The sequence below is a fragment of the Propioniciclava soli genome (assembly GCF_014858005.1).
Classification (GTDB): Bacteria; Actinomycetota; Actinomycetes; order Propionibacteriales; family Propionibacteriaceae; genus Propioniciclava; species Propioniciclava soli.
Genome location: NZ_JACYOT010000006.1, coordinates 343,097 through 400,247, shown reverse-complemented (window position 1 = coordinate 400,247; position 57,151 = coordinate 343,097). Strand labels below are relative to the sequence as shown.

Genomic DNA, 57,151 nt, shown 5'->3' with positions numbered 1-57,151 from the left:
GTCTCGTGGGCGGGCACCACGTTGAGGGTCAGGATGCGTCGCGCCTGGGTGCCGACAAGGGCTTCTGCCAACTCCGGCACCAGCAGGTGCGGGATCACGGAGGTGTACCACGAGCCCGGGCCGACCACGACGACGTCGGCCGCACGCACGGCCTCGAGCGTCTCCCGGCAGGCCGGCGGCGCCTCGGGCACCAGTCGCACTTCGCGAATCGTCCCGCGGGTCACCGCGACGGTGGCCTGGCCGCGCACGAGGGTCGTCTCGTCGGGGCGGGTGGGGTCGACGCCGAACACGTCGGCCTCAATGGCCAGCGGCACGGCAGCCATCGGCAGGACGCGTCCCTGCACCTCGAGCAGCCGCCCCACCATGTCGAGCCCCGCCACCGGATCCCCCAGGCTCTGCCAGACGCCGGCGATGAGCAGATTGCCGATCGCATGGCCACCCAGCGGCCCGTCACCCTGGAACCGCGACTGCAGCACGTCGGCCCAGGCCTGGCCGTCGGAGTGGTCGCCGCACAGGGCCGCCAACGCCATGCGCAGGTCCCCCGGCGGGAGGATGTCGAATTCGGCACGCAGGCGTCCGGACGATCCGCCGTCGTCCGCGACCGTCACCACCGCCGTCAGCCGGGGCGTGACCCGGCGCAGCGCCTGCAGGGACGCCGCCAACCCGTGGCCGCCCCCCAGGGCGACCACCGACGGCGCCTCCCGGCCCCTCGGCCCGGGCGTCACTCGAGCCCCAGGTCGCGGTGCACGACGAGGACGACGACGCCGTCGGACCGCAGCCGGCGGGCCAGCTCCTCGGCCATGGAGGTGGAACGGTGCTTGCCACCCGTGCAGCCGACGGCGAGGGTCGCCAGGCGCTTGCCCTCGGTCAGGTACCCCGGGATCACCGACGACACCAGCCCCCGCACCGACGCCAGCCACGTCTGCGCGGCGTCGTGGCCGAGGACGTACCCCGACACCGCCTGGGACAGACCCGTCTGCGGACGCAGCTCCGGCACCCAGTGCGGGTTGGGCAGGAACCGGACGTCGAGCACCATGTCGGCGTCCACGGGCAGGCCGTTCTTGAAGCCGAACGACATGAGCGTGAGACGGAACTCACGGTCGTCGGCGCTGTTGAACGCGAACGCCACGCGGCTCGTGAGCTGGTGCACGTTCAGGTCGGAGGTGTCGAGCACCATGTCGGCTGCGGCGCGCAGCATGGCCAGCATCGCGCGCTCGCGGCGGACGCCGTCGAGCAACGGCCCGGCGCCCTGGAGGGGGTGCGGGCGGCGCACCGACTCCTGCCGGCGCACGATGACCTCGTCAGCGGCCTCGACGTACACGATCTGGGGCCAGACGCCCTGGGCGTTCAGGGCGTCGAACGCGGCAGGGATCTCGTCGAACTGGGCGCGGGTGCGGACGTCGAGCACCACCGCGACCCGGGGGAACCCACCGGCGGCTGCGGCGTCCACCAACCCGGGCAGCATGCTCGGCGGCAGGTTGTCGACGACGTACCAGCCGAGATCCTCCAGCGCGTGGGCGGCCGTGCGGCGTCCGGCGCCGGACATGCCCGTGATGACGACGAACCGCAACCTGGAGCCGCTCATGGCTTCATTATGGCGTCGCTCACGAGGAGATCTCACCCGTGGCGGTGTTGACGGCCTCACCGGGCTCGCTCGCGGCGAGGGCGTCCTTGACCGCCTGGGCGGTCCGCGGGCCGATGCCGGGCACCAGGGCGATGTCCTCGACGGACGCCGCGCGCAGCTTCTTGAGCGACCCGAAGTGTTTGAGCAGCGCCTTGCGGCGGAGCTCGCCCAGGCCGGGCACGCCGTCGAGCAGCGACTCGACCATGGACGCGCTGCGCCGCCCGCGGTGGTGGGTGATGGCGAAGCGGTGCGCCTCGTCGCGGGCCCGCTGCAGGAGGAACAGCCCCTCGCTGGCGCGCGGCAGGATCAGGGGGAACTCCTCCCCCGGCAGCCACACCTCCTCCAGGCGCTTGGCCAGCCCGACGAGCGGGACGTCGGTGATGCCCAGCTCGGCCAGAGCCGCCTGCGCGGCGGCGACCTGGGGGGCGCCGCCGTCCACCACGACCAGGGACGGCTTGTAGGCGAACTTGCGGGCGGCGCCGGTGGTGGCGTCCACGAGCATGGCCGTCTCGCCGCTGAGGGATGCCTGGTCGTCGAGATAGCGGCGGAAACGCCGGCTGATCACCTCGTGGATGGCACCCACATCATTGGAGCCCTCGACCGTGCGGATCACGAAGCGGCGGTACTCCGAGCGGCGTGAGAGGCCGTCCTCGAACACGACCATCGACCCGACCACCTCGGTGCCCTGCAGGTGGCTGATGTCGTAGCACTCGATGCGCAACGGGGGCGCCTCCAGGCCCAACGCCTCCTGCAACTCCTCGAGCGCCTGGTTGCGCGTCGAGAGGTCGGCGGCGCGCTTCGTCTTGTGCAGGACGAGCGCCTCCTTGGCGTTGCGGGCCACGGTTTCGAGCAGGGCCAACTTGGCGCCCCGCTGCGGCACGTGGACGCGGACGCGGCCGCCGCGGACGTCGGTGAGCAGCTCCTCCAGGGCACTCCCGGACGCCGGCTCGACCGGCAGCAGGACCTCCTTGGGCACCCCACCCGACAGCTCGATCTCCGGGTTGGAGTAGAGCTGTAGGCAGAAGGACTCGACGAGCTCGTCCAGGGAGGAGTCGTCGGAGCGGTCGGCCACCCAGCCGCGCTCGCCGCGGACGCGTCCGGCGCGGACGTGGAAGATCTGGATCGCGACCTCCAGCTCGTCGGACGCGAGGGCGATCACGTCGGCGTCCGTGCCGTCGCCGAGCACGATCGCGTTGCGCTCGGTGGCGGACTCGAGCGCGCCGAGCTGGTCGCGCAGCACCGCGGCCCGCTCGAACTCGAGGTTATCCGAGGCCGCCAGCATGTCGGTACGCAACCGGCGGATGAGCTGGGTGGTGTTGCCGGCGAGGAAGTCGCAGACGTCGTCGGCGATGGCCCGGTGGTCCTCGGCGTCGATCCGCCCCACGCATGGTGCGGAACACTTGCCGATGTAGCCGAGCAGGCAGGGGCGTCCGGACGCCTTGGCCGCACGGAAGACGCCGTTCGTGCACGAGCGCATGGGGAAGACGCGGAGCAGGGAGTCGATGGTGTCGCGGATCGCCCAGGCCTGCGCGTAGGGCCCGTAGTAGCGGTTGCCCTTGCGCTTGGCACCGCGGCCGACGAAGACGCGCGGGAACTCCTCGGCCCACGTGACCGCCACCCAGGGGTAGCTCTTGTCGTCGCGGTACTTGACGTTGAAGCGGGGGTCGAACTGCTTGATCCACGTGTACTCGAGCTGCAGCGACTCGAGCTCGTTGCGGACGACCGTCCACTCGACCTTGGCCGCCGTGCGGACCATCGTCTGGGTGCGGAAGTGCAGGCCGGCCGGGTCGGCGAAGTAGGAGTTGAGGCGCTGCCGGAGGTTCTTCGCCTTGCCGACGTAGATGACCGTGCCGGCGGGGTCGCTGAACCGGTAGACGCCGGGATCGGTGGGGATCGTTCCGGGCGCCGGACGATACGACGCGGGGTTCGGCATGCCGGCCAGCTTAGGTGAGCCGGCCGACAGTTCCCGGCGTGGCCGGGTGGGGCGGCTGGCTTCGCTGGCCGCCGATGACGACTCCTCGTTCCACGTGCCCCCCAGGGGCCACCGTGCCATCACGCGCAAGCGATGGAGGCGATTGCGCGTTCCGACAGGCCGACGCCTCCGGGACGTGAGCGGGCTGGCTAGGGTGACAGCATGACTCCCGACCGTCGCTCCTTCCTGACCAACGCCGGCCTCGCGGCCCTGGCCGTGGGCACCGGCACCCTGACCGGTTGCGGCGGCCGTACGTCGCCCGGATCTCCGCCGGCGGTGGGCGCGGCGCTGTCGATCCCGGTCGACTCGATCCCGGTCGGGGGCGGCCGCATCCTCGACAACGCCAACTACGTGATCACGCAGCCGACCGAGGGCGAGTTCCGGGCGTTCAACAAGATGTGCACCCACCAAGGCTGCCCCGTGTCATCGGTTGAGGACGGCGAGATCCACTGTCGGTGCCACGGCGCGCGGTTCTCCATCGAGGACGGCGCGGTCACCAACCCGCCGGCCACCGAGCCGCTGCGCGCGGCGTCCGCGACGCTCAACGGCGACCACGTGGACATCGCCGACTGAGTCAGCACCCGGTTGGCGTGCGCCGACACGCTGGCTTGGGTCTCAAACTCCGGTTTGAACAGCGGTGTTTGAGACCGAAGTGAGCGTGTCGGCACCAGCTGCCCGTCAGAACCGGAACGGAATGGGGATCGGGCCGCAGCAGCAAACCCCCTGGACGCCGGCGTTCTGGGCCAGCGCAGCGGCCTGGTAGCAGGCCAGGAATTGGAGCACCGTGGGGCGCAGGGCCCGCAGCACCCCGAGGCGGGCGACGTGCCCCCGGATGGCGGCCGAGCAGGTCGCGCCGCCGTGCACCGCGCCGTGCGCGCACCGCCACCCCTTCCGCGGCGAGAGCACGCGCTGGTAATAGGCGATGGCCCGGTCGGCGGCGACGCGCGGCGCGTGGGTCCGGGTTCGGAGCTGCATGGTGGCCTTTCGTCAGGATGGCCCCACCACTGTGGCAATCCAGCACCCATTCCGCCACGCCCATCGGGGTGGTCGAGCCGGCCATGAGACCGACCTGAACCGCGCCGACACGCACGCTTCGGGCTCAAACTCCGCCGCCGAAGGCGGAGTTTGAGCCCAAAGCGAGCGTGTCGCGGCCAGCTCGGTCAAGCGAGCAGCGGCTTGAGGTACTCGCCGGTGAAGCTGTCGGGGTGGGCCGCGATGTCCTCCGGCGTGCCCTGGGCGACCACCATGCCGCCGCCCGAGCCGCCCTCGGGGCCCATGTCGATCACCCAGTCGGAGCACTTGATCACGTCGAGGTTGTGCTCGATGACGATCACGGTGTTGCCCTGGTCGGCCAGGCGGCTCAGGACGCCCAGCAGCTTGCTGATGTCCTCGAAGTGCAGGCCCGTCGTGGGCTCGTCGAGCACGTACACCGTCTTGCCGGTCGAGCGCCGCTGCAACTCGGTGGCGAGCTTCACGCGCTGCGCCTCGCCGCCCGACAGAGTCGTCGCCGGCTGCCCCAGGCGCACATAGCCCAGCCCGACGTCGACCAGCGTGTCCATGTACCGCTTGATCGCCGAGATCGGCGCGAAGAACTCCGCCGCCTCCTCGATCGGCATGTCCAACACCTCGGCGATGTTCTTGCCCTTGTAGTGCACCTCGAGGGTCTCCCGGTTGTAGCGCGCCCCGTGGCACACCTCGCAGGGCACGTACACGTCCGGCAGGAAGTTCATCTCGATCTTGATCGTGCCGTCGCCCGAGCAGTTCTCGCAGCGTCCGCCCTTGACATTGAAGCTGAACCGGCCCTGCTGGTAGCCCCGAACCTTCGCCTCCGGCGTCTCGGCGAACAGCTTCCGGATCCGGTCGAACACGCCCGTGTAGGTCGCCGGGTTCGACCGAGGCGTCCGGCCGATCGGCGACTGATCCACGTGGATGGCCTTGTCGACCTGGTCGAGCCCCTCGATGCGCCGGTGGTGACCGGGGACGTCCTTCGCCGAGTATAGGTGGCGCGCCAGCGCCCGGTAGAGGATCTGGTTCACCAGCGAGCTCTTGCCCGAGCCCGACACCCCGGTCACCGACGTCATCACCCCGAGCGGGAAGCTGACCGACACGTCCCGCAGGTTGTTCTCGGTGGCCCCGACGACCGTCACCTTCTTGCCGTTGCCCGTACGCCGCACGGCCGGCACGTCGATGGCGCGGCGCCCGGCGAGGTACGCGCCGGTCAACGACTCCTTGCTCGCCAGCAGCTGCTTCACCGTGCCGGAGACGACCACGTGGCCGCCGTGCTCGCCGGCCCCCGGGCCGATGTCGACACACCAGTCGGCGGTGCGGATCGTGTCCTCGTCGTGCTCCACCACGATCAGGGTGTTGCCCAGGTCCCGCAGCCGCACGAGGGTGTCGATGAGGCGCCGATTGTCCCGCTGGTGCAGGCCGATCGACGGCTCGTCCAGCACGTACAGGACGCCGACCAGACCCGACCCGATCTGCGTCGCCAACCGGATGCGCTGCGCCTCGCCACCGGACAGGCTGCCGGCCGAGCGCGACAGCGTCAGGTAGTCCAGCCCCACGTCGAGCAGGAAGCGCAGGCGCTCGTTGATCTCCTTCACCACGCGCTCGGCGATCGCTGCCTCGCGCGGCGTCAGGCTCAGCCCCGCCATGAAGGCGTGCGCGTCGGCGATGGAGAGCCCGGCCACCTCCGCGATGTTGCGGCCGGCGACCGTCACGGCCAGCGACGTGGGCTTGAGCCGCGCTCCCCGGCACACATCACACGGCGTCTCGCGCATGTAACCCTGGAATCGGTCACGGCTGTTGTCGCTCTCCGCCTCGGCGAAGCGACGGCGCACGTAGGGCAGCGCACCTTCGAACGTCGCGTTGTAGCTCGTCTCCCGCCCGTGCCGGTTCGTGGTGTGGACGCGCATGGGGCCCTTCACGCCGTGCAGCACGAGGCCCTTCACCTTCTCCGGCAGGTCCTCCCACGGCGTGTTGACGGAGAATCCGTGTTCGCGGGCCAGCGTCTTGAAGATCGTCTGGAAATAGCCCGACACGTAGATCGTCGACCACGGGGAGATGGCGTTCTCGGCGAGGCTCTTCGACCGGTCGGGGATGACGAGGTCGACGTCCACCTCCATCTTCGTGCCGAGGCCCGAACACGTCGGGCACGCGCCCCAGGGGGCGTTGAAGGAGAACTGCCGCGGCTCCAGTTCCTCGATGCTGATGTCGTGCTCGTTGGGGCAGGCGAGCTTCTCGGAGTAGCGGCGCCGGCGTCCGGGATCATTCTCGGGCAGGTCGACGAAGTCGATCTCGATGACGCCGTCGGCCAGGTTGAGGGCGGTCTCGACCGAATCCGTGAGCCGCTGCTTGATGGACTGCTTCAGCGCCAGGCGGTCGACCACCACCTCGATGTTGTGCTTCTTCTGCTTGTCCAGGGTGGGCGGGCTCGCGAGCTGGTGCACCTCGCCGTCCACCCGCACGCGCGTGAAGCCTTGGGTGGTGAGCTGGCGGAACAGGTCGACGTACTCGCCCTTGCGGCCGCGGATCACCGGCGCGAGCACCATGAAGCGCGTCCCCTCCTCGAGCCCGAGGAGGCGGTCCACGATCTGCTGGGGGGACTGCTTGGCGATGGGCTCACCGCAGACCGGGCAGTGGGGGTGACCGATACGGGCGAACAGCAGGCGCAGGTAGTCGTAGACCTCGGTGATCGTGCCGACCGTCGACCGCGGGTTGCGGCTGGTCGACTTCTGGTCGATGGCGACCGCCGGGCTCAGCCCCTCGATGAAGTCGACGTCCGGCTTGTCCATCTGCCCGAGGAACTGGCGGGCATAGGCCGACAGCGACTCCACATAGCGGCGCTGCCCCTCGGCGAAGATCGTGTCGAAGGCCAGTGAGGACTTCCCCGAGCCCGACAGGCCGGTGAACACGATGAGGGCGTCGCGCGGCAGCTCAAGGCTCACGTTCTTGAGGTTGTGCTCGCGCGCACCCGCCACGATCAGTTGTTCGGTCACCCGAGCAATCGTAGGTGCCGGCTCCGACAGTGTGCGCGCGGGGGGTCTGGTGCGGGATTCACCGGCCGTACCATCGCCCTCCGCCCCAGCCGTTAGGGTGGATGCATGTTGGCGATCCTGAACCAGGGCCAGGTCGAACCGGCCCTCAAACGGATTGCGGAGGCCACCCAGGCGTTGCTCCGCGACACGATCGCCATCGACGACGACGCCTGGCACGCGCCCTCCCTCCTCCCCGGCTGGACGCGCGCCCACGTCGCCACCCACATCGCCCGCAACGCGGACGCCCTCCGCGTCGTCATCTCCGCAACCATGGCCGGCGACCCGACCCCGCTCTACCCCTCGGAGAACGCGAAGTTCAGCGAGATCGAGCGCGGTGCCGAGCGCGACGGGCTCGAGCTGCACGTCGACCTCGACACCTCCGCCGGCGAACTCGCCCGGCTCTGCGACCGCGTCCCCGACTGGCGCCTGCCCGTGCACCTGCCCGGTGGCGAGTTTCCCCTGTCCGTCGCCACGCTGATCCGACTCCAGGAGATCACCCTCCACCACCTCGACCTCGACTGCGGTTACCGCTGGGAGGACATCGAGGCCGTCCCCGCCCACTGGTTGCTGCAGTGGATCGCGCTCCTCATGCGCGACGACCCCACCCTGCCGGCCGTCGACGTCACCTCCGACGCCGGTGAGACCTTCGGCATCGGTGCCGGCGAACCGCGCGTCACGGTGTCCGGCCCGGACGCCGCGCTCTGGGCCTGGCTCGCGGGGCGGACGTCCGGCGAGGGCGTCACGGGCGCCGAGGGCTTGGTGTTCCCACTGGCGGGCTGATCAGAGCGGGCGCCGAGCCCTGCTTTCCTGCCGTTGCGGACGCCTCCCAGCCGTTGCCACCGCCCCCCTGCCGTTGCGGGTGCCCCCCTGCTCGGAACCCACCCCCCTGATGGTGCAACAGCAGGGTCGTGGGTCGCGGACAGGGCGGCGACAACGTCGCCAGGGAGGCAGCTGCAGCGTTAGGGAGGCGTTCGCAGCGGCAGGGAGGCCGGACCACTGCGGCACCCGCAGCCCGGACGCCCACGGCCAGAACACACGCGGGCCACCTGAGCCGCTGGCAGGATGGGTCCATGGAGATCCAGTCGCTGTCCGTCGGGTCGCTGGACAACAACGCCTACCTGCTCACCGATTCCGGCGAGGGCCTGCTGATCGACGCCGCCGCCGACATCCTCGCGCTGCTGTCGCTCATCGGCGACACCCCGATCAACACGATCGTCACCACCCACCGCCACCACGACCACATCGGTGCCCTGGCCGACCTGGCGCAGCACACCGGTGCCGTCTTGGTGGCGGGCGAGCCGGACGCCGACGCGATCGAGTCGGCGACGGGCGTCCGCATCGACCGCCGCGTCTGGGATGGTGACACCGTTCAGGTGGGGAATTCCGAACTGGAGGTCATCGGGCTGGTCGGGCACACCCCGGGATCGATCGCCCTGGCTCACGCACCCGCCGGCGAGGCCACCCAGCTGTTCACCGGCGACAGCCTGTTCCCCGGCGGCGTGGGCAAGACCAAGTCGGACGCCGACTTCGCGTCCCTGCTCGGCGACGTGACCGCCAAGGTCTTCGACCACTTCGCCGACAACACCGTGGTGCACCCCGGCCACGGCGACCCGACGACGCTGGGTGAGGAGCGGGACCAACTTCCCGCGTGGCGCGCCCGCGGCTGGTAGACCGTCCTCCGTACCGTGACCGGCTGTCGGCACCAACCCTCCGAGGGGGTGGGACCTAGCGGTTCCGAGAGCTGAGCACGCAGAACTCGTTGCCCTCCGGATCGGCCAGGACGGTCCAGGTCACGTCGGCCTCGTCCTGCCCCACGTTGACGCGCGTCGCGCCGAGGGACTCCAGGCGCGCGATCTCGGCGTCCCGATCCTGGGAGGTGTGCGGCGCCAGGTCGATGTGCAGCCGGTTCTTCACCGTCTTGCCCTCCGGCACCGGCACGAACAAGAGCCCCTGCCCGCGGGCGAACCAGGCCTCCAGCTCCGCCACGGGCTCCGCACCCATACCCTTCGGAATCGCCACGGCCTCCTCCGGGGTGTCGTGGACGATCTGCCAGTCCAGCGCTTCGGCCCACCAGCGGGCCTGCGCCTGCGGATCGTGACAGTCAACGACGACGGTGTACCACTTCAGAGCCATGGCACCACCCTGTCCCAGCGGCTCTCATCCCACAAGGGGGCGGACGCCAGCACGAACCTCAGCGCAAGCATCAGCAGGACCTCTCGGCACAAGCGTCAGCGCAAGCATCAGCAGGACCCCTCAGCACAAGCGTCAGCGCGAACGTCAGCGCGCACCCAGCGCCGACACCGCCGGTTTGATCGCCAGGGCCACCACCGCGGCCCCCACCAGCCGCTCGTCGAGCTGCCGCACGCCGCTGAAGCGCTGCGCGAGCAGGACGCCGAACGCGATGCAGCTCCACTTGACCAGCGCCAGATCCGTCGGCGACAACCGCCCGGTCGCCGCCGTCATCCACGTCGGATAACCCATCTCCGCCTCCTTGCCGATCACCCCAGCCTACGCCGCTACTTCGTGGCCGCCACGATCTGCCGGATCGTCTTCTTCAGCTCGGCGATCTCGTCGCGCAGGCGGGCGGCGGTCTCGAACTGCAGGTCCTTCGCCGCGGCGTGCATCTGGTCGCTCAGCTCGTGCACCAGCGTCGCCAGCTCCGATGTCGGCAGCGAGCCCAGGTCGCGGTCGGGGCGTCCGGGCACGGGCGAACTCTTCTTCGGCTCGCCGAACTGCCCGACGACGTCGCGGGTGTCGGCGTCCTCGCGGGCGAGCATGTCGGTGATGTCGGCGATCTTCTTCCGCAGCGGCTGTGGATCGATGCCGTGCTCGGTGTTGTAGGCCACCTGCTTCTCCCGGCGCCGGTTCGTCTCGTCGATCGCCGCCTCCATGGACGGCGTCATCGTGTCGGCGTACATGTGCACCTGGCCGGCCACGTTGCGGGCGGCGCGGCCGATGGTCTGGATCAGCGAGCGCTCCGAGCGCAGGAAGCCCTCCTTGTCGGCGTCCAGGATCGCGACGAGCGACACCTCGGGCAGGTCGAGGCCCTCCCGCAGCAGGTTGATGCCGACCAGCACGTCGTACTGCCCCAACCGCAGCTCGCGCAGCAGCTCGATGCGCCGCAGGGTGTCCACCTCGGAGTGGAGGTAGCGCGTCCGGACGCCGTTCTCCATGAGGTAGTCCGTGAGGTCCTCGGCCATCTTCTTCGTCAGCGTGGTCACCAGGATGCGCTCGTTGCGGTCCGTCCGGGCCCGGATCTCACCCATGAGGTCGTCGATCTGCCCCTTGGTCGGCTTCACGATCACCTCGGGATCGACCAACCCGGTCGGCCGGATCACCTGCTCGACGAACCCGTCGGACCGTGCCATCTCGTAGTTGCCCGGCGTGGCCGAGAGGTACACCGTCTGCCCGATGCGCTCGGTGAACTCCTCGAACCGCAGGGGGCGGTTGTCCATCGCGCTCGGCAGCCGGAACCCGAAGTCGACCAACGTCCGCTTGCGCGACATGTCGCCCTCGTACATGCCGCCGATCTGCGGCACCGTGACGTGCGACTCGTCGATGACGAGCACGAAGTCCTCCGGGAAGTAGTCGAGCAGGCAGTTCGGCGGCGTCCCGGGGCCGCGGCCGTCGATGTGGCGGGAGTAGTTCTCGATGCCCGAGCACGTGCCGATCTGGCGCATCATCTCGATGTCGTACCCCGTGCGCATCCGCAACCGCTGGGCCTCCAGCAGCTTGTTCTGCCCCTCCAGCTCGGTCAGCCGGCCCTCCAGCTCGGCCTCGATGCCCCCGATGGCGCGCTCCATGCGCTGGGGCCCGGCCACATAGTGCGACGCCGGGAAGACATACACCTCGGAATCCTCGCTCAGCACCTCACCCGTCAGCGGGTGCAGCGTCGACAGCCCCTCGATCTCGTCGCCGAAGAACTCCACGCGCACCGCGTTCTCCTCATACATCGGGAAGATCTCCAGCGTGTCCCCCCGCACCCGGAAGGTGCCCCGCGTGGCGGCGAGATCGTTGCGCGCGTACTGGATGCCGACCAGCTGCCGCAACAGACTGTCCCGGTCGTGCTCCTCCCCCACCCGCAACCGCACCATCCGGTCCACGTACTCCTGCGGCGTCCCCAGGCCGTAGATGGCCGAGACGGTCGCCACCACGATCACGTCACGGCGGGTCAACAACGAGTTGGTCGCCGAGTGCCGCAGGCGTTCGACCTCCTCGTTGAGCGAGGAGTCCTTCTCGATGTAGGTGTCCGTCTGCGGGACGTACGCCTCCGGCTGGTAGTAGTCGTAGTAGCTGACGAAGTACTCCACCGCGTTGTCGGGGAAGAACTGCCGCAGCTCGTTCGCGAACTGCGCCGCGAGGGTCTTGTTGGGCTGCATCACCAGCATCGGACGCTGCAGCCGCTCGGCCAGCCACGCCACGGTGGCCGTCTTGCCCGTACCCGTCGCACCGAGCAGCACGACGTCGTCCTCCCCCGCCCGGACGCGCCGCTCGAGCGCGTCGATCGCGGCCGGCTGGTCACCGGCGGGAGAGAAGTCCGCGTGCACCTCGAACGGTGCGACGCGACGCTTGAGGTCCGTGGTGGGGCGCATGGGAGCAAGCGTAGGCGACCCCACCGACACTTCGCCCGGAGACGGCGGCCGGGCGCGATCGCGCCCGGACCAACCCGTACCCTCGCCGCCGAGCGGCTAGGACACGCGCACCGGGAACTGGTGCGGCGTGTCCTCGCTCGAGGTGCCGACGTACACCGTGTAGGCGCCGGGGCGTACCTGGAAGGAGTGCGCCGCGGTGTCCCACACCCCGAACGGGTGGTGCGTGGCGGCCGGGTCCACCACCACCTCGACCTGCTCGGACGCCCCCGGCGCGAGGGACACCTTCGCGAACCCCACCAGGCGTTTGGGCGGCTGACCCTCCACCGGAATGCCCAAGTACACCTGCACCACCTCCGCACCCTCCCGATCACCGGTGTTCGTCACCGTCGCCGTGACGGTCAGCGCCTCGCCGTCGGCGACCGAGCCCGACACCGCCACGTCGGACAGCTCGAAGGTCGTGTACGACAGCCCGAATCCGAACGGGAACAGCGGCACGATGTCGTTCGCCTGGAACCACCGGTAGCCCACCTGGAGACGCTCGGTGTAGCGCATCGTGGGCCACCCCTCCCCCTCGTCGGTGCCCGGGTAGCGCACCGGGTCGTCGTGGTGGAGCAGGTCCTCGACGCGCCGCGCATAGGTGGTGGGCACCTTGCCCGACGGGTTGGCGACGCCCCACAGCAACTCGGCGACGACATGGCCGTCCTCCGCCCCCTGGTTCCACACCTCGAGGACGGTGTCGGCGTCGTCGATCCACGGCAGCATCACCGGCGTCGAGTCCTTGAGCACGACCACGGTCCGCTCGTTGCACCCCAGCAGCTCGGCGACCATGCGCGCCTGGTCGTGGGGCATCTCCGGAGCGGGCATGTCGGCACCCTCGGTGGCGATGACACCCGCCATGACGAGCACCACGTCGGCGTCCGCGGCCTCGGCCTTGGCCTGCGCCAGGTTGGACAGGTCGCGCTTCACCTCGAACAACGCCACCGTGGCGTCCGAGCCGAGCTCGCGCAGGACGTCCTGCGTGCCGGGCAGCGGGTCGACGGTGTACAGGGGGTCCACCTTGGAGGAGCCGCCCCCACCCTGGCAGGCCTTCGTGGCGAAGCTGTCCATGCCGACGATGAGTACGCGTCCGGCGTCCACGCCCAGCGGCAACAGCCCGGCGTCGTTCTTGAGCAGGACCGCCATGGCGTGCCCCATCTCCCGCGCGATGCGGCCGTGCTCGGCCGCCGGGATCTCGGTGGGCGCGTACGGCGTCGTGAAGTGTCCGAACCGGAACATCTGGGTGAAGCGACGCACCAGGGCGCGGTCGACGGTCTGGATCTCGAGCGAGGTGTCGTTGAGCGCATTGGTCACGTTGGTCTCGTTGAGCCACTTCGCGTCCGGCATCTCCAGGTCCATGCCCGCGTTGAGCGAGCCCGCCGCCGACCGGCACGACCAGAAGTCGGACTGGACGTAGCCGTCCCAGCCCCACTCCTGCCGCAGGATCGTGTCGAGGGTGTAGCGGTTCTCCGTGGCGTAGACGCCCCGCACGCGGTTGTAGGCGCTCATGACGGAGGCGATGTCCGCGTCCTTGCAGGCCATCTCGAACGGCAACAGGTACAACTCGCGCAGGACGTCCTCGTCGACCTCGACGCTGTTGCGGAAGCGCTCGTGTTCCTGGTCGTTCACGACGTAGTGCTTGGCCATCGCGATGATGTCATGGCTCTGGATCGCCCGCGCGACCTCCACCCCCATCACCCCGGTGAGGTAGGGATCCTCGGAGAAGTACTCGAAGTTGCGGCCCCCGAGGGGCGTGCGGTGCAGACACAGGCCCGGCCCCTCGAGGACGTGCTGCCCCAGGTGGACGCACTCGGCGCCGATGAGGTCGCCGTACCGGTGGGCGAGCTCGGGGTCGAAGGAGGCCGCGACGCCGATCGTCATGGGTAGCGCCGTCGCGGGCGGCGACGGCGTACCGTCGCCCATGCCGACGCCCACGGGCCCGTTCGTGATGCGCATGCGGGGGATGCCCAGCCGGTCGTTCGCCTTCACGTGGCGCTCCACCCGGATCTGCGACGCCAGTTGCTCCATCTCATCGGCGTCCTGGGCCTGGTTCGCCAGGCCGTAGATGTCGATCGTGTCCATGTTGCCGTGGAGTTGCTCGATCTTCTCCGGCAACGTCATCGCGGCCACGAGGCGCGTCGCGCGCTCCCGCGGGCTGAGTCCCTCGTCCAACCACGGTCGGTCGGTCACGTCGGTCATGGGTCCTCCTGAGTGCGGTGTTCCGTGCTCCGCGTTCCGTCCAGCTTGGCCGACGCAGCGGGCCCGCGGGCCCGTTCCGCGGATCTCGGGCCGTTGTTCGGGCGACCGTGCCTCAGGCGTTCCGGAGCTGCTCCCAGAGTTCCCCCACCCGGACGGGCAGGTCCTCCTTGCGCCCCGAGGTGTCGATCACGAGGTCCGCCACCGCCAACCGTTCTGCTCGTGACGCCTGGGCGACGAGCCGGGCGCGCGCGTCCGCGTCCGACAACCCGTCCCGGTGGCGCAGGCGGGCGATCTGCGCCTCCTCGCCGGCGTCGGTGACGACGACGACGTCGAACATCTCGGCCTGCCCGGTCTCCACCAGCAGGGGGATCACGTCGACGACCACCGCGCCGGGGTTCGACGCCAGGGCGGCGGCCCGGCGCTCGCGCGCGAGGGCCCTCACCCGGGGGTGGACGATCGCGTTCAGGTCGGCGCGCGCCGCGGCATCGGCGAAGATGATCCTGGCCAGCGCGGCCCGGTCCAGGCCGCCGTTGGCGAGCAGGATCCCCTCCCCGAACCGGGCGACCACCTCGGCCAACCCGGCCGTGCCCGGCTCGACCACCTCCCGGGCCAGCACGTCCGCGTCGACGACCACCGCCCCGTGCCCGGCCAACAGGTCGGCCACGGTCGACTTGCCCGACGCGATGCCGCCGGTCAGCACGATGCGCTTCATCCGGCCATCCTCGCACGGTGGTGGCCGCACCGTGTTCCCCCGGTAGGGTCGGGCGCAGCCGAGCCCAGGAGTCAGCCCGTGGATCTGTCCCGCACCCTTGAGACCCTGCGCGCGGCGCGACGCCAGCCGTCGCTGTCGGCAGCGCTCAGCAGCGATGGTGACGTGACCTGGGCCGACGCCGTCGGCGACGCCGATCCGCTCGGTGTGCCGCGGCGTCCCGACGCCCACACGCAGTACCGCATCGCCTCGATCACCAAGCCGCAGGTCGCCGTCGCCCTGTGCGTCCTCGCCGACGCCGGTGCGGTCGACCTGCACCGCCCCCTGGCCACCTGGGTGCCGGACGCCCCCGGCGGGGATGCGACGGTCGCCCAGTTCCTCGCCCACACCAGCGGGCTGCCCGCCGAGCCGCCCGGCCCGTGGTGGGAGCGGGCGGGCGGCACGTCCTGGGACGCCCTCGCCGCGGCCGACCTCCAGCCCCTGTTCCCGGCCGGCACCCGGTTCCACTACTCCAACCTGGGCTACGGCGTCCTGGGCCGGCTCCTCGAGACCCTCACGGGCCAGGCGTGGGACGCCGCCCTGGCCGACCTCGTCTGGCGGCCCCTCGGCATGACCCACACCGCCCGGACGCCAGCCCCCGGCCACGCGGTGGGCGTCGGCGTCCACCCGCGCGAGGATCTCGTCCACCCCGAACCCGTGCCCGACTACCTGGCCCTCGGCGCCGCCGGCGAGCTCTGGTCGACGCCCACCGATCTGGTGCGCCTCGGCGCGTTCCTCGCCGGCGCGATCCCCGGCGTCCTGCGACCCGCCACCCGCGCCACGATGCTCACGCCGATCGCTTGGCCCGACGTGGCCGGCGAACCCTTCACGACGGCCCACGGCCTCGGCGTCATGGTGGTCAACGACGCCGGACGACGCACGTACGGCCACGCCGGCTCGGTTCCCGGCTTCACCGCCGACCTGCGCATCGACGCCGAGCGGCGCCTCGCCGTCGCCGTGTGCGGGAACGCCACCACCCCGTTCGGCGGGGCGTTCGGCCTACTGGCGGAGGCCTGCGCCGCCGCCGTGAACATGGACGGGCCGGTGGGCCCGGGGGACGCCACCGCGGCCGATCTCTGCGGCGTCTGGTACTGGGGCACGCGCGAGCACGTCCTGGCCGCGCCCGCACCCGGCCGGCTGCTCCTCGTGGGCGCCGACGGGAAGGGGGCCAGCCACTTCGCCGGCAGCGGCGACCGCTGGACCGGCGACGGCGGGGACTACTTTCACGGCGAGCCGCTGGTCGTCCATCGTGACGCCCATGGCCGGCCGCGGACGCTGGAGGTGGCCACCTTCTGCTTCACCCGGACGCCCTACGACCCCGAGGTGGACCTGCCGGGCGGGCCGGATCCGGACGGGTGGCGTCCGCTCACCCTCTAGAGTATCTTGATGTCGAGATACTTGGGAGGTGGGGCATGTATCGGCTGATCTTCTGGCCCGTGCTGGCCCCGTCGTTCCTGCTCGGCGTGGCGATGGGCGCGATGATGCCGGTGCTCGTGCTCGCGGCGCTGGAGCTCGGGGCGTCCGCGCCGCTGGCCAGCGCCATCGTCGCGCTGATGGGCGCCACCGCGCTGGTGATGACCGTGCCGGTCGGGATGTTCATCGACACGGTGGGCGACCGCTTCGCCATGGCGCTGGCCACCGGGGCCGCGGTGGTCACCATCTCGCTCGCCGTGGTCGCGCTCGCGTGGCCGACCCCCTGGTCGCTGGGCCTGTTCATCGCGTCGGCGATCCTGCGTGCCCCCGTCATGACCGCCTGGAACCTGGCCCGGCAGGCCGTGGTCGCCGAGACGGTGCCCACCCCGCAGCGCGGCCAGGCCATGACCGCACTCGGCGGGACCATGCGCGCCGGCAGCCTGGTCGGCCCGCTGTGCGGCGCGGCGCTGCTGGTGTTCTGGCCCCTGTGGTCGGTGTTCGTCTTCGCCGCCGCGTGTGCGCTCGCGGGCACGCTGCTGCTGTTCGTCCGCAAGCTGACGAGCGGTTTCGACGCCCAGACCATGCGCAACAAGGCCGCCCGCACGGCGGACGAGCTCGCCCAGGGGGTGCGGTGGCGGGCCGTCGGGTTCGCCGGGGTCTCCGTCCTCACCCTCGCCGTCGCCCGCGTCGCCCAGCCGATCCTGGTGGCGCTGTGGGGCGTCCACCTGGGGTGGACGGCTGCGCAGGTCTCGCTGATCGTCGCCGTCGGCGCCGCGATCGAGCTGGTGTTCATGGTGCCGGGCGGCGTGCTCAAGGACCGGGTCGGCCGCACGCTCACCCTGGTGCTGTGCCTGGGGGTCTACGGGGCCGGCTTTCTCGTCGCGCCGCTGTGGCCGGCATCGCCCGGGCTCATCGCCGCCGTCGTGGTGATGAGCGTCGGCAACGGCCTGGGGGCCGGCATCAACATGACCATCGGCGCCGATCTCTCCCCCGCCCGCGGCCGCGCCCGCTTCCTGTCGATCTGGGCCATGTTCAGCCAGGCCGGCCAGCTGGGCGGCCCCCTGGCCGTCTCGGGCCTGCTGCTCGCCGCGTCGCTGCCCGTCGCCATCACCGTCGTCGGGGGCGTCGCGCTCGTGGGGGCGCTCTGGGCCACCCTCACGGCGCCCATCACCCAACTGCCCGGCCGGCAGCGGTCGTGAGGTAGCCACCCCACCGCTCCACCCCACACCACCCCACACCACCCCACCCCACCCCACCCCATCCCATCCCGGCAACGCAGAACCGCCCCCGCTCCGTGAGGGAGCGGGGGCGGTTCGGGCTCGAACCGGACCGAGAGGTCCGGGCGGGGTCAGCGACCGCCGGTGAGCTTGTCGCGCAGGGCCTGCAGGGCCTCGTCGGACGCCAGCGAGCCCTCGGGGGCGCTGCTGCTGGAGGACGACGTCGACGCCGACGGGCGACCGCCCGAGGAGTAGGACGACTGCGCGGTGGCCTCGACGGCCGCCTGGTTCTCGGCGGCCTCGGCCTCCTCGACCTGCTTCTTGTGCGCCAGCCACCGGGTCTGCGCCTCGGCGTACTGCTGCTCCCAGGCGCGCTGCTGCTCCTCGTACCCGGGCTTCCACTCCTGGGTCTCCGGATCGAAGCCCTCGGGGTAGATGTAGTTGCCCTGGTCGTCGTAGCTGGCGGTCATGCCGTACAGCGACGGGTCGAAGTCGTCCGCAGCCACGTCGACACCCTCGTTGGCCTGCTTGAGGCTGAGGCTGATGCGGCGACGCTCGAGGTCGATGTCGATGATCTTGACCATGACGTCGTCGTTGACCGCGACGACCTGCTCGGGGATCTCGACGTGACGCTCGGCCAGCTCGGAGACGTGCACCAGGCCCTCGATGCCCTCCTCGACACGCACGAACGCGCCGAACGGAACGAGCTTGGTGACCTTGCCGGGCACGATGTGGCCGATCTGGTGGGTCCGGGCGAAGGTCTGCCACGGATCCTCCTGCGTCGCCTTCAGCGACAGGGAGACGCGCTCGCGGTCCATGTCGACATCGAGCACCTCCACGGTGACCTCATTGCCGACCTCGACGACCTCGCTCGGGTGGTCGATGTGCTTCCAGCTCAGCTCGGAGACGTGCACCAGGCCGTCGACACCGCCGAGATCCACGAACGCACCGAAGTTGACGATGCTGGACACGACGCCGCGGCGGATCTGGCCCTTGGCGAGCTGGTTGAGGAAGGACGTGCGCACCTCGGACTGGGTCTGCTCCAGCCACGCGCGGCGGCTGAGCACGACGTTGTTGCGGTTCTTGTCCAGCTCGATGATCTTGGCCTCGAGCTCCTGGCCCACGTAGGGCTGCAGGTCGCGGACGCGGCGCATCTCGACCAGGGAGGCCGGGAGGAAGCCGCGGAGACCGATGTCGACGATCAGACCACCCTTGACGACCTCGATGACGCGGCCGGTGACCACGCCGTCGGACTCCTTGACCTGCTCGATCTGGCCCCAGGCGCGCTCGTACTGGGCGCGCTTCTTGGACAGGATCAGCCGCCCCTCCTTGTCCTCCTTCTGCTGGACGAGGGCTTCGATCTCGTCGCCGACGGCAACGACCTCGAAGGGGTCGACGTCGTGCTTGATGGAGAGTTCCTTGGAGGGGATGACGCCCTCGGTCTTGTAGCCGATGTCGAGGAGAACCTCGTCCCGGTCGACCTTGACGACGGTACCGGTGACGATGTCACCGTCATTGAAGTACTTGATTGTGGCGTCGACGGCGGCAGCGAACTCTTCGCTGCTCATGAAGTCGTCGACCGCGACCTGAGCGGCCTCAGGAGTGGAGGTCATGTAGTAGGGCTCCGATAACTGAACGTGGTGAGTGTGGTGGCGGCATGGCCCGCGTACGCCTGCCCCGCTACGTCCGAGGGCAAGCAGACCACACCGACCAACCAGCTTACCGACCGCCCGTTCACTTGGTCAAAGGGGCCCAGCCCGTCAACGGGACGCCTCGGACGCCGCCCCGGCAGCCCGTCGGTGGACTAGCGTGGTGACCGACCGTCCCGATCGCACCCGAAGGAGCCACCCGATGAGCGGCACCGCAGAAGTCCACCCGAACGCCACCCTCACCCCGAGCAAGCTCGAACTGCTCGCCGGGTGGCTGCCCAAGCAGCTGTGGTTCGCCGGCGACGCGTCCGATGTGGAGCGCATCGGTTTCTTCCGGTTCGTCGATCCCGACGGCGAGGTGGGCATCGACTGCATGGTCATCACCTCCGCCGGCTTCACGTATCACGTTCCCGTCACGTGGCGTTCCGAACCCCTCGACGAGGGCCTGCTCATCGGCACGCTCGAGCACAGCGTGCTCGGTACGCGCTACTGCTATGACGCGCCGACCGACCCGGTGTACGTCGCCGAGCTCGTCCGCATCATCCGCGAGGGCGACGCGGCGGCCGACATCGCCGACGCCGACAGCGGGGCCGCGATCCCGAGCCCCATCGAGGTCGAGGGGTCCGGCGTCGTCGCGGGGGTGGACGCGATCGGTCAGGTCCGGCTCGTGCGCATCCTCGACGAGGAGCCCACCACCACCGGTGCGCGCGGCCTGCTGCTCGCCCACTGGTCACGCGACGGCGCCGACCGGGAGGACGTCCTCGCCGTCCTGCGCTGAGCCCCGGCTCGCCGAGCTCTCCGACGGGGGCGGCAGGGCGCGCAGCCGCCAGCACGTCCAGGCAAAGAAGGCCAGCGCAGCCGACCACACGAACGCCAGCCCGAGGGACGCCTCCACGCCCATCCCCCGTTGATACTCGTGCCAGGTGCCGTACAGCGCCCACAAGGGCGTTCCCACCCACACGGCAGCGCGCAGGGCGCGGCCGGGGCGCGCCAGGCCGAGGAACGCCAGCGGGAAGATGAGGTACCACTCCCGCCAGACGCCGAACCCCAGCACCCACGCGAGGGACGCGAGCCCGAGGAACCGCAGCGGTTCGCTGCGCGCGTACCGGACGAACAGCCACGCGATGGCGCCGACGGCGACATACTGCCCCCAGGACGTCACCCCATCGACGTCGGCACCGGTGAGCAGCCCGACAAGGTAGGCAGGCGTCGGCGTCTGGGCGGCGTTCGCCGGGTTTCCCGAGGCGCCGATCCAGCCCCAGCCCAGGCCGGTGGCCGCGCTGATCGCAGCGAACGTACCCAACGCGGACGCCCCCACCCCGGCCGACGCGGCCAGGAGCCGCACCCAGGTTCGCGACGCGACGGGTAGCGCCAGCGCCGCGACCGCGGGCACCGCCAGCAGCGCCGGTTGCTTGACCGACGCCGCCAGCCCCACCAGCACACCGCCCACCAACACACCGCCCACCAGGACGCCCCTCATGACGGTGCCGGCCGGTACCGGACGGCCGGGCGTCGGCCCGCGGAAGCGGGCGGCACGCTCCGCGACGGCCAGAGCGACCGCGAGGAGACCGGCCATGAGCAGGTCGACGTGCTCGCCGGCCACGCCGTGCACCAGCGTCACGGGGTTCAGCAACGCCAACCACGTGGCGAACGCCGGATCGACGCCCACGGCGCCGGCCAGCCGCGGCACGGCCCACAGCAGGCCCACCACCCCGGCCACCGCCAGCAGCCGCAACGCCACGACCGACCAGTACCAGTGCGCCCCGGTCGCTCCGACGACCCAGCCGAACAGCTGCAGCGCGCCCGGCGGGTAGACCGACGTCGTGCCGCGCCAGGCGCGTCCGTAGGGGAAGGGGCTGCCGGTCGTCCCCAGCCCGGTCGTGTACGGGTTCTCGCCGCCGGCCACCATCCACCCCAGGTCGGCGTAGGAACCCGCGTCCGTGCTCAGCACCGGGGGCAGGAGCAGGAGGGGCAGGACCCACACAGCGGCGAGGACCGCTGCCCGACGAACCGCGTCGACCGAATCGGCCTCCCCAGCGGCCGGCGTCGGCGTCGGGGGCCGCGCAAGCAGCCAGGCCGTCGAGAGCAGCGCGATGCCCAGGGCGACGACCAGCGGGTAGGGCCAGGTGACCGTGGCGGTGACCGCCGAGGCCCACGCCTGCCCCTCCACCTGGCTCCAGCTCGCGCGGCGGAACTCCCCCGCAGCGATCAGCAGGGAGCCGAGCAGCCCCAGCCAGAGGGCGGGCAGGCGCAGGAGTGTTCTCACGGCAGCCAGCGTGGCCGGCCCCGGTGTGGGCCCGCTGTGGCCCGGGTGTGGACTCCCCGTGCGCCCGTGCGCCCGTCCGCCGGCTCAGTGCGCGGCGTCGTGCCAGGAGCGGCCCACGCCGACGGACACGTCCAGGGGCACGGTGAGATCCATGGCGGCGCCCATCGTGGCGCGCACGAGCGCTTCCAGCGTCTCGCGCTCACCGGGCGCCACCTCGAACACGAGCTCGTCGTGCACCTGGAGCAGCATCCGCGACGCCAGCCCCTCGCGGGCGAGCGCCGCCTCCACGTCGAGCATCGCGACCTTGATGATGTCGGCGGCACTGCCCTGGATGGGCGCGTTGAGGGCCATCCGCTCGGCCATCTCGCGGCGCTGCCGGTTCGAGCTCGTGAGGTCGGGCAGGTAGCGGCGGCGTCCGAGCAACGTCTCGGTGTAGCCCGTGCGGCGGGCGACGTCGACCACCTCGGTCAGGTAGTCGCGCACGTGGCCGAACGTCTCGAAGTACTCATCCATCAGGCCCTTGGCCTCGGCCGTCGTGATCCGCAGCTGCCCCGACAACCCGAAGGCGCTCAGGCCGTAGGCGAGCCCGTAGTTCATCGCCTTGATCTTGGCGCGCATCTCACCCGTCACCGCGTCCGGCTCCACCGCGAAGACCCGCGACGCGGTCACCGTGTGGAAGTCGCGGCCCGAGCCGAAGGCGTCGATGAGGGCCGCGTCGGCACTCACGTGCGCCATGATGCGCATCTCGATCTGGCTGTAGTCGGCGCTCATCAGCGACTCATGCCCCTGCCCCACCACGAACGCCTCGCGGATCCGTCGGCCGGCCTCGGTGCGGATCGGGATGTTCTGCAGGTTCGGGTCGGTCGAGCTCAGCCGCCCCGTGGCCGCCACCGTCTGGCTGTAGGTGGTGTGGATGCGGCCGTCGTCGGCGATCGACTTCTGCAGCCCCTCCACCGTCTGCCGCAGCCGGATCTGGTCGCGGTGCCGCAGCAGGTGTGCCAGGAACGGGTGTTCGGTCTTCACGAACAACTGCTCGAGGGCGTCGGCGTCCGTGGTGTAGCCGGTGCGCGTGCGACGCGTCTTGGGCATGCCCAGCTCGTCGAAGAGCACGGCCTGCAGCTGCTTGGGCGAGCCCAGGTTCACCGGCTTGCCCAGGACGCCGAACGCGTCGGACTCCGCGTCCCGCACACCGGAGTCGAAGTCCGACCACAGCGCATCGAGCGCGTCGGCGTCCACCGCGATGCCGGTGCGTTCCATCACCGCCAGCGTCCGCTGCAGGGGCAGCTCGACCTCGGCCAGCAGCGACCGTCCACCCGCGGCGTCCAGCTCCTCGCCCAGCACACCCGCGAGCTCGGCCACCGCCCGGGCCCGCACCATGGCGTCGGTGCCCTCGTCGGGGTTCTCGAACTCCAGCGCCAGCTGCTCGGTGGGGTCGGCTGCGCCGCCCTCCACGGCCAACTCACGCTTGAGGTGGCGCACCGTCAGATCCGCCAAGTCGTAGGTGCGCTGGTCAGGCCGCAACAGGTACGCCGCGATCTGGGTGTCGGACGCCAGCCCCGCCAGATCCCAGCCGCGCGCCCAGAGCGCCTCCAGCGGCCCCTTCGCGTCGTGCAGCGCCTTGGGCCGCTCCGGGTCCGCGAGCCACCCCGCCAGGGCCGCGTCGTCCTCGGGCGTCAGGGTCTCGGTGCGCACCCACGCCGCGGCCCCGTCGAGCGAGGCCAGCGCGAGGCCCGTCAGGTCCCCCGAGCCGGCCCGCCAGAACCCCTCGGCCTGGACGCCGACCAGCTCGGTCGCGTGCTCGCCCAACCAGTCGGCCAACGCGCCGGGCGCGAGCACCTCGCCGGCCACGTCGAAACCGCTTTCCGGCTCCGCCTCCCGCTGGGGCAGCGTCTCCAGCAGCCGGTCCCGCAGCACCCGGAACTCGAGCGCATCGAACAGCTCGTGAACGGCCTCCCGGTTCCAGTCCTGCCGCTCCAGCTCCCCCAGGCCGACCGGCAACGCCAGGTCGCGCACCAACGCGTTCAGCTGCCGGTTGCGGCGCACGCCCTCGAGGTTGTCGCGCAGCCCGTCCCCCGCCTTGCCCCGGATGGCGTCGGCGTGGCCCAGCAGGTTGTCCAGCCCGTCGTACTCGCGCAGCCACTTCGCCGCCGTCTTCGGGCCGACGCCCGGGATGCCGGGCAGGTTGTCGGAGGTCTCCCCCACCAACGCCGCCAGCTCGGGGTAGCGGGCCGGCGTCACGAGGTACTTCTCCTCGACCGCCTCCGGCGTCATGCGCGCCAGGTCCGAGACCCCCTTGCGCGGGTAGAGCACCGTGGTCGCGGCGTCCACCAGCTGCAACGCGTCGCGGTCGCCGGTGCAGATCAGCGTCTCCCACCCGGCCTGCTGGGCCTGCAGGCTCAGGGTGCCGATGATGTCGTCGGCCTCGTAGCCGTCCACCTCGACGTGCACGATCCGCAGCGCGTCCAACACCTCCTTCACCAGCGCCACCTGACCCTTGAAGGGCTCCGGGGACGCCGAACGGTTCGCCTTGTACTCGGCGTAGGCCTCGCTCCGGAACGTCTGGCGCGACACGTCGAAGGCCACGGCGAGGTGGCTGGGCTGCTCGTCGCGGAGCACGTTGATGAGCATCGAGGTGAACCCGAACACCGCGTTGGTGTGTTGGCCGGTCTTCGTGGCGAAGTTTTCGAACGGCAGCGCGAAGAACGCCCGGTAGGCCACCGAGTGGCCATCGATCAGCAGCAGCTTCGGCCGGTCGGACGCCGGGGGCGCAGGGGTACTGGAGGTCACGCAGGCAGCCTAGCGGGCGCCACCGACAGCGCTCTCGGGCACCGCGACCAGCCTCGTCTCGCGTCCGAACGAGCGAGGGGGCGCCGCGTCAGAACGGGAAGGGCCCCGCCCCGCCAGATCGGCGGAACGGGGCCCTTCGCGGGCAGGACGCGACCGGTCAGACCTGGTCGCGCTTCTCTTGCGCCTCAGCCTTGGTCTCGTCGACGGCGCCCTGGGCGTCGGACTTGACCGCGTCCGCGGAGGACTGGGCCTGGGCCTGCACGTCGTCGCGAGCCGCCTCGGCGTCCGCCTTGACCTGCTCGCCGGCGTCCTGCGCGACGAACTTGACGCTGTCCGCAGCCTCCTGGGCCATCGGCTGCAGGTGGTCGCGCGCCTCGTTCGCCATCTGCTTGGCCTGGTCGACGACCGGCTCGGCCGCGTCCTTGACCTGCAGCGCGGCGTCCTTCTCGATGCGGGAGGCGGGGATGAGGCCGCCGATGAGTGCACCGAGACCGAACGCGATCAGGCCCGCGGCGAGCGGGTTGCCCTGGGTGCGCTGCTTCAGCTGACGCGGGGCGTCCTGCACGGCGTCGACCGCCTGGTCACGGGCGTCCGCGAGCTGGTGGCCCACGCCACCGGCCGCGCCCTCGTCCCACGGATCGTTCGGGTCGCCGAACACGCGGGTCTTGAGGTCGTTCGCCTTGTCCTTGACCCGGTCGACCTGCTCACGGGCCAGGTTGGTCGGCTTGGCGGAATCGCCCAGCGCATTGACGTTGTCGCTCAGCTGGGCGCGGGTGCGCTCGATCTCGCGACGGATCTCCTCGGGTGACTGGCTCATCGGTTCTTCTCCTCGTTGCCTGCGGCGGCGTTCGGAATCTTCTGCAGCGTTTCGGTGGTCTTGGGCAGACCCTTGATCTTGTTGAGCTCAGCGCGGCCCATGGCGGCGAGGATGCCGGCGCACACGAGCCAGATGACCATGACGATCACGCCGCTCCACCCGAGCGCCGGCTCGGCCACCGAGCCGATCGCGATCGCGATGCCCCACCAGAGGGCGAGGGTCAGCGCGATGAGCGCGAGCAGCGCCGCCACGCCGGCGCCGGCGAGCATGCCGACGCCCTTGCCCGCTCGGGAGGCGGACTGCGTGACCTCGGCCTTGGCGAGCTCCACCTCCTGGCGGATCAGGGTTGAGGCGTTGCCCAACACGTCGGACGCGATCTCACCCAGGGAGCGGTCCTCGGCGCGGAAGCGGGCATAGCTCGCGTCGGCCTCGGCGTCCGCCGGATCCTGGGCCTGGTGCGCACCGGACGCCCCGGCGTACGCCGACGCGTCGCGCCGGTCGTCGCCGAGCAGCCGGCCGTCGGGACCCCGGAGGGTCGGGTCGTAGGGATCCGACGTCATCGGCCCTCGCCCCACTCGGCGTTGCGGCGGGCGGTGGTGTCGAGGTCGCCCTCCAGCTCGACACGCCGGGTCTCGGAGGCGAAGTCCTCCTCGTACTCGGCGGCGCGCCCCTGCTGGTACTCCAGGCCGGGAGCCTCACGGTAGCCACCGACGGTGCCGGCGTAGTAACCGGTCTCGATGCCGCGGGTCTGGACGCCACGGGTCTGGACGCCACGGGTCTGGACGCCGCTGGTCACCTGACGGCGACCCTCCTCGTCGGCCTTCGCGCCCTGGAGACCGCGGAACAGGCGGGCGGCCACGAGGCCGGCGCCGGCGGAGATCGCCAGGAACGTCCACGGGTTGCGGGACGCGTACCGGCGGGCGGAGGCGAGCACGTCGTCGGGGCTGTTCTGCTCGAGCCAGTCGGCGGCCTGATGGCCGTACTGCTCGGCGCGGTTCACCAGGTCGACCATCGGGCCCGACTCATCGGTGCCCCGGCCCATCGACTGGAGTTCGTCGCTCAGCGAGCGCACGAAGGCGGCGACCTGACCCTGCGCCGAACCGGCCTGCGTGCGCAGCTCGGACACGCCCTCGTCGAGCAGACGCCGGCTCTGCAGCTTGGCCTCGTCGATCACGTTCGCGGCCTGCTCCTTCGCGGAGTCCACCACGTCGGAGCCGGCGGCCACGACCGTGTCGCGCACGGCGCCGGCCTCGGCCTTGGCGTTGTCGGCGACGTCCTTGGCGCGATCCTGCGTGTGGCCGGCCAGATCCTTGGCCTCCTGCTTCGCGTGCTCCGCGCGGCCGCCGGTGCTGGGTTCATCGACGGTGCGGAAGGTCGTGTCCTCCACGATGAGTCCGGGGGCCGGGGTGCCCAGCGGCTCCGCCATGCCCGGGTCGTCGACGGGATCATTGATGAACTCGGGCGTCTGCTCGACCCGGCCCTGGTCGGTGGGGTCGTCCGGATACGCCATGGTTTCCTCCTGCTTCGTTGACGGCGCGGACGCGCGTGCGCGCAGTCCGCTCCCTGTCAGGCTAGGCAAGCGGGAACACCGCCAAACCACCCCAAAGGGTGCTGGTTGTCGTCAACATTCACCAGTGACCGGCCCCGTGGCCACCTCAGGCAGCTTCCCCCCACCGGAGCGGGCAAGATGGGGGTCGTGGATGTCAGCGACGAGGTCAGGCGCGCGATCGAACGGGCCCACGGGCTGGACGCGCGCATGGGGCTGGAGCTCCTCGAGGTCACGGCCGAGCGGGCCGTGGGACGCGTCCCGGTGGCCGGCAACACCCAGCCCTTCGGGTTGTGGCACGGCGGGGCGTCCTGCGTCCTTGCGGAATCGCTGGCGTCCCTCGCAGCGGTCGCAGCCGCAGGCCCTGGCGGGGCGGCCTTCGGGGTGGACCTGAATGCCACCCATCACGCCCCCGCCCGCTCGGGTTGGGTGACGGGCGTGGCAACCGCCCTGCGCATCGGTGGCACCCTCGGCACCTGGGAGGTCGTGATCACCGGTGACGACGGCACCCGGCTCTGCACCGCCCGGGTCACCTGCGCGCTGCGCCGCGCCCGGGCGGCGTCCGGCACGGCGGAGGGTCCCTGAGGGCCGCCACATCTGGCCGTGCCGGCGGTGCCGCCACGACGACTCAGTCGTCGGCGGCGCGCGACTTCTTCGCGGCCGGCTTGCCGCCGGACTTGCGGTGGTCGATGACGCCCTCGGCGACCTCACGCATGGGCTTGCGCAGGTCCATGGCGGTCTTCTGGATCCAGCGGAAGGCCTCCGCCTCGCTCAACCCCAGCCCCTCCTGCAGGATGCCCTTGGCCTGGTCGACCGCCTTGCGCGTCGCCAGCCGCTCCTCCAGGTCGGCGACCTCGTCGTCCAACGACCGGATCTCCGCGAACCGCGCCATGGCGAGCTCGATGGCCGGCACGACGTCGGAGGCGTCGAACGGCTTCACGACGTAGGCCATGGCACCCGCGTCCCGGGCCCGGTCGATGAGCTCGCGCTGGCTGAACGCGGTGAGCATGACCACGGGGGCGATCCGGTCCTCCGCGATCTGCGTCGCCGCGGTGATGCCGTCCATCTTCGGCATCTTCACGTCCATGACCACCAGGTCCGGCTCCAGCTCGCGGGCCAGCTTCAGGGCCTCTTCCCCGTCCCCTGCCTCGGCCACGACCTCGTAGCCCTCGGCCGTGAGCAGTTCGACGAGGTCGAGGCGGATGAGGGCCTCGTCCTCGGCCACGAGCACGCGCGGCAGTTGGGGGGGTGTCGAGTTCTCACTCACCGTCTGTCTCTCCTAGTTCCATGAGGCGGGGCAACGGGTGCCCGACCTCAGCGTACGTGTCGACCGAAGTGGGGGTGTTGCCCCAGATGTGGCAGGATGGGTCGGGCACCTGCCGGGGTGGCGGAATGGTATACGCGGACGGCTCAAACCCGTCTGGGCGCAAGCCTGTAGGGGTTCGAGTCCCCTTCCCGGTACCAGCGGCTCACGGAATCTCCGCGACCCGCAACGAGTTGGTCTTGCCGGCCGTGTGCTTGGGGTTGCCCGCCACGATGACGACCTTGTCCCCCGAACTGACCATGTCCTGGCCCACCAGCGCGTTGACCACCGCGTCCACCATGGCGTCCACCGTGAAGAACTCGGGCGTGGTGAAGGACTTGATGCCCCACGCCAGCGTCATGCGCTGCGCCACCTCCACGTAGGGGCTGAACGCGCACACCTGGATCGGCGAGCGCAGCCGGGTCAACCGCATCGCGGTGTCGCCCGTCTTCGTGAACGCGACCAGGTACCTCGCACCGACGCGCTCGGCCACCTCGAGCGCGGCCTTGGCGATGACACCACTGGTGGTGTGCGGGCTCCAGTCGATGGCTGCGATGCGGTCCAGGCCCATCGACTCCGTCTTGCGGACGATGCGGGCCATGGTGTCCACCGCCTCGATCGGCCAGGCGCCCATCGCCGTCTCGCCGGAGAGCATGACCGCGTCGGCTCCGTCCAGGATCGCGTTCGCGACGTCGGACGCCTCGGCGCGGGTCGGGCGCGGCGCGCTGATCATGGACTCGAGCATCTGCGTCGCCACGATCACCGGCTTCGCCGCCTTGCGCGCGGCGTGGATGATCCGCTTCTGCGCGCCGGGCACGTCCTCGAGCGGAAGCTCCACGCCCAGGTCGCCGCGGGCCACCATGATGGCGTCGAAGGCGACGACGATGTCCTCGATCGCCGCCATCGCCTGCGGCTTCTCGATCTTCGCGATGACCGGCACGCGCGTCCCGAACTCGTCCATGATCGCGTGGACATCCTCGATGTCCTTCGCAGACCGCACGAACGACAGCGCGACCATGTCGACGCCGTGCTCCATGGCCCAGCGGAGGTCGTCGGCGTCCTTCTCGCTCAAGGCCGGCACCGACACCGCGACGCCGGGAAGGTTGATGCCCTTGTTGTTGCTGACCTGACCGCCGACGACGACCTCGGTCACCACGTCGGTGTCGGTCACTTCCAGCGCCCGCAGCTCGATGGCGCCGTCGTTGATCAGGATCTGGTCGCCCGGACGCACGTCGGCGGTCAGGGTCTTCAGCGTGGTGCTGGCGCGCTCCGCGTCACCCGGCACGTCGTCGATCGTGATCGTGAACCGGTCGCCGACCGAGATCGTCTCGCTGCCGTTGGTGAACCGACCGAGCCGGATCTTCGGGCCCTGCAGGTCGGCGAACACGCCGATGGGGCGGCCCGCCTGCTCGGCCGCCTGCCGGACGGCGTTCAGCCGACGCTGGTGGTCGTCGTGGTCGCCATGGCTCATGTTGAGACGCGCCACGTTCATGCCCGCGTCCACAAGCTCCTCGACACGATCGAGCGTGTCGGTCGAGGGGCCGAGGGTGCACACGATCTTGGCGCGTCGGTTGGGAAGTCCGTCGTTCTTCAGCTTGGCCACGCCTGCAGGCTAGCGCACCGACGTTGTCATTCCGTTACCTCGTTGACCCGTTGCACGCGGAAAGCGGAGTCCCGTTGCACCCGGTCACCCGTAGGGGTGGGCATACCTCTCAGGACGCCTCGGCGACGTGGGCGAGGGCGTCCGCCAGGTCGGCCGGATACGGGGAGGTGAACGTGACCCACTCACCCGACCCGGGGTGCACGAACGACAGCTCCACGGCGTGGAGCCACTGCCGCTCCAGGCCCAGCCGCGCCGCCAACACCGGATCCCCGCCATAGAGCGGATCGCCGACGCAGGGGTGCCTGAGCGCGGCCATGTGGACGCGGATTTGGTGCGTCCGCCCGGTCTCGAGGTGCACCTCGAGCAACGTGGCGGAGCGGAAGGCCTCCAGGGTGTCGTAGTGCGTCACGCTGTGCCGCCCACCCTCGATGACGGCCATCTTCCAGTCGTGGCCCGGGTGGCGGGCGATGGGCGCATCGATCGTGCCGGTGAACGGGTCGGGGTGGCCCTGCACCAGCGTGTGGTAGACCTTCTCGACCTCCCGGTCACGGAACGCGCGCTTCAACGCCGTGTACGCCGGCTCACTCTTGGCCACCACCATGAGGCCGGACGTCCCCACGTCCAGCCGCTGCACGATGCCCTGGCGCTCGGGCGCACCCGAGGTCGAGATGCGAAACCCGGCACCGGCGAGGTGGGAGACCACGTCCGGCCCGTCCCAGCCCAGCGAGGGGTGGGCGGCGACGCCGGCCGGCTTGTCCACCACCACGAGGTCGGCGTCGTCGTGCACGATGCGGACGCCGGCGACCTCGCGGGGCACGACGACGGCCTCGCGCGGTGCGGGGATCTCGAGCTCCAGTCGATCCCCCGCCGCAACCCGGGCCGACTTGCCCACGGCCTCACCGTTCAGCCGCACCAGGCCGTCGGCGATGAGCTCGGCCAGCCGACTGCGGCTCACCCCCGTCATGCGCGCGGCGGCGGCGTCCACACGCTCCCCGGCCAGGCCGTCGGGCACCAGGTGGACGCTCACGGCGCCTTCTCGGCCGAGGCGTCCGTCGTCGTGTCAGGTTCCGTCGCGGTCGACGCACCACCCATGTCGACACCGGTCACCACGGCCAGCCACCCGATCGTCACGGCGGCGAAGGTGATGCCCATGTCGGCCACGTTGAAGATCGCGAAGTGCGGCAACTGCAGGAAGTCGACCACGTGGCCGTGCGCGAACCTCGGCGGGCGCACCAGCCGGTCGGTCAGGTTGCCGAGGATCCCCGCCAACAGCAGACCGAACGCGGCGGCCCAGCCGCGGTGCCGCGTCCGAGGCACCAACCACGCCAGCACGAAGACGAGCGCGGCAGCGGAGATGGCGGTGAGGACGACCGTGAAGTCCTCCCCCAGGCTGAACGCCGCACCCGGGTTGAAGATGAGCTGCAGCCGCAGCAGCCCGCCCAACAGGACGGGTGGGTCGCTCGGGTCGAGGTACGTGATCGCGAGGTGCTTGGTGAGCTGGTCGATGCCGTAGCCGACGAGGCCGATCGTCAGCACGATCGCCCAGACCGCCCGGCGCCCGACGGTTCCCCCACGGGGGCGGGATGCGCTCAGCGCCGTTCCTCCCGCTGCTTGCAGCTCACGCACATCGTGGCGCGGGGGAAGGCCATCAGCCGATCCTTGCCGATCGGGTTGCCGCACGACTCGCAGACGCCGTAGTGACCGGTGTCGAACAGGCGCAGGGCCGTTTGGGCCTGCTCCAGCAGGTCGCGCGCGTTCTGCGCCAGGGACATCTCCTGGTCGCGCTCGAAATTCGAGGAGCCCACGTCGGCGGGATCCCGCCCGGCCCCTTCGGTTCCCTCGTCGAAGAGCCGCTCGAGCCCGCGCGCGCTCTGCGCGAGCGCTCGCTCCATCCGCTGGACGTCGAACTCGAGATCCTCGCGCACCTCCGCGAGCTCCTCCTCGGTCCAGGGCTCCTCGCCCTCTGCCACGGGCACGACGGGCCCCTGCCCCCCGGCAGTCTTGGCCATGGGTCACCTCCACCTTTCACGTGGGCTGCGGCCGAACAGTACCACTGGTCGGCGCGCGCGGCAGCCTGCCCTTCCTCCGGGGAGATGCTGGGCGCTGCGACGACCGCGCCACAGCACGGCGAACAAGGACGATGCCCCGGGGGGCCGGGTTCACTCCCCCTTGGCGAGGAGGGCGTCCAACCGGGGCGTGGCGGAGTGGCCGCGAACGTCCTCGGCCAGCAGCGAGGGCTCGTCGTCCGGCCGGATGCGGCCTCCGACGACGGCCTCGATCTGCCGCTGGAGCGACTCCACGAAGGACGCCCGGTAGCGCGCCTCGTGGTCACGGAGGTGGTCCACCGCCCCGGCCAGGGCGTCGCGCTCGGATTCGAGCGTCGCGAACAGCTCCTCCCGGCGGGCGGCCACGTCGGCGTCCAGCCGCGCCGCGCGGGCCTCGGCCTCACCGGCCACGGCGTCCGCGGTCGACCGGGCCTCGGACTCGATGCGCTCGGCGCGGTCGGTGGCCTCGGCCACCACAACGCGGGAGCGCTCCTCGGCCTCCGACGTCACACGCTCCGCCTCGGCGCGGGCCTGCCCGCTGACACGCTCGGCCTCGGCACGGGCCTCGCCCGACAACCGGTCGGCCTCCGCCCGCGCCTCTGCGGTCAACCGGTCGGCCTCGGCGCGCGCCTCGGCGACGAGGCTCTCGGCCTGCTCCGTCGACAGCTGCACCAGGCGGACCACCGCCGGGGACGCCTCCGCGGCCGTCCGCACGACGATCTGCTCGGCACCGGGCGTGCCCGACGTCTCCGGAACCGCGGCACCTGCCTCGGCCGCCGCACGCAGCTCGGCCACTTCCTGGCGCAGGGACGCCAGCTCCGCGTCCCGGGCGCCGAGCTCGCCGCGCAGCAGCTCGGCCTCGTCCCCGCCGCTCGCCAACGTGGCCCGCACCGACTCCAGCTCGGACGCTCGCCCGGCGGCCTCCTCGTCCTTGGCCCGCAGCGCCTCGTCGCGCTCGACCAGCTCGCGTCGGGCGTCCGCCAACTCGGCACGCAACGCCTCCAGCTCGGCCGCGGCGCCGGCGTCCGCCTCGCCCCGGGAGCCGTCGTCCGCCCCGGGGTCAGCCGGTGCGGCCCCGCCCGCGGTCAGCGCACTGACCTGCTGGGTGAGGGTGGCGTTCTCCTCCACCAGTTCGGCCAGCGTCGTCTCCACCTTATCGACGAACGCGTCGACCTCCGTGTGGTGGTACCCACCGCGCTTGGACATGTGGAAGCGGGTCTCGCGCACCTCGTGGAGGGTCAGGGTCATGGTCACACCTCGCTGCTGGGGGAGGAGCGGATGGGCTCCGCTCCGGCGGAATCAGGGTAGTGCAGAAGAACCGGGCCGCACCAACAGATCACCGTGGTGGGGAAATGTGCGCGGGGCGGCCCGGGCTGACCGGGCGGGGGCCGGCCGGTCAGGGGGAGAGTGAGCGCTCAGCTCTGGTTGAAGAAACCCCCGGCGATGCGCTCCTTGTCCTCCGCGGCCACCTCGACATCGGCCGGGGAGAGCAGGAAGACCTTGCTCGTGATCCGCTCGATGCTGCCCCGCAGGCCGAAGATCAGGCCGGCGGCGAAGTCGACGAGACGCTTGGCGTCAGCGTCCTCCATGTCGGAGAGGTTCATGATCACGGGCGTGCCGTCGCGGAAGTGCTCGCCGATCGTGCGGGCCTCGTTGTAGGTGCGCGGATGCACCGTGACGATGCGGCTGAGATCGGCGCGCGCCTTGACGGGGGCGGGGCGCCGCGTCTCGAGCGCGGTCACGCTGCCCTCGCGCACGGGCTCCACCGCACGGTGGTCACGCTCGACGCGCTGGTCGTACTCGCCACTTCCGTCGCGGGACGGATCGCGATCGCGATCGGCATCGGGGTCGTAGGCGACCGCAGCGGTGCGTTCGGCGTCGTCGCGCTCGTCATCGGGATACGGGGAATCGGACATCAGGCCGAGCCAGACGGCAGCCTTCTTGAATCCATCCGCCATGGGACACCTCCGGGATCGTGGTCACGAAAACCTTAGCGGGTGGGCGGCGCGCCGCCTCGTGGCACGCCGGGCGCGCCGCCAGGCACCCGTGACTCACCCGCCCCCAGGCTCAGCCGCACCCGGGCCTCAGCCACGCCAGATGAGCCCCACCTGGCGCCCCGCCCCCGGGTCGCGCCGGTGGCTGTGCAGCGTCGGGGTGGTCAGCGTGCAGCCGGGCACGACGGTCACGGCGGCGCCGGCCTCGGCGAGCTGGCGCGCCGCGGCAGCCCCGAGGTCGATCCCAGTCGTGCCCCACCGGGTGCGGGGCACCGGCACGCCGAGGCGGGCGGCGGCGTCCGCGGCCAGCTCGGGCGGCACCTCGTAGCAGGCGCCGCAGATGTGCGGGCCGATCCAGGCCCGCAGCGGCGCCGCGCTCCGCTCACGCAGGCGGGCCACCGCGGCGCCGATCACCCCGGCGAGCAGCCCGGCGCGCCCGGCGTGCACGGCGGCGACCGCCCCGCCGTCGGCGGCGGCCAGCAGGATGGGCACGCAGTCGGCGACGCGGACGGCGACGGCCAGGCCCCGCCGGCTCGTGAGCACGGCGTCCGCCTCGACCCCGAGGTCCACCAACCCGGACGCCACCAGGGGCGCCTGGTCGGCGTCGGCGACCGCCGCGCCGTGCACCTGACCGACGATGGCCACCGGCACCCCGAGCGACTGCGAGAGACGCGCGAAGGCATCCGCGCGCGCCGCGCCGGTCTGCCGGTCGCCCAGGTCGAGCTCCGCCGAGGTGAACGCGACCCCGACACCGTCGGCGCCGGGGTCGCTGTGGTGGTGGAACATCACCGCAGAGCAGAGAAGGTGCGGGTCACCAAGAGCTGAGTCACTTCAGGAAGTCCGGGACGTCCAGCTCATCGTCGGCCGGCTCGGGACGCCGCGGTGCGGGCCGCTGCTGCGGCGTCGGCTGCGCGGCCTGCGGGACGCCCCCGGGCTGGCCCGCCTGCCCGCCGGCACCCGACTGGCCCACTCCTGACTGGCCGCCCTGGGCGGAGCCGAAGCCCTGGCCCTGGCCGCCGCCCTGGCTCGGGGCACCCTGGTTCGGCGCGCCCTGGCTCGGAGCGCCCTGGCCACCCTGCGGGCGCTGGCCCGAACGCTGCTGCTGGCGCAGGTCGGGCTGCCGGGTCACCCCGGGCTGGCGGCGCGGCGGCTGGCCGCCGTCGAAGCCGGCCGCGATGACCGTCACGCGCACCTCGTCGCCGAGGGAGTCGTCGATGACCGTGCCGAAGATGATGTTGGCGTCCTCGTGCGCCGACTCCTCGATGAGGTTGGCGGCCGCAGACACCTCGAACAGACCGAGGTCGGAGCCACCGGCGATCGCGAGCAGCACACCGTGGGCACCGTCGATCGACGCCTCGAGCAGCGGGCTCGAGACGGCCATCTCGGCGGCAGCGCGGGCGCGGTCCTCACCGCGGGCCGAGCCGATGCCCATGAGGGCCGAGCCTGCGTTGCTCATGACCGCCTTGACGTCGGCGAAGTCGAGGTTGATCAGGCCCGGGGTGGTGATGAGGTCCGTGATGCCGGAGACACCCTGCATCAGCACCTGGTCGGCCTGCTTGAAGGCGTCGAGGATGGCGACCTGGTGATCGGTCATCTCGAGCAGCTTGTCGTTGGGGATGACGATGAGGGTGTCGACCTCGTCGCGCAGGTTCGTGATGCCGCTCTCGGCCTGGTTCGCGCGGCGCTTGCCCTCGAAACCGAAGGGGCGCGTCACCACACCGATCGTCAGCGCGCCCAGCGAGCGGGAGATCCGGGCGACGACCGGGGCGGCGCCGGTGCCGGTGCCGCCGCCCTCACCGGCGGTGACGAACACCATGTCGGCGCCCTTGAGCACCTCTTCGATCTCGTCCGCGTGGTCGTCGGCAGCTTGGCGGCCCTTGTCGGGGTCGGCGCCCGCGCCGAGGCCGCGGGTGAGTTCGCGGCCGATGTCGAGCTTGACGTCCGCGTCGCTCATCAGGAGGGCCTGGGCGTCGGTGTTCACCGCGATGAACTCCACACCCCGCAGGCCGGACTCGATCATGCGGTTGACGGCGTTGACGCCACCCCCGCCCACGCCCACGACCTTGATCACTGCCAGGTAGTTCTGAGATGCACTCACCACGGGGTCTGCTCGTTCCTCGCTCGTTGTTCCGGGTCTGCCCACCCGGGCTCGGCTGGGCGCAGGGAAGGCGTCGAGGCGAGTGGACTGCTCACAGGTTAGTGAGGACGAACAAGGCGAGTCCATCACGCCCGACGCCCTCGGCGCGCCCCTCAACCCGGGGTTGAGAGTTCCCGGTGGCGGCCGTCGGCGCCTCCGTCAGCGGCTGGTCGGGTGGCTGGGCGCGGACACGTCCAGGACGCGTCCGGACACCCCCAGCAGCGGCTGCACGACGCGGCCCTTGAGCTCCGAATCCTCCGGCCCGCCCCACACGATGCGCCGGCCGTCGGTGAGGGTCAGCGTGATCGAGTCCAGCGTGTCCGCGCCGATCACGTCCACCAGATCGCGCACCGGGGGCGGCAGGCTGGCCGCGACCGTGGCGAGGCCCGCGAGCAGCTCGGTGTCGTTGATGGCAGACCCCCGGGCCAGCAGGACGCCGTCAGGCCGCTCCGTGCCGCTGTGGAACGGGACGCCCTCGGCGTCGACCGACACGTAGTTGCGGCCGATCTCCAGCGCGATGACAGGCTCGCGCTCGGTCACGGCGACGGTCACCGTATGCGGGAACCGGACGCCGACGCGCACGTCCGCGACCGGGGGCAGCTCCCGGACGCGCTCGGCGATCTCGTCGGTCTCGATCCGGGCGAGCGGCTGGCCGAGCGGCACCTGCGCCGCGGCGACCACCTCGTCGTGGGTGAGGACGACCAGACCCTCGGTGGCGACCTCGTCGGCGGAGAACACCGACGACCACCCCATGAGCCAGGCGGCCCCGCCGACCAGCGCCACGAGGGCCACCAGCACCCCGGCGATCCGGACCCGCCGCAGCAGCCGGGCGCGAGCCCGGCGCCGGCGCGCACCGGTGACGTCCACGAGTGGTTCGGTGACGCGCGTCATGGCCGCTCCCCCAGCCGGGCCAACAGCAGCGGGCCGAGGGTGGTGACGTCGCCGGCGCCGAGGGTCACGACGAGGTCACCGGGCCGCAGGGCCGGGGCGAGGGCGTCCGCCGCCTCGACGAGCCCGGCGGCCGCCACCGGCGCCCGGCCGGCCCGCGCCAACGGCTCGGTGAGCAACGCCGCGGTGACGCCCGGGAAGTCGGCGGCGTCCTCGCGCGCGGGGTAGATGGCGCACACCACCACCACGTCGGCGGCCGCGAGCGCGTCGACGAACGCGTCGGCGAAGTCCCGCGTGCGGCTGAACAGGTGCGGCTGGAACGCCGCCACCAGCCTGCCGCCCGGCACCACCCGGGCCCTGGCCGCCGCCAGGGCCGCGGCGACCTCGGTGGGGTGGTGGGCGTAGTCGTCGTAGACCACCACGCCGTGGCTCGTGCCCTTGTACTCGAACCGGCGCTGCGTGCCCGCGAACGAGCCCAGCGCCGCGCGCAGCGCCGCGCCGTCGTGGCCGAGCGCGCGGCCCACGGCGTAGGCGGCCGCCGCGTTGTGGAGGTTGTGGCGCCCGGGCACGGCGAGCGCGAGCGCACCGTCGTCGCCAGCTGCCACCAGACGCGCGCCGGTGGCGTCCGGGGTGAGCGTGACGTCGACGAGGCGGACGTCGGCGTCCGCCGCCTCACCCACCCGCACCACCGCCGTGCCCGCCGCGGCCAGCTCGGCAGCGAGCGCGGGGGTGTGGGGGTCGTCGGCCGACAGCACGACCGTGCGGACGCCCTCGGCGCCGGCCATCTCGGCGAAGCCGGCGACGTAGCGCTCCGGGGTGCCCCAGTTGTCCAGGTGGTCGGCCTCGATGTTGGTGACGACCACGATCTCGGCGGGGTACTGCAGGAAGGAACCGTCGGACTCGTCGGCCTCGACCACGAAGGCCTCCCCCGTGCCGAGCGCCGCGCTCTCCCCCGTGGCCGCGAGTGGGGAGCCGATGACGTAGCCGGGGTCGGCGCCCACCCCGACGAGCATCGTCGCGACCATGCCCGCGGTGGTCGTCTTGCCGTGCGTGCCGGTGACGGCGACGCCACGGCGGCCCAGCATCAGGGCCCCGAGGGCCGCCGAACGGTGCCACACCCGCAGCCCACGCCGGTGGGCCTCGGCCAGCTCGGGGTTCCCGGGCCGGATGGCGGAGCTCGCCACGACGGTCGACGCATCCCCCAGCTGGGCGGCGTCGTGGCCGACGAAGGTGCGGACGCCCAGGTCGGCCAGGTGGCGCAGCGTGGGGCTGTCGTCGCGGTCGGAGCCCGAGACCGGCACGCCGAGCGCGTGGTAGGCCGCGGCGATGCCGCTCATGCCGGCGCCGCCGATCGCGATGAAGTGGACGGGCCCCACCTGCGCGGCGGGGGTGAGCGGTACGGGGCGCAGCAGCGGCATGTCAGCGCCCCCGCGCCACGTCGAGCACCAGGCGGGCCAGGTCGGACGCCGCGTCGGCGGGCACGAGCCCGCGGCAGGCGTCCGCCATCGCGGCCAACCGGGCCGGGTCGGTGAGGATGGGCAAGACCTCGGCCAGCAGCCGGTCGGCGTCGAACTCGGCGTTGGGCACGAGCACCCCAGCCCCGCCCTCCACCAGGAACGTGGCGTTGCGGGCCTGCTCGCCGTTGCCGTGCGGGAGCGGGACGAACACCACGGGCAGGCCGACCGTCGCGGTCTCGACGACGGTGCCGGCCCCGGAGCGGCCCACCATCAGGTCGGCCGCGGCGTAGGCCGTCTCCATGGCGTCCACGTAGCCGACGGGCCGGTAGGTGGCACCGGTGCCGGGGTCGGTGACCGCGGTGTGGGCGTCGGTGATGTTCTTGGGGCCCAGCACGTGGAGGACGTCCACGCCCGCGGCGAGCAGCCGCTCGCGCGCACCCGTCACCGCGGTGTTGATCGCCACCGCGCCCTGGGAGCCGCCGCTGACCAGCAGCAGCGGCCGGTCACCGGTGAACCCCAGCGACGTCCGGGCCTCAGCCCGCGCCGACGCCCGGTCGAGCTCGGTGATGGCGGCGCGCACCGGCAGGCCGACGTGGCGCGCCCCCGGCAGCGGCGTACCCGGGAACGACACGGCCGTGATCGCTGCGAAGCGGGCGGCCACCTTGTTGGCGAGGCCCGGCACCGCGTTCTGCTCGTGGATCACCACGGGCGTCCGGCGCAGCGCCGCCGCCAGGTAGACCGGCAGCGACACATAGCCGCCGAAGCCGACCACGGCGTCCGCGGCCACGTCATCGAGAATCGCGCGGGCCTGCCGCACGGCGCCCCACAACCGGCCGGGCACCGCCAGCAGCTCGGGGGTGGGCTTGCGCGGCAGCGGCACGGGCGGAATCATCCGCAGCTCCAGCCCGGCGGCGGGAATCACCCGCGACTCGAGCCCCTTCGGGGTGCCCACCACCGTGAGCCGGACGCCGGCGTCCGCCTCGCGCAGGCGCTCGGCGGTGGCGATGAGGGGGGACGTGTGCCCGGCGGTGCCGCCGCCGGCCAGCACGAGGGAGACGGTGCCCGTCACGGTGTTTCCTCTCAGGACCGGCCCGGCAACACCGCGGAGAAACGGCGCTTCGGGGCCTTGGATCGAAGCGTGGCGCGGCGCTTCAGCCACGCCTTGGCGTCCGGCTCGTCACGCGCGCAGGCGACGAGGACGCCGAGCGCCATGACGTTGGCCAGCAACGCCGAACCGCCGTAGGAGACGAGCGGGAGCGGCACGCCCAGCACCGGCAGCAGGCCGAGCACCACCATGACGTTGACCAGGGCCTGCATCATGATCCAACTCGTCACGCCGGCGGCGACGAGCCGTCCGAAGAAGGTCGAGCTGCGCAGCGCGATCCGGACGCCGGCGTAGCCGAGGATCACGAACAGCAGGAGCACCACCAGGGTGCCCACCAGCCCGAGCTCCTCGCCGATGATGGCGAGCACGTAGTCGGTGTGGGCCTCGGCGAGGCTGCCCCACTTCTGCCGGCTCGAGCCCAGCCCGACCCCCCACCACCCGCCGGTGGCCAGGCCGTACAGGGCCTGCATCGGCTGGTGGTTGATGCCCGTCAGGTCGGATCCGGGGTTCAGGAATCCGAGGATGCGGTCGACGCGCGACCGGTTGGCCAAGACCAGCGTGCCGAGAGCGCCGGCGATGAGCACCGCCAGGGTCCCCAGCACCCGCAGGGGCGCCCCCACGCACCAGAGCACCGCCACGACGAGGCCACCGAGCAGGATCGCCGTGCCCAGGTCGTGCTGCAGCACCACCAGCCCGATCAACAGCAGCGAGAACGGCAGGAAGGGCACCAGCAGGTGCTTGGGCTGGTCGAGCAGGCGGCGCTTGTTGGCCAGCACCGCCGAGCCCCACACGACGATCGCCAGCTTGGCGAACTCGGCGGGTTGCACGCGCAGCATCGAGTTGGCGCCGCCCAGGTTGAGCCAGTTGTTGTTCCCGCCGACGCCGTAGCCGAGCGGGGTGAAGGTGAGGGCCAGCAGCAGCCCGGCCACGCTGAACACGAGCCAGCCGAGCCCCCGCAGCCGGTCGACCGGGATGCGTGAGGTGACCCACCCCGCCACCAACGCGACGCCGAGGAACACGAGGTGCCGCCGCATGAAGTAGAACGCATCGCTGAACTGGGTGTAGCTGAACACGGTGGACGCCGACCACACCATGATCGAGCCGAGCGCGAGCAGCAGCCCCGAGGCGGTGAGGACGAGCACGATGTCGGCCATCGGGTGGTTCAGCCAGGCCGACGCCCGGTCGGAGAACCGCGTGCGGGCGTCCGACCGCGATCGGGAGGTGGCCCGCGGTGGCTTGCCCGGTGTCAGGATCGCCACGCCCCGTCCCCCTTCGTTCTCGTCCTTGCCCGTTTCGTGACGGCCCGTCTCGTCACGCGTGCCGAAGACGACCCACCGCGGCGGTGAAGTCCCGCCCGCGAGCGTCGTACCCGGGCCACATGTCCTTGCTCGCGCACCCCGGCGCCAGCAGGACGACATCGCCCGGTCGGGCCAGCCCGGCGGCTGCCCGCACGGCCTCGTCCATCGCCCCAGTCTCCCCCGAGTCGATGACGATGACCGGGACTTCCGGCGCGTGTCGAGCCAGCGCGTCGGCGATCACCCCGCGGTCCACCCCGAGCAGCACCGCGCCGCGGAGCTTGGCCCCGTAGGTGGCCACTAGTTCGTCGAAGGTCGTGCCCTTCGCCTGCCCGCCGGCGACCCACACGATCGCGTCGAACGCGCGCATCGAGGACGCCGCCGCGTGCGGGTTGGTCGCCTTCGAGTCGTCCACCCACGTCACCCCGTCGACCTCGCCGACGGTCTGGATGCGGTGGTCGCCGAGGTGCAGGTCGGTCAACCCCTGGGCCACCGCCTGCGGCGGCACGCCGAAGCTGCGGGCCAGGGCGGCCGCGGCCAGGGCGTTCTCGACGTTGTGGGGGGCGTAGGGCCGCACGTCGGACAGGTGGGCCAGCGGCATCGCCGAGTCGCGGCGCTGCGCGACGAACGCCCGGTCGACGAGCAGGTCGTCGACCACGCCCAGCATCGAGACGGCCGGCACCTCGAGCCGGAAACCGATGGCCCGGGCACCCTCGGTCACGTCGGCGTCCGCCACCATCTGCTCGGTCATGGGGTCGGCCACGTTGTAGACGCAGGCGTGGGTGACCCGGGAGTAGATCTTGGCCTTGTCGGCCGCGTAGGCCGCCAGCGGGTCGGCCTCGTGGGCGTACCACTCCAGGTGGTCGGGCTGGAGGTTGAGCACCGCGGCCGAGTGCAACGCCAGCGACTCCGACCAGTGGAGCTGGAAGCTGGAGAGCTCCACGGCGAGCACGTCGTAGTCGATCTCGTCCAGCAGCGCCTCGATGATGGGGCGCCCGTAGTTGCCCACCGCCGACGTCCGCAGGCCGGCGGCCGAGAGCATCGACTCCAGCATGGCGGTGGTGGTGGTCTTGCCGTTGGTGCCGGTCACGCCGAGCCACGGCACGACGCGGTCGGGCTGCATCATGCGCCACGCCAGCTCCACCTCGCCCCACACCGGGACGCCGCGGGCGGCGGCCTGCGCGAGCAGCGGCGCCGTGGGGCGCCAGCCGGGCGAGGTGACGACGAGGTGGACGCCCTCGGGCAGGGTCGCGGTGGCGCCCGGGCCGAGCGTCACCTCGACGTCGAGGCGGCGGAGCAGGTCGGCCTTCTCGGCGTTGGCGTCCGAGGGCGACTCGTCGAGCACGATGATGCGGCCCGCGCCGAGCGCCATGAGGCCGTCCGCCGCCGCGAACCCGGACGTGCCGAGCCCGGCCACCACGACGGTGGCCTCGCGCCAGGGGGAGAGACGGTCTGCGTCCGCCAGCCAGGTGAGGGTACTCACGGCAGACCCGCCACCCACTCGGTGTAGAACACGCCGAGACCGGCGGCGATGAAGATGCCGCAGATGATCCAGAACCGGACGACGACGGTCTGCTCGGCCCACCCCTTCATCTCGAAGTGGTGGTGCAGCGGGGCCATCTTGAACAGCCGCTTGCCGCCGGTGAGCTTGAAGTAGCCCACCTGCAGCACCACCGAGAGCGTGATGATGACGAACATGCCGCCGAGGATGACGACGAGCAGCTCGGTGCGCGTCATGATCGCCAGGCCGGCCACCGCCGCGCCCAGCGCCAGCGAGCCGGAGTCGCCCATGAAGATCTTGGCCGGCGAGGTGTTCCACCACAGGAAGCCGAAGCACGCGCCGGCGAGCGCGAACGAGATCGCCGCCAGGTCGATGGGGTCGCGCACCTGGTAGCACTGCGGCCCAGCGGTCATGATCTGGGAGCACCACTGGTTGTACTGCCAGATGTTCACCAGCGCGTAGGCGGCGAACACCATCATGCACAGCCCGGTGGCCAGGCCGTCGAGGCCGTCGGAGAGGTTCACCCCGTTGCTCAGGGCGGCGATGATGAAGATGATCCAGATCATCGCCAGCCACACCGGCAGCTGCAGCCAGCCGATGTCGCGCAGGAACGACACGGCGGGGCTGGCCGGGGTGACGCCGCGCTCGTCGGGGAACTGGAACACCAGGTAGGCGAACGCGACGCCGATGAGCCCCTGCAGCACCAGCTTGCCCTTGCTGTCGAGGCCCAGGCTGCGCGCCCGGGAGATCTTGATCCAGTCGTCGAGGAAGCCGACGAAGCCCATGCCGGCGAACAGCCCCAGCAACAGCAGGCCGGACGCCGTGGGCGGGCGCCAGAAGAGGAGGTGGGCGAGCGCGTAGGCCAGCAGCACCGCGATGATGATCGCGATGCCGCCCATGGTGGGCGTGCCCTTCTTCTTGAGGTGCTCCACCGGCCCGTCGTCGCGGACGTACTGGCCGTACCCCTTGCGCACGAGCAGCCCGATCGCCACCCGCGTCCCGATCAGCGTGCCGAGCAGACCCAGCACGCCCGCGGTCAACACCATCACCACTGCCGTGCTCCTTCCGCTCGCTCGACCAGGGCTCCCCGCGCCGGCGCGTCGGCGACCAACGCGTCCGCCACCCGCTCGAGGGCCAGCCCGCGCGAGGCCTTGACGAGCACCACGTCGGACGCCCCGAGCGCACCCCGCAGGTGCGCGACCAGCTCCTCGACGGACCCAAAATAGCGAGCCGGACGCCCCGAGGGCGCGAATCCGGCCACCAGGTCGGGCCCGAACTCCCCGATGGCGACCAGCTCGTCGACCTCCAGCGTGGCCGCGAGCGCGCCCGCCTCGCGGTGGGCGGCGGCGGCGTCCGGGCCGAGCTCCAGCATGTCGCCGAGCGCGGCCACGACGCGGCCCCCGGGACGCCGCAGGCGCGCCACGGCGACGAGGGCGGCCGACATCGAGTCGGGGTTCGCGTTGTAGGCGTCGTTGAGGATGGCGAGGCCGTCGGGGCGCTCGGCCAGCTCCATGCGCCAGCGCGAGCGCGCCGTGGCGTGGCTGAGGGCGTCGGCGACGGCGTCCAGCCCCAAACCCGCGGACACCCCGACCGCGGCGGCGGCGACGGCGTTGGAGACCTGGTGCTCGCCGAGGACGCGCAGCGCGACGGGCGCGCTGGCCGGCTCGCGACCGGCGCCGGCGGCGTGGAGCGTGACGCGGTGGCGCTGCAGGTCGTCGGCAGCGACGTCCGAGGCCCACACCCGCAGGTCGGCCCCGGTCTCGGCCGGGTCGTGCCGCGTGGAGAAGGCCGCGACGCGCGCCGAGGTGCGCAGCGCCATCGCGATGACGCGGGGGTCGTCGGCGTTGAGGACGGCCCACCCGGTGGGGGGCAGCGCCTCCACCAGCTCACCCTTGGCGAGCGCGATCTGTTCGATCGAGCCGAACTCGCCCAAGTGGGCGTGCCCGACGTTGAGCACGGCCCCGACGGCCGGCGGCGTGACGCGGCACAGCCAGGCGATGTGCCCGAGCCCCCGGGCCCCCATCTCGGCGACCAGGTAGCGGGTGGCGGCATCCACGCGGCAGGCCGTCAACGGCGCACCGATCTCGTTGTTGAACGAGCCGGGCGGCGCCACCGTGGGCCCGGCCGCCTCCAGGACGGCCGCCACCAAGTCCTTGGTGGAGGTCTTGCCCGAGCTGCCCGTGATGCCCACCACGACCAGCCCGGACGCGGTGGCGCGCCCGACCACGTCGGTCGCCAGCGCGGCCAGGGCGGCCACCGTGTCGGGCACGACGACCTGCGGCACGTCGACCGCCACGGGCCGGGTGACGAGCGCGGCCGCGGCGCCGGCGTCCGCCGCCGTGGCGACGAAGTCGTGGCCGTCGACGCGCTCCCCCGGCAGCGCCACGAACAGGGCGCCGGGGTGCACCGCGCGTGAGTCGATGACCACCCCCGGGCCGACGCGACGCGTCGGATCGACGCCCGGCGCCACCTGCCCGCCGACCGCCTCCGCCAGCGCCCCCACCGTCATCGGTTCCATGCCCTCAGTCCCCTCCGACCTCGCGGACCACCGCGACGTCGTCGAACGGGCTCGTGCGCCCGTCGATCTCCTGCCCCTGCTCGTGCCCCTTGCCGAGCACGGCCACCCAGTCTCCCGCGCGGGCCCGTCCGAGCGCCATCGCGATCGCGGCGCGGCGGTCACCGCCGTCGACGACCTCGACGCCGGGCCCCGCGGCGCTCCTCGCGCCCGCAAGCACCGCGGCGCGGATGGCGCCGGGCCGCTCGCTGCGGGGGTTGTCGTCGGTCACCACGACGAGGTCGGCGTGACGGGCCGCGGCCTCCCCCATGGGGCCGCGCTTGCTCGGATCCCGATCACCCCCGGCGCCCAGCACGGCGATCCGGCGGCCCGTCCGGGGCAGCGCGGCCAGTGCCGCACCCACCGCCTGCGGGGTGTGCGCGAAGTCGACCACCACGTGGGGGCGCCCCACGCCCAGCTCGACGCGCTGCATGCGACCCGGCACCTGCGCGTCGGCGAGCCCCGCCGCGGCGGCGTCCACATCGCCGCCCGCGGCACCCACCAGGGCCAGCGCGGTCACGGCGTTGGCGACGTTGAAGTCGCCGAGCATCGACAAGGAGAAGTCGGTCTCGCCCTGCGGGTGACGCAACCGGACGCGCCAGCCGCCGGCCTCGTCGGGCGTGGCCGCCAGGACGCGGTGGTCGGCGTCCACGCCGAGCGTGGTGACCAGGCGGGCGCGGCCGTCCGCGCGCACCAGCTCGGCGAGCCGGGCGCCCCAGGCGTCGGCGGTGTTGACCACGGCGTGGGCCGCCCGGCCCGTGGTGAAGAGCTGCGCCTTCGCGGCGAAGTACTCCTCCATCGTGTGGTGGAACTCCAGGTGATCCTGCCCCAGCATCGTGAAGCCCACGGCGTCGAAGTCGATCGCGTCCACCCGGGCCAGCGCCAGGGCATGGCTGCTGACCTCCATGGCCAAGGTGTCGGCCCCGGCCGCGACGAGCCGGGCCAGCAGGGCCTGCAGGTCGGGCGACTCCGGGGTCGTGATGGTGGAGCGGGCGGCCTCGACGGGCACCCCGCCGACGCGGAAGCCGATGGTGCCCACCGTGGCCACCCTCCGGCCCAACGCCGCCCAGGCCGCCTCCAGCAGGAAGACCGTGGAGGTCTTGCCGTTGGTGCCGGTCACCCCGAAACAGTCGAGGCGTTCGGCTGGGCGGCCGTGCACGTCGGCAGCCAGGCCCGCCATGGCGGCGCGGGGGTCGTCCACGACGACGAGAGGGAGCCCGGCGTCCGCGGCGAGGGCCGCGCCGGCGGCGTCCGTGAGCAGGGCGACCGCGCCTGCGCGCGCGGCGTCCGCGGCGAAGGCGGCCCCGTGCGCGCGTTGGCCGGGCAGCCCCACGTAGAGGTCGCCGGGCGCCACGCGGCGTGAGTCGAGCGTGACGCCGGTCACGGAGCCGGGGGCCCCGGGCACCAGGGAGGCCAGCGGGACGCCGGCCGGTGCGGTCGGACGGTCGGTCACCGCGTCACTCCCCCACGATGAGCGGCAACTGCTCGGTGGGGACGTCCTCGCTCGGGCGGACGCCGAAGCGCGGCAGCGCCAGGGACATGATGTCGCGGTAGACGGGCCCCGCCATGCCGAGGCCGGCGCCCTGGGTGTCGGGCCGGGCGATGAGCACGTACACGACGATCTGCGGATCCTCGACCGGCGCCACGCCGATGATGGACGCCACCTGGCCGGAGTAGCCGGCGCCGGTGGAGATGCGGGCCGACCCGGTTTTGGCGCCCGTCCGGTAGCCGGGGATGCCGATCTGGTCGTCGTTGGCGATGGTGCGCTGCTCCATCATGGCGACCACCTCGCGGGCGGCCTGCTCGGAGACGACGCGGTGCGTCGCGGGCTCCGCAGCCGGGGTGTAGGTGCCGTGGGTGTCGGTGGTGCCGGCGATGATGCTGGGTGCCGTGTAGACGCCGTCGTTGGCCAGCGAGGCGACGGCGGCCGCCATCTGCACCGAGCTGACCGACAGGCCATAGCCGAAGGCCATCGAGTCGGCCTGGTAGCTCGGCATGCCGACCGGCGGCACGCTGCCGGACGCCTCGCCGGGCAGGCCGAGCGTGGTCGGCTGCCCCAGCCCGAACTTGAGCATGTAGTCGCGCAGCACGTCGGGATCCATGGAACGGGCGGCGGTGATGGCCCCCACGTTGGACGACTTCACCAAGATCCCGCGCGTGGTGATGTCGATGTCGTCGTGGCGGAAGGCGTCCGTGACGTGGTGATCGCCGACCTGGACGTCCTTGCCGATGTGATAGGCCGTGTCGGGCGTCGTCAGGCCCGCGTCGAGCAGGGACGCCAGCGTCAACACCTTCTGCACCGAACCGGGCTCGTAGGTCGCCTCCACGGCGCGGTTGCCGGTGTCGGCGCTGTTGGCAGCACCGGGGTTGTTGCTGTCGAAGCTGGGGTAGTTGGCCAGGGCCAGCAGCTCACCGGACTCCGCATCCATGACGAGCGCTGCGCCCCAGTTGCCGCCCACCTCGTCCACGCGCGCCGCGAGCCGCTGCTCGACCATCCACTGCAGGTCTGAGTCGAGGGTGAGCTGGAGGTCGTCGCCGTCGACCGCCGGCGTCAGCTGCTGGTTGCCGAGCGGGATGCGGCCGTTCGGGGAGGTCTCGTAGCTCTCGCGGCCCGGCGTCCCGGCCAAGGCGTCCTGCCGGGCGTACTCCAGCCCCATCAGGCCCTTGCCCTCGCTCATCGAGCCGATGACGTTGGACGCGAGCGTGCCCATCGGGTACGTCCGGCGGGGGTTGGCCTCGCGGAACACGCCAACGTAGTCACCCGCGTTCAGCTCCGCGAGCAGGTCGACCCAGGTGGACGAGGGGATCTGCCGGGCCAGCAGGGTGTAGCGCAGCGGCACCTCCTCGCCGGTGGCGTTGGTGGTGGTGCTCTGGCGCAGCTTGGCCTCGATCTCGGCCGCGTCCCCCCCGGTGTGGGCGGCGATGATCGCCGCCATCTCGGTGGGGGCCACCGCCGCCCGCGCCCGGTCGCTCTCCCGCATCGCCTCGGGCTCCTTGCCGTTGGTGGCGATCATCGTGGGGTCGGCGATCACGTTGACGGTGTCCTCGGTGAAGGCCAGCACATTGCCGTTGCGGTCGGTGATCTCGCCCCGCTGCGCCGGCACATCGCGGGTCCGCGTCATCTTGGACGCGGCCTCCTGCGCCATCGCGCTCGCGCTGAGCACCTGGATCTGGACGGCCCGCGCCCCCACCACCGAGAACATGATGGCCACGAGCAGCGCCATCGTCCGTAGCCGGAAGGCCGAGGACGCCAGCGGCACCCGGCCCGGTCGGGGCGCCGTCCGCCGCGGCGTCGGACGGCTCTGGGTCACGGCTGGGCCTCTCCGGTGGTGGTCTGGTCACCACCAGTGTCACCGACACCCCCGGCGGCGGCGTCCGGCGACGCGCCGTCCCCGGCGACATCCGCTGCGGCGTCCTGGGTGGCGGCGTCCTGGGTGGCGGCGTCCGCGTCCGGGCTGACGGCCGGCGCGGGCAGACCCTCGGCTGCCTGGCCCTCGACGGGGGCCGCCTCGAGCGGCACCTCCGGCTCGGGCGGGGGCGGGGGCAGGACGCGGAGGCTGGGGATCTCCCCGCCGGACACGGGGGTGGCCTCACCGACGACGGTGCCCGTCTCGAGGTCGATGAAGACGCCGTAGGGGTTGGGCACCATGCCGAGCTCGGTGGCGCGCCGCGCAAGCTCGCGGGGGGCCTGGGCCGCGTAGAGCTGCGCCTCGAGGTCGCTCACGCGGTAGCCCAGCTCGGTGGCCTCGCGCTGCGCCTGCCGCACCTCGAACGACTGGTTCTGCAACGTCGTGATGAAGAACAACAGCCCCACCGCGCCGCCGGCGAACAGGGCCACCATGAACAGCCCGAACGGCAGCGACGCCATGCGCGGCGTGCGCGTGGGCAGACCGCGCAGCCGGGGCTCCTGCGCCGCGGGGCTCTGGCGGGTGGTCGCGCGCGGGGTCGGGTTGACGGTCATGCCGCCACCTCCTTCAGACGTTCGGTGGCCCGCAGCCGGGCGGAGGCTGCGCGCGGGTTGGTGGCGCACTCGGCGGCATCGGGCCGCTCCGCACCCCGGGTGAGCTGCCGGAACTTGGCCCGGTGCTCGGGCGGCACCACGGGCAGGCCGCGCGGGGCGGTGTCCGTGGTGGCGTGCGCAAAGGACTGCTTCACCAGCCGGTCCTCCAGCGAGTGGTAGGCGAGGACGGCGAGGCGTCCGCCGGGCGCGAGGGCGGCCAGGGCCGCGGGCAGCAGGCCGGCGAGGGCGTCCAGTTCACCGTTCACCTCGATGCGCAGGGCCTGGAACGTCCGCTTGGCGGGGTGGCCCCCGGACGCCCGCGCCGCAGCGGGGATGGCGTCCGACAGCACCTGTACCAGGCGGGCGCTCGTGGTGAAGGGCTCCTCGGCCCGGGCGGTGACGATGCGGCGGGCGATGCGGTCGGCGAAGCGCTCCTCGCCGTAGGTGCGCAGGATGCGGGTGAGCGCGGCGGCGTCGTAGGTGTTGACGACGTCGGCGGCACTCAGCCCCTCGCCCTGCCCCATGCGCATGTCGAGGGGGGCGTCCACCGCGTAGGCGAAACCGCGGTCGGCGCGGTCGATCTGCAGGGAGCTGAGCCCGAGGTCGGCCAGGATCGCCTCGACGCGAGGGGTGCCGAGGTCATCCAGCACGTCGGGAAGCTCGTCGTAGACGGCGCGAACCAGCGTGACGCGGTCGCCGAACCGGGCGAGCCGCTCACCGGCGACCTCGAGGGCGTCCGGGTCGCGGTCGATGCCCACGAGCCGGGCCTGCGGGCAGGCGTCCAGCACCGCCACGGCGTGACCGGCCAGGCCGAGGGTGCCGTCGACGTAGGTGCCGCCGGAGGCCAGCGCCGGGGCGAGCAGCGCGACGATGCGGTCGAGCATCACGGGCACGTGGCCCTGGTGCGCTGCCTGCATCGTCTCGCTCCTTTCTCCTCCGTCCGGGGAACGGGGTTTCGATCCGGAGCGACCGCCTGCCACCGGGGAAGTGGTGTCAGGGAGTCGTCCCGGGTCGAAGCCTCACCCTCCGGCCGGCGCCTGCGTGATCTCGGCGTCCAGCGAGCTGAACTTCTCGTCCTGCGCGGTCTCATAGGCCTGCCAGGCCCCGAGATCCCAGAGCTCGATGCGGTTGAACGCGCCGATGACCGCGATGTCCTTGTCGAGCCCCGCATAGGCCCGCAGCAGCGGCGGCACCGTGACGCGACCCTGCTTGTCCGGCGTCTCCTCGGACGCCCCCGCCGCGAACGTGCGCTGGAAGTCCCGGATGTCGCGGACCGTCGGGGAGCCCGTCAGGGCGACCTCCGCCTGCCGCGCGAACTCCGCCGGCGTGAAGATCGACAGGCAGCGCTCCTGACCCTTGGCGATGATCAGCCCTCCTGCCAGTTCGTCGCGGAATCGTGCGGGGAGGACGAAGCGGCCCTTCTCGTCCAGCTTCGGGGTGTGGGTGCCCAAGAACATCGGCGCCCCTTCCCCTCGGCCTTCCCAAGTCCTCCACTTACCTCCACATTTACCCACATTCCTCCACTTCTTTCAATCCCCCGCGGGTCTCGACGTCCGCGCACCTCCCCGATCGCCGCCACGGGCGGGCGATGAATCGGTTCAGGACCCTCCCGGGGCGGAGAGGTGGATGGATGTGGAGGGAGTCGGGGAAGGGCCGTGATCGTCGACCCCGCCGGGTCGAGGATCGCCCGCTAGGGTGGGCGCCGTGACGAACCCGCTCTCCGTCGACGTCTCGGGGGCCGCCGCCCTGGCCGATCGGCTCACCGCCAACGTGGGCGCCGTGATCGAGGGCAAGCCGGAGACCGTCGAGATGGCCCTGGTGGTGCTGCTGGCCGGCGGGCACCTGCTCATCGAGGACGTCCCCGGGGTCGGCAAGACCATGCTCGCGCGGGCGTTGGCCTGCTCCATCGACGGCTCGGTGCGGCGCATCCAGTTCACCCCCGACCTGCTGCCCGGCGACATCACCGGCGTGGCGGTGTTCAACCCCCAGAGCCGCGCGTTCGATTTCAAGCCGGGCGGGGTGTTCGCCAACGTCGTCATCGGCGACGAGATCAACCGCGCCTCGCCGAAGACGCAGTCGGCGCTGCTGGAGGCGATGGAGGAGCACCACGTCTCGGTGGACGGCACCACCCACGCCCTGCCCGAGCCGTTCATGGTGTTCGCCACCCAGAACCCGATCGAGATGCAGGGCACCTATCCCCTGCCGGAGGCGCAACGCGACCGCTTCATGGCCTGCGTGTCGATGGGCTACCCCTCTCGCGAGGCCGAGCTGGCCATGCTCGACCACCACGGCGCGGCCAACCCGCTCGACGACCTCATCGCCGTCACCGACGGGGCGGAGGTGCTCGCGGCGCGCGAGGTCGTCCGCCGCGTCTACGTCCATCCGGCCCTCAAGGCGTACGTGGTGGACATGGTCGCGGCCACCCGCACCCACGCCGCCCTGCGCCTCGGCGCCTCCCCCCGCTCGTCGCTGCAGCTGCTCCGGGCCGGACGCGCCCGCGCAGCGATGCGGGGCCGTGGCTTCCTGATCCCCGAGGACGTCTCCTCCCTCGCCGGCGCCGTGCTCGGCCACCGCGTCCTGGTGCACTACCGGGCACAGGCGACGGAGGGGTCCGCCGCCCAGGTGGTCGCCGAGATCGTCCGTTCGATCCCCGCCCCCCGGCGCACCTGAGGCCCCGTGCGTGCGCTCCCGCGGCCGACCTCCCGCGCCCTCGGCTCCCTCGTGCTGGGCGCCACGGTGGCCGGCGCTGCGTGGGGGACGGGGCAGGATGACCTGCTCTGGCCCGCGGTCTTCTTCATCGCCCTGCCGCTCGTCGCGCTGCTGAGCTCGCTGGTCACGCGGCCGAGCTTCCGGGTCGAGCGCTCCGTGTCACCGGTGGTGACCCCGGTCGGTGACACCGCGCGCGTCCGCCTCCGCTTCACCGCCACCCGCCCGGGCTTCGGCGTGGACGCGACCGCCTGGGACGACCCGGGGCCCCTCCTGGGCGCCCCCCACCTGATCCGGCTGGACGCCCGGCACCAGGGCGCCACGACCCACGCCGCCTACCCGATCCAGCCCCGGCGACGCGGGCGCCACCCGCTCGCGCGGCTCACGGTGCGCACCGGGGACGTCCTGGGGTTCTGGACGTTCTCCCGCACCGCCGGCCTCGCCACCGAGGTCGTCGTGACGCCGCGCGTCCACCCCCTGCCGCACGCCGGGCTCGGCGTGATCGGTGAGACGGGCGAGACGCCCCTGCCCCGGAGCGCACAGATCGGGCCCGACGACGCCACCGTGCGGGACTACCACCCCGGCGACGACGTGCGCCGCATCGACTGGCGCACCACCGCGCGCACGGGTGAGCTCATGGTCCGCCGCGAGGAGGCGGCCTGGGACCCCGCCGCCTGGCTGTTGCTGGACTCGCGCGCCGGCGTCCACGCCCCGGCGGGCGACACCCGGCCCACCTTCGAGTGGCTGGTGGACGCCGCCGCCTCCGTCGGCGAGCGGCTGCTCGAGGAGTCCTACGCGCTCGGCCTGGTGGACGCGGCCGGGGACGTCCACGAGGCCGGGAGCGACCCCGCCGTCGCGGCGGCGCGGTGGTTGGAGCCGCTGGTGGACGTGGACGTGACCGGCGTGGAGGACCTGCGCGCCGCCACCGAGGCCCTCCACCGCCGCGGTGACGGCGTCCTCGTCGCGCTGCTCGGCCGGCTGGACGCGTCGAGTGTCGACCTGCTCGCCGGGCTGCCCGCCTCGCGATGCGCCCGCATCGCGCTCGTGATCGCGCCCGCGGAGGCCCACCGGAACGAGTTCGACCACCACCGTGCGGCCCTGGAGCGGCACGACTGGGACGTCCGCACGACCACGCCCGACGGGGACCTCGCCGCGGCCTGGCTGCCGGACCGCGCCGGGGCGGGGGCGAGGCGCTGATGCCGACGGTACGCCTCCCCCTGGCCGTCGGGCTCGCGCTGGCCCTCCAGCTCTGGTCGTGGCAGCAGATCACCCGGGACACCGAGACCCTGCTGTGGGGCGTCGTCGTCATCGCCGTCACCGGGGTGAGCGGCTGGGTGACCCGCGCCCTGCGCCTCTCCCCGGCCCTCGCCCTGCCCCTCCAGACCGCCGTGGTCGCGGCCACGGTGGTGCTCGGCGTGGCGTTGCGGTTCGGAGCCGCGCGCGCCCTGGGGGTGGCCGGCCTCGCCACCGGGGGCGTCACCGCGATCACCACGGGCTCGGCGCCGCTGCCCCCCCATGCGGGCGTGATGTTCCTGCTCTGCGCCCTCGTGGCGTTGATCGCGCTCGCCGCCGACTGGATCGCGTGCGTGGTGAACCGACCCGCCGGGGTCGCCGTGCCGCTGCTCGCGCTGTACGCCGTCGTCGCGGTCGGCCTCGGAACCGCGATGCTGTTCTCCGAGTTCGCCCTCTTCGCCGTCGGGCTCGTCGTCGTGCTGCTCGCTGCCCTGCCGTCCGGCGACGGCCTGCCCGCGGGGCAGTGGGGGGCGGCGACGGCGTCCGCCGCCGTGGTGACGGCCGGCGCCCTGGTCGCCACCTGGGCCGTGGCGGACGCCCTGCCCGACCTGGAGGCCCCGCGCGCCCGCGCGCCGCTGCAGATGTCCGACCCGTCGCTCGACCTGAAACGCAACCTCGCCCAGGGCTCCGACGACGTGGTGGTCACCTACACCACCGACCAGCCGACCGGTGCCTACCTGAAGCTCGCGACGCTGCCCCGCTTCACCGCGCAGGGCTTCGGGCTGCAGGACGTGCGCGTCGCCACCGGACGCCTGCCCGCGCCCCCCGGCGTGCAACCCGGGACGGGGACGCGTCGGGTCACCGAGGTGCAGATCGGCGACTTCGCCAGCGAGTGGCTGCCGGCCCCGTACGCCCCCCTGTCGTTCGACGCGGAGGGGGACTGGGGGTTCGCGCTCGACACCCTCGACGTGATGGCGCTGGAAGGGCCCGGCCGGTCGTCGGCGACCCGGGGGCTGCGCTACACCGTCACCAGCCTCGACGTCCGGCCCGACGACGCGCTCCTCGCGACGGCCGGGACGTCGCTGGACGACGGGCGTCAGGAGCAGATCGAGCTTCCCCTCGTCGTGTCGGACGACGTGCGCGAGCTCGCCCTCACGGTCACCGAAGGCACCCGGACGGCGGGCGCCCAGGCCCTGGCGATCCAGCGGTGGCTGACCTCCGACGCGTTCACCTACTCCCTGGCCGCGGACACCGGCTCGGGCGACGGCATCGCCACCATCGAGGACTTCCTGTTCCACTCGCGCAGCGGGTACTGCGAGCAGTTCGCGGGCGCCATGGCGATCCTCGCGCGGGAGCTCGGCATCCCCAGCCGGCTGGCGGTCGGGTTCGTGCCCGGCACGCACGATCCGGACACCGGCGCCTGGGAGTTGACGGCGCGCGACCTGCACACCTGGCCCGAACTGTGGCTGGACGGCTACGGGTGGGTGGCGTTCGAACCCACCCCGGCGCGCGGCGGCTCGAACGTGCCCGATCCGAGCGTCAGCCCGTCCGCGACGCCCACCGCCGTGCCCACGCCCGCTGGTGCTCCGACGCCGACGCCCACCCCGACGGCCGCGGCGACGCCGCAGCCCACCGCGGCGCCCGTGCCGGGCCAGGGAGCCGGGGCGGACGTCGGAGTCTGGTGGCTGCTGGGGCTGGTGCTCGCGATCGCTGCCCTGGCGCTGGCCGCGCCCCGGGCGCTGCGCGTCCGGCGGCGCCGCCGACGGCTCGCGGGCACCGGCGACGCCCGCACCAACACCCTCGACGCGTGGGATGAGGTGCGCGAGTCCGTCACCGACGCGGCGCTCCCCTGGCCGGCCGGGTCACCCCGGTTCGCGGCGGCGGCCCTGGCGGATCGGCTGGGTGATGCGGACGCCAGCGCCGCCCTGGAGCGGCTGGCGGTCGCCGCGGAACGCGCGCTGTTCGACGTGCCGGGCGTCTATGACGGCTCCGGATCGTGGGCCGAGGAGGTGCAGCTCGTGCTCACCGCCCTGGCCCGGCAACGAGGCGGTCGCAGCGGGGGCGCCTGATGAGGACGCGCGCCGCGCAAACACAGGGAACGTGAGCATGGCGAGCGGGAACATGGCGAGCGGGAACGTGGGCGGCGCGGCGGCGCGGTGGCGCGGAGACGAACGAAGGGCGGCCCGCTCCGGGGCCGCCCCTTGTGGTTGTGTGGGGGGAGTGATTCAGGTGGGGATCAGAAGCGGTCGTCGGGGCGCTGCGGCCGGTCGGTGAACGCCTTGTCGGGCCGGATGCCCTCGTGACGGCCGCCGGTGTCGACGTGACGCCACGCGCTCAGCGCGACGATGGTGAAGACGAACATGACGATGAACCCCAGGACGCTGAGCCACCAGGCGACCTGCATGCCCGCGACGAGGGCGGCCACGCCGGCGAGGAAGCCCAGACCGGCGAGCGCGGCCCGGCGGCGGTGCAGGGTGCGGTGGGACGAACCCCGTAGCGTGCTGGCGAACTTGGGGTCCTCCGCGGCGAGGGCTGCTTCGAGTTGCTCGAGGAGCCGCTGCTCCTTCTCGGACAGTGCCATGTCGCCTCCCTCCTTGGTCGGCTCTGCGATGAACCTCCGTGGCGGGCTCCGCAGTGACGCCCAGTGTAGGCCTCGGCGGCGTCAAACGGAACCGCGTTTCGGGCCGGTGAGCGCCGCCCGGACCAGCGCGTGCGGGCCGAAGCGCGCCACGACGGCGTCCGCGGCCCGTTCCGCATCGCGCCAGCCGTGTTCGGGCTCGTCAAGAGCGGGTTGGGTGGCGACCTGACCCGCCTCGACCAAACCCTCGACCCGGACGCCGACCCGCCGGATCCGCGGCCGCTCCAGCCGAAAGGCCGCCCAGAGCCGGAGCGCCGCCGCGTGGAGGGCGTCGGTTCCGTCGGTGGGCGCCGCCAGGGTCAGCGATTTCTGCACCGTGCGGAAATCCGCGAAACGGAGCGTGAGGGTCACCGTCCTGCCCATCAGACCCGCCCGACGCATCCGGGAGGCCACCCGCGCGCTGATCCGCAACAGCTCGGTGGCGATGACGGCGGGGTCGTCGGTGTCACGGTCGAAGGTCTCCTGGTTGCCGACGCTGCGGTCGGCCGGGGTGGCGACCACACGGCGACCGTCGATGCCCCAGGCCAGCTCCCACAGCTCGGCGCCGGCCCGCGCCCCGAGGGCGCGCTGCAGCGTCGACTTCGGCGTGTGCGCCACCTGGCCGATCGTGGTGAGGCCGAGCTTGTGCAGGGACGCGGTCATGGCCGGGCCCACCCCCCAGATCTTCTCGACCGGCTGGGGGTGCAGGAAGCTCACCACCTCCCCCGGCTGCACCTGCACGAGCCCGTTCGGCTTGGCCGCGTTCGAGCCCATCTTCGCGATGAGCTTGGTGGGCGCGATCCCCACCGAACACGGCACGCCCTGCTCGTCGGCGACCATCGCCCGGATCAGCTCGCCCACCTCGACCGGCCCCCCCAGCAGCCGGCCGGTGCCCGTCAGGTCGAGGAACGCCTCGTCGAGGCTGACCCTCTCGACGGTCGGCGTGATCGAGGCGAAGATCGCGAAGACCCCGTCGGAGACCTCCTCGTAGGCGTCGTAGTCGGGCCGGATCGCGACCGCATCCGGGCACAACCGGCGCGCGCGCGTGGACGACATGCCCCCCTCCACCCCGTACGCCCGCGCCTCGTAGGACGCCGACAACACCACCCCGCGGCTGGCCCCGCCCACCCACACCGGACGCCCGCGCAGCTCGGGACGTTCGCGCAGGGCCACCTCGACGTAGAAGGCGTCCATGTCGACGTGGGCGATGACCGGCACGGACGGACCTCCTCGACGATTCGAACACACTTACCCATCCGATGGTAGGGGGTGGGTCCGACAAAAGCACCCCGCTCCCCTGGTCACCGGCCGGACGACCCCTGGCTGGAGTGCCACAGCTTGCGCCCCGGGTCGGCGTAGCGCTTCGGGATCTGCTTGGGCGACTCCCCCGCCGGCGCCACGTCGGTGTAGGGCGACTGCACGAACCCGCTGGGGTGCACCAACACCCGACGCTGCCCCATGCCACCGGCGGCGCCCGCGTGCTCGGTGTCGGCCCGGGGCTGGTTGACGGGGGGCCGGTCGGCGCGGGGTTCGTCGGCGCGGGGTTCGTCGGCGCGGGGTTCGTCGGCCCAGGGCCGGCCCTCCGCCTTGGCGTTCCAGTCCCACTCGGCGCGGGCCCGGTCGCGGGCGGCGTTGGCCTCCTCCTGCGCCGCGAGGTCGGTGTCGATGACCGACCGCACGGCCGCGGCGGCGGCGTCCGGATCGCCGGTGGCCTCCAGGACGGACGCCCACCGCTCCCGCAGCTGCAGCAGGTCCCACGCCCCGATCGCCCGCAGCGACACCCCGCGCGGACCGGTGCGCCGCAGCTCCC

General features: G+C 72.4%; 49 protein-coding genes, 1 tRNA gene and 1 pseudogene (2 of these 51 cut by a window edge). 11 read left to right on the top strand and 40 right to left on the bottom strand.

The window, feature by feature from the left end:
• The 3 genes in view from IFY26_RS08885 to uvrC are tightly spaced (at most 19 nt apart) and all read right to left on the bottom strand, a layout consistent with a single transcriptional unit that may run on beyond the window.
• A protein-coding gene (locus IFY26_RS08885; RefSeq protein ID WP_232548626.1) for a gluconeogenesis factor YvcK family protein crosses the window boundary here: on the bottom strand, window positions 1–725 show its 5' portion. 235 nt of this gene lie to the left of the window's left edge; only the first 725 of its 960 coding nucleotides appear in the window; the start codon lies at window positions 723–725; its stop codon lies off the left edge, out of view.
• Window positions 722–1,585 (bottom strand): RNase adapter RapZ, encoded by an 864-nt coding sequence (rapZ, locus tag IFY26_RS08880; RefSeq protein ID WP_232548625.1) that lies wholly within the window; start codon window positions 1,583–1,585, stop codon window positions 722–724. The genes IFY26_RS08885 and rapZ overlap by 4 nt, the downstream gene beginning before the upstream one ends.
• A gap of 19 nt (window positions 1,586–1,604) precedes the next feature.
• Window positions 1,605–3,557, bottom strand: a complete 1,953-nt coding sequence (uvrC, locus tag IFY26_RS08875; protein ID WP_232548624.1) for an excinuclease ABC subunit UvrC — start codon at window positions 3,555–3,557, stop codon at window positions 1,605–1,607.
• Window positions 3,558–3,758: 201 nt separating this feature from the next.
• On the opposite strand from uvrC, the gene IFY26_RS08870 reads away from it, so the two are divergent.
• On the top strand, window positions 3,759–4,169 hold the full coding sequence (locus IFY26_RS08870) for a Rieske (2Fe-2S) protein (protein ID WP_232548623.1): 411 nt from the start codon (window positions 3,759–3,761) through the stop codon (window positions 4,167–4,169).
• A 105-nt stretch (window positions 4,170–4,274) separates the two neighbouring features.
• Here the strand turns inward: IFY26_RS08870 and yidD are convergent, their stop codons facing one another.
• Both yidD and uvrA read right to left on the bottom strand, forming a co-directional pair.
• Complete coding sequence (gene yidD / locus IFY26_RS08865; protein WP_232548622.1) at window positions 4,275–4,571, bottom strand: membrane protein insertion efficiency factor YidD; 297 nt, start codon at window positions 4,569–4,571, stop codon at window positions 4,275–4,277.
• Window positions 4,572–4,759: 188 nt separating this feature from the next.
• Window positions 4,760–7,594 (bottom strand): annotated as a pseudogene (gene uvrA, locus IFY26_RS08860) (excinuclease ABC subunit UvrA); the annotation flags it as partial.
• Between the two features lie 105 nt (window positions 7,595–7,699).
• Between uvrA and IFY26_RS08855 the strand changes: the two are divergent.
• Entirely contained in the window at window positions 7,700–8,413 is a 714-nt protein-coding gene (locus tag IFY26_RS08855) for a maleylpyruvate isomerase family mycothiol-dependent enzyme (protein WP_232548621.1), read from the top strand.
• A 290-nt stretch (window positions 8,414–8,703) separates the two neighbouring features.
• Window positions 8,704–9,303: an MBL fold metallo-hydrolase gene (locus tag IFY26_RS08850; protein WP_232548620.1), complete on the top strand. Its 600-nt coding sequence runs from the start codon at window positions 8,704–8,706 to the stop codon at window positions 9,301–9,303.
• A 55-nt stretch (window positions 9,304–9,358) separates the two neighbouring features.
• Here IFY26_RS08850 and IFY26_RS08845 read toward each other — a convergent pair whose 3' ends face one another.
• From IFY26_RS08845 to coaE, 5 genes are all read right to left on the bottom strand, one after another.
• Window positions 9,359–9,766: a VOC family protein gene (locus IFY26_RS08845; protein WP_232548619.1), complete on the bottom strand. Its 408-nt coding sequence runs from the start codon at window positions 9,764–9,766 to the stop codon at window positions 9,359–9,361.
• 144 nt (window positions 9,767–9,910) lie between these two features.
• Window positions 9,911–10,114: a hypothetical protein gene (locus IFY26_RS08840; RefSeq protein ID WP_232548618.1), complete on the bottom strand. Its 204-nt coding sequence runs from the start codon at window positions 10,112–10,114 to the stop codon at window positions 9,911–9,913.
• 35 nt (window positions 10,115–10,149) lie between these two features.
• Entirely contained in the window at window positions 10,150–12,225 is a 2,076-nt protein-coding gene (gene uvrB, locus IFY26_RS08835; RefSeq protein ID WP_232548617.1) for an excinuclease ABC subunit UvrB, read from the bottom strand.
• Between the two features lie 96 nt (window positions 12,226–12,321).
• Window positions 12,322–14,460 carry a beta-glucosidase family protein gene (locus tag IFY26_RS08830; protein ID WP_232548616.1) on the bottom strand — a complete coding sequence of 713 codons (2,139 nt, stop codon included), beginning with the start codon at window positions 14,458–14,460 and terminating at the stop codon, window positions 12,322–12,324.
• Window positions 14,461–14,572: 112 nt separating this feature from the next.
• Window positions 14,573–15,172: a dephospho-CoA kinase gene (coaE, locus tag IFY26_RS08825; protein WP_232548615.1), complete on the bottom strand. Its 600-nt coding sequence runs from the start codon at window positions 15,170–15,172 to the stop codon at window positions 14,573–14,575.
• A gap of 78 nt (window positions 15,173–15,250) precedes the next feature.
• On the opposite strand from coaE, the gene IFY26_RS08820 reads away from it, so the two are divergent.
• Entirely contained in the window at window positions 15,251–16,585 is a 1,335-nt protein-coding gene (locus IFY26_RS08820; RefSeq protein WP_232548614.1) for a serine hydrolase domain-containing protein, read from the top strand.
• A gap of 35 nt (window positions 16,586–16,620) precedes the next feature.
• Window positions 16,621–17,820, top strand: coding sequence for an MFS transporter (locus tag IFY26_RS08815; protein ID WP_232548613.1), 1,200 nt, complete (start codon window positions 16,621–16,623; stop codon window positions 17,818–17,820).
• A gap of 149 nt (window positions 17,821–17,969) precedes the next feature.
• Here IFY26_RS08815 and rpsA read toward each other — a convergent pair whose 3' ends face one another.
• On the bottom strand, window positions 17,970–19,451 hold the full coding sequence (gene rpsA, locus IFY26_RS08810) for a 30S ribosomal protein S1 (protein ID WP_232548612.1): 1,482 nt from the start codon (window positions 19,449–19,451) through the stop codon (window positions 17,970–17,972).
• 238 nt (window positions 19,452–19,689) lie between these two features.
• Between rpsA and IFY26_RS08805 the strand changes: the two genes are divergently transcribed.
• Window positions 19,690–20,265, top strand: coding sequence for a maltokinase N-terminal cap-like domain-containing protein (locus IFY26_RS08805; RefSeq protein WP_232548611.1), 576 nt, complete (start codon window positions 19,690–19,692; stop codon window positions 20,263–20,265).
• Here the strand turns inward: IFY26_RS08805 and mptB are convergent.
• The 5 genes from mptB to IFY26_RS08780 all read right to left on the bottom strand — a co-directional run bounded on the left by mptB (window position 20,218) and on the right by IFY26_RS08780 (window position 26,867).
• Entirely contained in the window at window positions 20,218–21,753 is a 1,536-nt protein-coding gene (gene mptB, locus IFY26_RS08800) for a polyprenol phosphomannose-dependent alpha 1,6 mannosyltransferase MptB (RefSeq protein WP_232548610.1), read from the bottom strand. The two genes, IFY26_RS08805 and mptB, sit on opposite strands and share 48 nt — an antisense overlap.
• Window positions 21,754–21,837: 84 nt before the next feature.
• Window positions 21,838–24,540, bottom strand: coding sequence for a DNA polymerase I (polA, locus tag IFY26_RS08795; RefSeq protein WP_232548609.1), 2,703 nt, complete (start codon window positions 24,538–24,540; stop codon window positions 21,838–21,840).
• 157 nt (window positions 24,541–24,697) lie between these two features.
• A complete protein-coding gene (locus IFY26_RS08790) occupies window positions 24,698–25,357 on the bottom strand; it encodes a DUF3618 domain-containing protein (RefSeq protein WP_232548608.1) in 660 nt (219 codons plus the stop codon).
• Window positions 25,354–25,917 carry a phage holin family protein gene (locus tag IFY26_RS08785; protein WP_232548607.1) on the bottom strand — a complete coding sequence of 188 codons (564 nt, stop codon included), beginning with the start codon at window positions 25,915–25,917 and terminating at the stop codon, window positions 25,354–25,356. The genes IFY26_RS08790 and IFY26_RS08785 overlap by 4 nt, the downstream gene beginning before the upstream one ends.
• Entirely contained in the window at window positions 25,914–26,867 is a 954-nt protein-coding gene (locus IFY26_RS08780) for a hypothetical protein (RefSeq protein ID WP_232548606.1), read from the bottom strand. Before IFY26_RS08780 ends, IFY26_RS08785 begins: the two co-directional genes overlap by 4 nt.
• Window positions 26,868–27,053: 186 nt before the next feature.
• Here IFY26_RS08780 and IFY26_RS08775 point away from each other — a divergent pair, with 186 nt between their 5' ends.
• The gene (locus IFY26_RS08775; protein WP_232548605.1) at window positions 27,054–27,488 is read left to right on the top strand and encodes a PaaI family thioesterase; all 435 of its coding nucleotides are present in this window, start codon (window positions 27,054–27,056) and stop codon (window positions 27,486–27,488) included.
• 43 nt (window positions 27,489–27,531) lie between these two features.
• On the opposite strand, the gene IFY26_RS08770 is transcribed toward IFY26_RS08775, so the two are convergent.
• Window positions 27,532–28,170 (bottom strand): ANTAR domain-containing response regulator, encoded by a 639-nt coding sequence (locus IFY26_RS08770; RefSeq protein ID WP_232548604.1) that lies wholly within the window; start codon window positions 28,168–28,170, stop codon window positions 27,532–27,534.
• A gap of 111 nt (window positions 28,171–28,281) precedes the next feature.
• Between IFY26_RS08770 and IFY26_RS08765 the strand changes: the two genes are divergently transcribed.
• Window positions 28,282–28,367 (top strand) — tRNA-Leu (locus tag IFY26_RS08765).
• A gap of 5 nt (window positions 28,368–28,372) precedes the next feature.
• Here IFY26_RS08765 and pyk read toward each other — a convergent pair.
• The 20 genes from pyk to mraZ form a co-directional block, all read right to left on the bottom strand.
• Window positions 28,373–29,809, bottom strand: a complete 1,437-nt coding sequence (gene pyk, locus IFY26_RS08760; RefSeq protein WP_232548603.1) for a pyruvate kinase — start codon at window positions 29,807–29,809, stop codon at window positions 28,373–28,375.
• A 109-nt stretch (window positions 29,810–29,918) separates the two neighbouring features.
• Window positions 29,919–30,836, bottom strand: coding sequence for an RluA family pseudouridine synthase (locus IFY26_RS08755; protein WP_232548602.1), 918 nt, complete (start codon window positions 30,834–30,836; stop codon window positions 29,919–29,921).
• The gene (locus tag IFY26_RS08750; protein ID WP_332836175.1) at window positions 30,833–31,402 is read right to left on the bottom strand and encodes a signal peptidase II; all 570 of its coding nucleotides are present in this window, start codon (window positions 31,400–31,402) and stop codon (window positions 30,833–30,835) included. Before IFY26_RS08750 ends, IFY26_RS08755 begins: the two co-directional genes overlap by 4 nt.
• The gene (locus tag IFY26_RS08745) at window positions 31,399–31,818 is read right to left on the bottom strand and encodes a TraR/DksA family transcriptional regulator (RefSeq protein ID WP_232548600.1); all 420 of its coding nucleotides are present in this window, start codon (window positions 31,816–31,818) and stop codon (window positions 31,399–31,401) included. Before IFY26_RS08745 ends, IFY26_RS08750 begins: the two co-directional genes overlap by 4 nt.
• A 150-nt stretch (window positions 31,819–31,968) precedes the next feature.
• Window positions 31,969–33,102 carry a DivIVA domain-containing protein gene (locus IFY26_RS08740; RefSeq protein ID WP_232548599.1) on the bottom strand — a complete coding sequence of 378 codons (1,134 nt, stop codon included), beginning with the start codon at window positions 33,100–33,102 and terminating at the stop codon, window positions 31,969–31,971.
• A gap of 167 nt (window positions 33,103–33,269) precedes the next feature.
• The gene (locus tag IFY26_RS08735) at window positions 33,270–33,812 is read right to left on the bottom strand and encodes a cell division protein SepF (protein WP_232548598.1); all 543 of its coding nucleotides are present in this window, start codon (window positions 33,810–33,812) and stop codon (window positions 33,270–33,272) included.
• Window positions 33,813–33,938: 126 nt separating this feature from the next.
• Window positions 33,939–34,634: a purine nucleoside phosphorylase YfiH/LACC1 family protein gene (locus IFY26_RS08730; RefSeq protein WP_232548597.1), complete on the bottom strand. Its 696-nt coding sequence runs from the start codon at window positions 34,632–34,634 to the stop codon at window positions 33,939–33,941.
• A gap of 40 nt (window positions 34,635–34,674) precedes the next feature.
• Window positions 34,675–35,949 (bottom strand): cell division protein FtsZ, encoded by a 1,275-nt coding sequence (ftsZ, locus tag IFY26_RS08725; protein WP_232548596.1) that lies wholly within the window; start codon window positions 35,947–35,949, stop codon window positions 34,675–34,677.
• A 195-nt stretch (window positions 35,950–36,144) separates the two neighbouring features.
• Window positions 36,145–36,876, bottom strand: coding sequence for a cell division protein FtsQ/DivIB (locus IFY26_RS08720; RefSeq protein ID WP_232548595.1), 732 nt, complete (start codon window positions 36,874–36,876; stop codon window positions 36,145–36,147).
• On the bottom strand, window positions 36,873–38,291 hold the full coding sequence (murC, locus tag IFY26_RS08715) for a UDP-N-acetylmuramate--L-alanine ligase (RefSeq protein ID WP_232548594.1): 1,419 nt from the start codon (window positions 38,289–38,291) through the stop codon (window positions 36,873–36,875). The genes IFY26_RS08720 and murC overlap by 4 nt, the downstream gene beginning before the upstream one ends.
• Before the next feature lies 1 nt (window position 38,292).
• Complete coding sequence (murG, locus tag IFY26_RS08710) at window positions 38,293–39,399, bottom strand: undecaprenyldiphospho-muramoylpentapeptide beta-N-acetylglucosaminyltransferase (RefSeq protein WP_232548593.1); 1,107 nt, start codon at window positions 39,397–39,399, stop codon at window positions 38,293–38,295.
• Between the two features lie 11 nt (window positions 39,400–39,410).
• Window positions 39,411–40,694, bottom strand: a complete 1,284-nt coding sequence (gene ftsW / locus IFY26_RS08705) for a putative lipid II flippase FtsW (protein WP_232548592.1) — start codon at window positions 40,692–40,694, stop codon at window positions 39,411–39,413.
• A 52-nt stretch (window positions 40,695–40,746) separates the two neighbouring features.
• The gene (gene murD, locus IFY26_RS08700; protein ID WP_416046565.1) at window positions 40,747–42,231 is read right to left on the bottom strand and encodes a UDP-N-acetylmuramoyl-L-alanine--D-glutamate ligase; all 1,485 of its coding nucleotides are present in this window, start codon (window positions 42,229–42,231) and stop codon (window positions 40,747–40,749) included.
• Entirely contained in the window at window positions 42,210–43,277 is a 1,068-nt protein-coding gene (gene mraY / locus IFY26_RS08695) for a phospho-N-acetylmuramoyl-pentapeptide-transferase (protein WP_269779311.1), read from the bottom strand. Before mraY ends, murD begins: the two co-directional genes overlap by 22 nt.
• Entirely contained in the window at window positions 43,277–44,749 is a 1,473-nt protein-coding gene (locus IFY26_RS08690) for a UDP-N-acetylmuramoyl-tripeptide--D-alanyl-D-alanine ligase (RefSeq protein WP_232548589.1), read from the bottom strand. Before IFY26_RS08690 ends, mraY begins: the two co-directional genes overlap by 1 nt.
• 4 nt (window positions 44,750–44,753) lie before the next feature.
• Window positions 44,754–46,238, bottom strand: coding sequence for a UDP-N-acetylmuramoyl-L-alanyl-D-glutamate--2,6-diaminopimelate ligase (locus IFY26_RS08685; protein ID WP_232548588.1), 1,485 nt, complete (start codon window positions 46,236–46,238; stop codon window positions 44,754–44,756).
• Between the two features lie 4 nt (window positions 46,239–46,242).
• A complete protein-coding gene (locus IFY26_RS08680; RefSeq protein ID WP_232548587.1) occupies window positions 46,243–48,096 on the bottom strand; it encodes a peptidoglycan D,D-transpeptidase FtsI family protein in 1,854 nt (617 codons plus the stop codon).
• Window positions 48,093–48,746: a cell division protein FtsL gene (ftsL, locus tag IFY26_RS08675; protein ID WP_232548586.1), complete on the bottom strand. Its 654-nt coding sequence runs from the start codon at window positions 48,744–48,746 to the stop codon at window positions 48,093–48,095. Before ftsL ends, IFY26_RS08680 begins: the two co-directional genes overlap by 4 nt.
• Window positions 48,743–49,702 (bottom strand): 16S rRNA (cytosine(1402)-N(4))-methyltransferase RsmH, encoded by a 960-nt coding sequence (rsmH, locus tag IFY26_RS08670; RefSeq protein ID WP_232548585.1) that lies wholly within the window; start codon window positions 49,700–49,702, stop codon window positions 48,743–48,745. Before rsmH ends, ftsL begins: the two co-directional genes overlap by 4 nt.
• Before the next feature lie 102 nt (window positions 49,703–49,804).
• Window positions 49,805–50,242, bottom strand: a complete 438-nt coding sequence (gene mraZ, locus IFY26_RS08665; RefSeq protein WP_232548584.1) for a division/cell wall cluster transcriptional repressor MraZ — start codon at window positions 50,240–50,242, stop codon at window positions 49,805–49,807.
• A gap of 238 nt (window positions 50,243–50,480) precedes the next feature.
• Here mraZ and IFY26_RS08660 point away from each other — a divergent pair, with 238 nt between their 5' ends.
• The 3 genes from IFY26_RS08660 to IFY26_RS08650 are packed head-to-tail and all read left to right on the top strand — an operon-like array spanning window position 50,481 to window position 54,793.
• A complete protein-coding gene (locus IFY26_RS08660) occupies window positions 50,481–51,455 on the top strand; it encodes an AAA family ATPase (RefSeq protein WP_416046564.1) in 975 nt (324 codons plus the stop codon).
• 6 nt (window positions 51,456–51,461) lie between these two features.
• A complete protein-coding gene (locus IFY26_RS18170; protein ID WP_232548583.1) occupies window positions 51,462–52,688 on the top strand; it encodes a DUF58 domain-containing protein in 1,227 nt (408 codons plus the stop codon).
• A complete protein-coding gene (locus IFY26_RS08650) occupies window positions 52,688–54,793 on the top strand; it encodes a transglutaminase TgpA family protein (protein WP_232548582.1) in 2,106 nt (701 codons plus the stop codon). Before IFY26_RS18170 ends, IFY26_RS08650 begins: the two co-directional genes overlap by 1 nt.
• Before the next feature lie 167 nt (window positions 54,794–54,960).
• Here IFY26_RS08650 and IFY26_RS08645 read toward each other — a convergent pair whose 3' ends face one another.
• From IFY26_RS08645 to IFY26_RS08635, 3 genes are all read right to left on the bottom strand, one after another.
• Window positions 54,961–55,305 carry a DUF3040 domain-containing protein gene (locus IFY26_RS08645; RefSeq protein ID WP_232548581.1) on the bottom strand — a complete coding sequence of 115 codons (345 nt, stop codon included), beginning with the start codon at window positions 55,303–55,305 and terminating at the stop codon, window positions 54,961–54,963.
• An 81-nt stretch (window positions 55,306–55,386) separates the two neighbouring features.
• Window positions 55,387–56,559, bottom strand: coding sequence for a DNA polymerase IV (dinB, locus tag IFY26_RS08640; RefSeq protein ID WP_232548580.1), 1,173 nt, complete (start codon window positions 56,557–56,559; stop codon window positions 55,387–55,389).
• A gap of 83 nt (window positions 56,560–56,642) precedes the next feature.
• Window positions 56,643–57,151, bottom strand: partial view of a DNA polymerase III subunit alpha gene (locus tag IFY26_RS08635; protein WP_232548579.1) — the final stretch only. Its footprint extends 3,355 nt past the window's final position; only the last 509 of its 3,864 coding nucleotides appear in the window; its start codon lies beyond the right edge, outside the window; the stop codon is at window positions 56,643–56,645.

Bases quoted from the DNA above. Each gene is read 5' to 3' on its own strand.
- IFY26_RS08690 (WP_232548589.1), bottom strand. From the start codon at position 44,749: ATGGAACCGATGACGGTGGGGGCGCTGGCGGAGGCGGTCGGCGGGCAG.
- coaE (WP_232548615.1), bottom strand. From the start codon at position 15,172: ATGAAGCGCATCGTGCTGACCGGCGGCATCGCGTCGGGCAAGTCGACC.
- IFY26_RS08730 (WP_232548597.1), bottom strand. From the start codon at position 34,634: ATGTTCCACCACCACAGCGACCCCGGCGCCGACGGTGTCGGGGTCGCG.
- uvrC (WP_232548624.1), bottom strand. From the start codon at position 3,557: ATGCCGAACCCCGCGTCGTATCGTCCGGCGCCCGGAACGATCCCCACC.
- IFY26_RS08870 (WP_232548623.1), top strand. From the start codon at position 3,759: ATGACTCCCGACCGTCGCTCCTTCCTGACCAACGCCGGCCTCGCGGCC.
- IFY26_RS08735 (WP_232548598.1), bottom strand. From the start codon at position 33,812: ATGGCGGATGGATTCAAGAAGGCTGCCGTCTGGCTCGGCCTGATGTCC.
- rapZ (WP_232548625.1), bottom strand. From the start codon at position 1,585: ATGAGCGGCTCCAGGTTGCGGTTCGTCGTCATCACGGGCATGTCCGGC.
- rsmH (WP_232548585.1), bottom strand. From the start codon at position 49,702: ATGCAGGCAGCGCACCAGGGCCACGTGCCCGTGATGCTCGACCGCATC.
- IFY26_RS08720 (WP_232548595.1), bottom strand. From the start codon at position 36,876: ATGACGCGCGTCACCGAACCACTCGTGGACGTCACCGGTGCGCGCCGG.
- mraY (WP_269779311.1), bottom strand. From the start codon at position 43,277: ATGGTGTTGACCGCGGGCGTGCTGGGTCTGCTCGGCACGCTGATCGGG.
- IFY26_RS08645 (WP_232548581.1), bottom strand. From the start codon at position 55,305: ATGGCACTGTCCGAGAAGGAGCAGCGGCTCCTCGAGCAACTCGAAGCA.
- IFY26_RS08845 (WP_232548619.1), bottom strand. From the start codon at position 9,766: ATGGCTCTGAAGTGGTACACCGTCGTCGTTGACTGTCACGATCCGCAG.
- IFY26_RS08780 (WP_232548606.1), bottom strand. From the start codon at position 26,867: ATGGCGTATCCGGACGACCCCACCGACCAGGGCCGGGTCGAGCAGACG.
- IFY26_RS08740 (WP_232548599.1), bottom strand. From the start codon at position 33,102: ATGACCCTGACCCTCCACGAGGTGCGCGAGACCCGCTTCCACATGTCC.
- rpsA (WP_232548612.1), bottom strand. From the start codon at position 19,451: ATGACCTCCACTCCTGAGGCCGCTCAGGTCGCGGTCGACGACTTCATG.
- uvrB (WP_232548617.1), bottom strand. From the start codon at position 12,225: ATGCGCCCCACCACGGACCTCAAGCGTCGCGTCGCACCGTTCGAGGTG.
- IFY26_RS08830 (WP_232548616.1), bottom strand. From the start codon at position 14,460: ATGACCGACGTGACCGACCGACCGTGGTTGGACGAGGGACTCAGCCCG.
- IFY26_RS08855 (WP_232548621.1), top strand. From the start codon at position 7,700: ATGTTGGCGATCCTGAACCAGGGCCAGGTCGAACCGGCCCTCAAACGG.
- IFY26_RS08850 (WP_232548620.1), top strand. From the start codon at position 8,704: ATGGAGATCCAGTCGCTGTCCGTCGGGTCGCTGGACAACAACGCCTAC.
- IFY26_RS08840 (WP_232548618.1), bottom strand. From the start codon at position 10,114: ATGGGTTATCCGACGTGGATGACGGCGGCGACCGGGCGGTTGTCGCCG.
- IFY26_RS08790 (WP_232548608.1), bottom strand. From the start codon at position 25,357: ATGAGCCAGTCACCCGAGGAGATCCGTCGCGAGATCGAGCGCACCCGC.
- ftsL (WP_232548586.1), bottom strand. From the start codon at position 48,746: ATGACCGTCAACCCGACCCCGCGCGCGACCACCCGCCAGAGCCCCGCG.
- yidD (WP_232548622.1), bottom strand. From the start codon at position 4,571: ATGCAGCTCCGAACCCGGACCCACGCGCCGCGCGTCGCCGCCGACCGG.
- IFY26_RS08745 (WP_232548600.1), bottom strand. From the start codon at position 31,818: ATGGCCAAGACTGCCGGGGGGCAGGGGCCCGTCGTGCCCGTGGCAGAG.
- mraZ (WP_232548584.1), bottom strand. From the start codon at position 50,242: ATGTTCTTGGGCACCCACACCCCGAAGCTGGACGAGAAGGGCCGCTTC.
- murC (WP_232548594.1), bottom strand. From the start codon at position 38,291: ATGCCGCTGCTGCGCCCCGTACCGCTCACCCCCGCCGCGCAGGTGGGG.
- IFY26_RS08785 (WP_232548607.1), bottom strand. From the start codon at position 25,917: ATGACGTCGGATCCCTACGACCCGACCCTCCGGGGTCCCGACGGCCGG.
- IFY26_RS08805 (WP_232548611.1), top strand. From the start codon at position 19,690: ATGAGCGGCACCGCAGAAGTCCACCCGAACGCCACCCTCACCCCGAGC.
- IFY26_RS08650 (WP_232548582.1), top strand. From the start codon at position 52,688: ATGCCGACGGTACGCCTCCCCCTGGCCGTCGGGCTCGCGCTGGCCCTC.
- IFY26_RS08815 (WP_232548613.1), top strand. From the start codon at position 16,621: ATGTATCGGCTGATCTTCTGGCCCGTGCTGGCCCCGTCGTTCCTGCTC.